The organism is Ferrovum sp. PN-J185, assembly GCF_001581925.1.
Lineage (GTDB): Bacteria > Pseudomonadota > Gammaproteobacteria > Burkholderiales > Ferrovaceae > PN-J185.
Genome location: NZ_LQZA01000001.1, coordinates 403,699 through 461,369, shown reverse-complemented (window position 1 = coordinate 461,369; position 57,671 = coordinate 403,699). Strand labels below are relative to the sequence as shown.

Below are 57,671 nucleotides of genomic sequence, written 5' to 3'. Positions count from 1 at the left end.
TTAGAGGGCTAAATTACACTAAAGTGGCACAAGACCTTTTACATACCGCTGACAACCTACCCATTTACACGACAGATGGCAGATCCGTTGGCCTCAATGTGGTGAATGAAATTGATCGTGTTGAGTATGGCAAGAGATTTATAACAATACCACCGTTAGATTGGCAGAATGCCTTTTTGTTGTCTATGACACAGACTACAAATGCCACACTCTACCAAACGCTTAAAATTACTGGTGACACAATCTATGTGTATTGCCGTGGGACAGCCTGCCAAAGACCATCCCACTTGAATAATAATTACTGAGATATGGCGCTAAACCCAGTACTAGAAGAAGTAGATCCCCCAACCGCCACATAAGAGAAAGGAACACTACCAAAGTTTCCATTAGGCACAAAACTACCTGAAGTGGATGTAATAGCATTTAAGCTGGTGTTTGCAGCAACAGTATATTTCGACCAGTTAACCCCATCTGTACTGACATAAACGTTACCTGTGTTACTGGTGGCAACAAATTGAGTGTTATTATTTCTGGCCTCAAGGTTTCTATTAATAGCATATATTGAAGTCAAACTATCACTACCAATGACACTTGATGTTTGTTGTGTCCAAGTATTACCATCAGTACTGGTTACAACGGTACCATTATCACCTACCGCTACAGCGATTGGGGTAGTGTTATTAGGTGGATTAACACTTAAGTTGTTATAAATCGTGTAAAGCGTAGTATTGGGGCTACAGGCTACACCGTGTAAAGTGGTAGTCACAGGGCTTGCAGCAGCTTGCCATGATGTGGTTCCATTAGCATCAGTAGTACGGACTATAACCCCACCCTGCCCTACCGCAACCCACTGATAACCATTAGGCAGTCCGCAGCTTCCGATATAATTAACACCCTTCAGGTCATTATTACCAGCCGTAAATACTTGCGCCCAATTCTGTGCGTCTGTGGTATTCCAAATTGCCCCTGCAGAGCCTACAGCCACAAAAGTATTATTAGCATTATTGTTATATAACTGCTGTGTGCCTGCTACAGCATAGAGTGTGGTTGAATTATTAGGCTGAGTGGTTGCAGCACTCCAGACAGCATTTTGTGGGGCCCAATTGTTGTTAGCATCAACAACGTTAGTTAACCCATAGAGTGTGGAATTACCTACACCTACAGTTTGACTGGTGTAACACAATTTCCCGCCTGCACCTACGGCGTAGAATGTGTTGTTATTGGAGGCAACTCCATACAACGTATTTGTTCCAATATTACATGCGCTGGTTGTTGATGAGGGCTGAATAGTCCAACTTATTCCATCAGGGCTAGTATAAATTTCTCCGTTATTACCCACAGCCACATAAACATGGATTGTCGAGCTATCGGCAACAGAGGTAGTCGTCGAGTCACCAAAAGCAACAGCATTCATAGTAACTGACGGACAATTAGCTGCACATTGTTGCGTCCAGCTGGTAGCAGACAAACGTGGCGTCAAAATTAAATCATTTGACTGTGGGCCTCCAGGGCCATTAGCGTTGCCTGCATGGGAATTCGATACCATGCTGGTTGTTAAACCATTAGTCAGGTTACCCACAATAAATAATGGTACCGCGTTGGTGTATCCCTGCTGAGGTGCATTAGGAGGATTATTAATATCAATCACTTGATTGGTTTGAGTAAACCATAACCAATAAACAATACCACTCAACGGTGTCCAATTTATTTGAACTTGTCCATCTCCGGGATTACCGCTAATCACCGGGGGAGGCGCAGGGCTCCCACCGCCGCCACCACAACTTGCTAAGCCAAGAGATAAACTTAATACCAGAAAAAATTGGGTCCAAACACGCTTAATCATAAAAAACCACTATTTTTTAGAGAGTTGGAGCAGATTTGAGAGCTGCTTCATAATCATCATATTTTAAGAAACACCTATTTTGCACGATGCCGCAGGATTAAACAACCTTCTTAACTTAATGAACCATTTGATTGATTTCCATGATAGGCATCATGACAGCCAACACAATTGTTGCCACCATTAATCCCATAAATAAAATAAGTAAAGGCTCCAATAAAGTAGTCATTAACAGTAAACGTCTTTCTAAATCCCGCGACTCGGTTTGTGCGGCCCGATGCAGCATATCTGATAATTGACCAGTGCTCTCACCGGACTGAATTAACTGTAGTAAGACAGGAGGAAATTGATTGTAAACGGCTAGCGCTCTTGCTAACCCACTGCCTTCTCGCACTCTTGAGGCTGCATCAATAATATTTGCTCTTAATGAAGAATTAGTAAGCGTATCAGCTGCCCCCATTAATGCTGCCAGGATCGGTACCCCACTTGTTACTAAAATGGAGAGGGTACTGGCAAAACGCTCTGTGTTATACCCTCTAATTAGTCGACCAAAAAGGGGGAAGGTCAGTAACCGTTGGTCCCAATTAAGACGAATAACAGGGTTTAATAATAATCGTTTTAAAAACCCAACCAACAACACTATGATTAATACAATCAACCATCCCCAATGAATTAACAAATCGGAGAAAGCAATCATAATACGCGTTAATAGAGGTAATGTTTGATGGTTATGAATAAAGACAGAGACAACCTGTGGTACCACATGGGTCATCAAGAAAGTAACAATACCCACAGCAACAAAAGAGACGATTGCCGGGTAAGCAAATGCCATCATGACTTTTTGCGTTAGCTGATCGCGTGATTCTGCATAATCAGCCACCTTTTCCATTACCCATCCCAATTGACCACTTTGCTCTCCTGCTGCAACCAATGCAATTAACGTTCCCGGAAAATGTGTTGCTTGCTCTTTCAAGGCTGTACCTAAAGTAGAACCTGACACCACTGATGAGCGAAGTGCTAACACGATCTGGGATACAAAGGGTTTTTCCGTTTCACGGGCCACAGTACTTAATGCCTCATCAAGGGCGATCCCTGCATTAAGGAGACTCGCTAATTGACGTAATAATAAAACACGATCACTGGAGGAAAGTTTTTTCCGAAATACTGAAAAACCAGAGGAATGCTTACTTTTTTCTTCTACTGCACCTACTTTGGTGGTAAGAATACCTTTTGACTTAAGTACACTTCTGGCATGGCGTATTGTGTCAGCTTCAATATTACCTGTCTGCTCAGCGCCATCTTGATCAACTCCAGAAAAGTAAAATAGTGGCATTATTCACTACCAGTAACACGGATTAATTCTTCTTGTGTGGTGATACCAGCATCAACTAAACGCTGCCCATCTTGTTTCAAGGTAATCAACCCTTGCGTTAGTGCATACTGCCTCATTTGGTCTTCACTCACTTGCTGGTGAATTAAGCGACGTAATTCATCATCGAGTACTAACAACTCATAAATACCCGTTCTACCTAAATAACCTGTTTTCCCGCAATGGTCGCAATGATTGGATTCATCAATTGCTGCATGACAGACAGTACATGCTCGTCTAACCAAACGCTGCCCCAATACAACAATTAAGGAACTGGCTAACAAAAAAGGCTCCACACCCATATCAATTAAACGAGTGATAGCGCTCACTGCATCATTAGTATGCAATGTGGCTAACACCAGATGTCCAGTCAAACTGGCTTGCACAGCGATTTGAGCAGTCTCTGCATCACGAATTTCACCAATCATAATGACATCAGGGTCTTGACGTAAAATAGCCCTGAGTGCCTTAGCAAAGGTCATGTCTATCCGAGGATTGACTTGAGTTTGGCCAATGCCATCGATGTTATATTCGATAGGATCCTCAACAGTCATAATGTTGGTACTATGATGATCAAGTCGACTTAAAGCAGCATAAAGAGTGGTTGTTTTACCGCTACCAGTAGGTCCAGTGACGAGGATAATACCGTGCGGACGCAAAATGAGTCGATCAAATTGATTTAATGTAGTTGATGCCATACCCAGATGGGTTAGGTTAAGCTTGCCGCCTTCTTTATCTAATAGCCTCAACACCGCCCTTTCCCCAAAACCTGTAGGAATAGTTGAGACCCTAATATCAAGTGCTTTACCAGCAACACGTAAAGCAATACGACCATCTTGAGGTAATCTTTTTTCAGCAATATCAAGCTGTGCCATAATTTTAATACGAGAGACTAAGGCTGCATGTAACGCTTTTTTAGGTCGGACCACATCACGCAGTGTGCCATCAATTCTAAAACGTACCACTGAAGTATGTTCGCCTGGTTCAATATGGATATCTGAAGCACCTTGTCTTGACGCTTGAGACAATAACGCATTAATCATACGAATAATTGGTGCATCATCCCGCGATTCAAGTATATCCTCCACGGCAGGAATATCTTGCATCAAACGTGATAGATCTACCTCTTCTTCAGCTTCCCCCACCACTTGAGCAGCCTCACTCCCAGCATAACTACTATATGCCTCTGTGAGAGCCTGTTGCCATACCTCATCGGCAATTAATTTAATGGTTACATCACTAAAATAGCGTTGAATCTCAGTTATAGCCTGATTAGACGTCTTTGAATTCACCCAAACCAATAACCCATCCTGCGACTGTCCAACCACTAACACTTGATGCTGTTTGGCAAAATTATAAGGCAATAATTTTGCAGCCACCGCAGAGATCCCCTCACTCATTAAGGTTTATCTCCGTTAGCTTTTGAGCCAGGAAGAGGGATTGCTGTGGGCGCTTCATTGGCTTTTTGAGGATTAATAAAAGTACTACCTCCCTGATTACTGTTAGGTAAAGGTGTTAGCGTTTCATTAGATAATACGTGTATATGAGGTTTGAACGTATCGCGAACCTCTTTAATGAGATCATAACGGTCATTTGTCAGACTATCACTTTGTTCAGTATCGCGAATAATATACGGTCTTAAAAAGAGCATCAGATTCTCTTTAACGCGTGTTTTAGCCTCATAGCGAAACAATCCACCTAATATAGGGATATCTCCTAAAAAGGGAGTTTTCTCTTCAGTATCTTGATAACTATCAGACAATAACCCCCCTAACGCCACTAGCTGCCCATCTTCTACCAAGACATTTGATTCAAGAGAACGTTTATTGTAGGTTGGGCCATAGGTATTGTTTGTTGTGGCAGGATCAATCGTAGATGACTCTTCATATATTTGTAATTTAACTAATCCCCCTTCGGAGATTTGTGGTTTGATTTTCAATATCAAGCCAATATCTTGTCGATCAACGGTGGTAAAGGGTGCAACAGTTGATAAACCAGTTGTCTGAGCATACTGCCCCGTTACAAATGGGACGTTAGTAGCAATAATTATCTGTGCAATTTCATTATCAAGGGTGAGTAGATTGGGAGTTGATAAGACATTAACTCCGGTAATGGTACTTACAGCTCGAGCCAATCCTGCTAGAGTCGGCGTACCATTATAGGTATGTAATATACCCACATTCGTACCGGGTGCTGGTAGTACGGTACTAGAAGTTGCGGTTGCACCAAGACTAGTTAACGCCCCAGCACTGGTCCCTAAGGTGGTAATGTTGCCACCAGGCACCGATGCATTAAAATTGGTACCAACAAAGGTTTGCGTTGACCCACCACCTAATAGAGCTTGTAATTGAACACCAAATTCTTGGGCTTTGTTATCAGCCACTTCAACAATCATTGATTCCACATAAATCTGCGCACGACGTGAATCTAATTTATCAATGACATTACGAAGATTGTTATAAACATGTTCATTGGCTGTAATGATAATTGAGTTCGTTGTGGGGTCAGCTTGAATCATACCGGCAGGGAGTGTACCAGCATGACCTGAACCACTCCCCCCGGCCCCCCCCGTTCCTGAACCAGAGCTCACTGAGGTATCGATACTAGGTGCACTAACCATAGGGTTAGTGGTTGCAGAGGAAGTTGGCGTTGCTCCTGCTGTGCTAGCGCCTGTAGAGTTAGAACCTACCCCTGTAGAAATCCCACCCATACCACCTCCTGGTGCAAAAGAAGGGGTGGACGGCGATTTTAAGATACTCGTATCCATAGAAATAATGCCACGTAATGTCTGGGCTAATCTAATGGCTTCTGCATTTTTTAACGGTACCACCCAAATATTACCAGGGCGCGCACTCTCAACATCCAATTTTTCTATTAAACCTTTTATTTCATTCGCTCGTGTTACAGTTGGCGCACGTAAAATAACACTATTTGTTCGTGTATCAGGAATAGCAGTAGTCAATAGGTTAGGTTCATTACTGACCCCTTTAATTTGACCTAACTGATTAATTAACTGAGCAATATCAATTGCTAAACCGTTTTTAATCGGAATAATCTGCACTTCATTAGATAAAGGGGTGTCAATAGCTTGAATAATTCGTTGTATACGGCGTAGGTTTTCAGCGTAATCTGTTACAACTAAAGTATTGTTAGCAGGATAAGCGGTAATACTATTATTAGCCGAAATCAAAGGTCGAAGTACTGGAATTAAGTTATTAGCTGATTCAAACTTTAACCGAAATACCTGAGTTAACAACTGATCCCCCTGAGTGGCAACCTGCACCTGCCCTCCTGTTCCTGCAGCATCAACGGCTACTTGAGAGCCTTGCAGTTTAGCATCTGCCTCAGGGACCACCTTATAACCATTACTTGATTCAACAAGGGTATAACCTTGAAGGCGAAGGGTAGTAGCTAAAGTAGACAACGTTTCTTTCTTAGTTAAAGGACGGTCACTTGTAAGAGTAATAGTTCCCTTTACTCTAGGATCAATAAGAATTGCCTTATTGACCGCCTCTGCTACTGCTTTAATCACGCCTTGTATATCTGCATCAGTAAAATTTAAGCGAATTAAATCCCCCTCATTACTAGGACCAGCTTGCGCTAAGGCTTGAGTCGCTGCTTGAGGCGGGGTAACACTTGATGCCCATACCGAACAAATTGGCTGCATAGCACAACAGAGAATCACTATATTTTTTAATTTTAATAAGCGCATATTAACTCTTTAAAAATGAAGATGAGCCACTCTCCCATTGAATTCACCCATCAATAATAATAAACCACCCAATTGCTCTTCCATGCCAACAACAGCTTTTGCTTCACCATTAAATTGGATTCCCTTACTTCCTAAGACACCCTGTCCGTCGATGAGCAAAGGACCCGTTTCAGTAGTGACTTCATAGTGCCCACCAATCGCTGCAAACACACCGGTAATTTTATACGATCCTAACTCAGGAAGTGGAGAAATTGCCGAACGAATCTGCTTCAAATCGATTGTAAAATTAACCGACTGCTGTAAATGATAGTCAACACTATCAAGTAGAATAGCTTGCCATTGAACACTCACCTCTCCACTTGGTTTTAATGTATGTGCAAGCCCTCCAACCACTTCTAATAATTGTGCTGGAAAATTACAAGCCCCAGCGCTAATCATTATACGCTTTAAGTTTATTAATACGCTGAGTGGCTGGTTAAGGGTTTTATATTCAATATCGTTGATAGTCCACTGCATACCACGCAAAGTAAATACACTATCCCATTGCATGCGTCCTGGCAAAAGTTGCCAATTTGTATTGGTAACTTGAAAGGCCACCTGTCCTGATCCAGACCATAAGGTGCCTGATACATTGACTAAGCGCACCCTATCATGACTCACTCTGTTAACAATCGGTTGCCAGTAGGTAGCAGGAGCACTTGCTACTGAAGTAATAATTGTAATAACCAAACCAAGTAAAACCACCAGCCATTTGTATCGACTTAATACATTAGCCATGTAACTCTGCAATTAAGTTAACTTGTCCTGGCTCTACAGAACGTGTTGCGGTTAGCACATCAACTTCTAAAAGTGTTTTTTTATGAAGCTCTTCTAATAATGCAATCCAATCACTGAAAGTAATATTTTTACCGGTTAACTGCCAACGATGATGCTTATCATCACTGATATTTGTTATGGTTATCCCCTGTAATCCGTGTTGTTTTGCAATAACTTGTATGAGAGCGTCAATCTGACGAGGATCTCTTAAAATTGCTTGTTGTTGAAAATGTAGCCCGCCAATTTCCTTTGCCATAGATTGCATATTAGCCAAAGACTGACGGTGTTCAATCAGCTCTTTATGAGCTTGTTTAATTCCATTTTGAGCTGGTTCTATCAATATAAAGTAATACAACAAGCAACTTAAAAGAAAAAATAAAGAAACCAGAAGATTACGTTCTCGATCATTAAGCCCCTGCCACAAACGAGCTGTTTCTCTAGTTGTTCGCTCAATTATTTGATCTGCCATGTTCCACCTCCTACATTATTCAAAATGACATGGTTGCTTTGTGCATCTTGTTTAACCATATCAATATTTATACCTGGTTTTAACGTCACTTCTAATAAACCATGATGGTAGTTAATTTTACTTACCGCATCAGCCGGTTGATGAACCATGATATGAGACAACTTAGCACACAAGACTACAAAATCTTTATCATTCGTTGACGCTGATTGGTTAGCTACCTGCCATTCATGCCGAAGTGCCAAATAAGGATCAATGTCTTTAGGTAATTGCGGAATAACCTTTTGTGCTATGTTGCGCTCTTCATTTAGTAACTGATGTTCTTGATAGAGTAAGGACACCCAATATAAATTAACGCCAACTGTTTCTATGATGAGTGAAATAAAAAATAAAACAATCACACTACGCCAGCGTATCCATTGAGCACGCCAACCTAAATGCTTATCAACAAACTCGAATTGCCTTAAATCAATGTACGGGTCAGTTAAGAGATGCAATCGATCAAGTAGAGAAGTATTCAGTATCTGGGTATGTTCAATATTATTTTGCTTTAGATAAGCGGGATCATTTAATGGTACCAATAGTGTCTGATGAGCTAGTTCTCGATAACAGGCCCAAGAAAACTGTTGAACAGAACGTGACTCACTTATTTGCACTAAAGAACCCACCTCTTGAAAATAACTGGCAGGAATTATTTTTAATGGCCCACGCTGAACAAACTCGTTAAAAGTACTGAGGATATGTCTTAACCACACTCTATCGATTAAAGCAAAAGCCATGTGTGCTGGATTATAGGTGTCACGCCATATAGCCACATGATTTTTATCAAAATACATCACTTCATCTTCTAACAAACTGGGTAAAGTTTGTAAAAGACGTTGTCCTGACAATGATTTTAATGCCTCAACGGTTTTTTCAATAATGAGTACATCACGAGGATGAGTGATAAGAACAGTTTCTTGAGAAACAGGTAATTCATCAATATAAGCTGTACCTTTCTGTAAGGTATGATAGGGAGAATGATTATGTGTTAAAGAAAAATTGAGTGGTTGATTAAAGATATCCTCTTCTTCCCCACGCGGTCTTTCAGGTAATTCAATCCATAAAATAGTCATTATTTATACCCCATCAAAGGAAAGTCCTAATGGGTAGCCATTATTCATTTGTAATACGTTGGTGGCATTGTATGTTGACTGGATTCTGGATATTAATGCGTAACGACGCATAATTAGCTCTTTTTTCCTAAGTTGTTCTAATACATAAAAATAATTGGTTTTCACGTCAATATTTCTTTGTGTAACTGGTACCCAAGATGGTACACGGGTTTTGATTCTTGCGCTTAAAGTCGCATAATCTGCAAAATATCTTTGCGTCCGTTCAGTAACAAGTTGCTGAGCAATATCAATTGGTAAACCTAGCGTTGTCGATAATACCTCAGCTGAAGCTGTATTAATATTCAGCGCTGTAGGTTGCGGTAGTAACACAACCATCTGCTCAAGAGCCAACAACTGAGTATCTGTTATACCTGGAATAACTGTTTTTATATCAGCTACTGACAGTGGTGGGAGAGGTAAATCACGCTCTTCACTAAGAGGCTGATGACTACTTAATAACCACTGGGCAACGGTGCCTGCTAATTGAGGATCAATACCCACGTGCTGTAGAATTCTCGCAAACATCAGAAGTGCTTCAGTATTAATTTTAATTGCAGTAATAAATCCTGAGTTATTTTGATTGTTAGCAATATCGATTAATGAAGTTAAATTGAATCTGGCATTGGCATCAACAATATGTCCTGCAAAATAAGTCTCTTGATCAGTAGAAAAGGTGTTACCAGATAGCGCTTGTGTTTTTAAAAAGTCAGCAAGAGAGGTTTCACTAATAGGAATTGACCATACTTCACCCAAATGATCAACTTGTTTAGTTTGATATAAATCTTCTTTTAATATTAAGCGCGCCCAATCAAGAGCTCCTTCCCCAAGCCAGTTCATTTGATCTCTTAATCGTTGATTATCAAGCGACTTTAAACGGATTTCCTCACTTGATAGCAAACCTGCGACAATTGTGGTTGCCAATACCACTACTAATAGTGCTGTTAGAATAGCCGCCCCTTTTTCACGTTTCATTGTTTAATCCACTCCAGTCAATGCAATTTTTTGAAATGGTACATTTTGTTTGTCTAACGTAATTGATAAACTCAAGGCTTTGATAACATTAGCATCTTTAGTATTTTGTGCATTAATAATTGCCTCATCTGAACGAAGCCATCCTTTTCCTTGAAGAAAAATAGCAGTAGATAGGGCATTCACAGAATCCAATAAAACTTCCTTGTTTTGTAAACCCAAATCCATTGTTAAATGATGATTTAATGCATTTGACCATGCTTGAGTTAACTCTTGTCTCGTATTAAGAGGGCGACTTTCCATTCTCACAAGTTGCTTATTCTGTAATTCGTACACCACAATAATCGTACGAGTGACACCGTTTGCTAACTGTTTTTCTTTTAAAAAGACCAACTGATTCTCATCCATTCGTACAGGAACAGTAACAATCCAATTAGCTTGATAGCCAAAACTTCGACAGTCCTTATCCCATTGGTTAAATACTGATTTAAGCTGATCATCTCGTTGTCCATGGGCATCAAGGGTTTCTCTTGTTCGACTCATTGAATCAAGTGCACGCCATGATAGTACTGATAATATGGCCATTAATAACAACGCTACCATCACTTCAATTAAAGTAAAACCAAGATGTTTAGAGGACATGACCACCTCGATTTGCCATTAGGGTGACGACTGTAGCAAGTACTGTTTTATCCGTTATTTGTGTCACAACCACTTCCAACCGTCTTATGGATGGGTTTGGCGTGTTTGTAACCGTTAACTGGCAATGTAACTGCCACTCTCCTTGAGGGCAGTCAGTTTGAAATACCCCTAATCCTGGCCAAGACTCACTTAATCTCGCTTGTGCAAGAATATTATCTGCACTTAACTGTGCAGCAAAACGAGGTGGTAAATCACTACCCGTTCTTGTCACTACACTTAATGCCCTCATAGAAGATGCAAGTGCAATAGCCACTATAAATAGTGCTATTAATACCTCAATTAATGTGAAACCTCTTTGTCTCATGGTTTATGAATCACCCTAAAACGACCTAACGTATCTGAGATAATATTAATGTTATGTTGTTGTGTTATCAGCGTGATTTCGATGGGTGAGATATCATCACCAATGATAATTGTTAAGCTATTATCCTCAGGACAATTAAGTTCTGAGTCATTAACTTGAATGTGCGTAATAGTAGATTTGAATTGTCCTCCTGCTACCTGTTGAGAATCCATTAGTTTTAGCTCGCCTGAACTGGTGTCAAAAAAACGCCAGTTATGACAGTCTATTTTCATCACAACAGGAGAACCCGTTAGATCTTCAATATCGTGCGCTTGGTTTATTGTCGCAACCAGCCGTGTTGCATCGTCTGATAAATGTGAAGGATCAACTACATGTATAGACAGGGTAATTAAAGAAAATGAAATACCAATAATCACCAAAACAACAAGTAACTCAATTAAGCTAAAACCTAATTGTTTATCACCAGTTACCAATGTCTGCGTCATTACCTGTGCCACCTTGCTTGCCGTCCGCGCCAAAACTCCATACATCCATCTCACCGTGCTGTCCTGGGTTTTGATACTGATAGGGGTTTCCCCAAGGATCTTTAGGCATAGAATCTAAGTAAGATTTCCAGTTATTCGGAACAGGTTCAAGTGTCGGTTGTTTTACTAAGGCTTCAAGCCCCTGTTCAGTGGTAGGATAGTGACCATTATCTAAACGATATAACTTTAATGCTTGCACAATAGTTGCTATATCCTGTTTGGTTGCAATTTGTCTTGCCTGATCTGGACGATCCATGACGCGGGGGATGATTAGGGCAGCAAGAATACCAATGATGATCATGACAACCATAATCTCTATGAGAGAAAATCCTGATTGGTTATCAGGTAATTGTTGCTTAGTCTGTGACTGTTCCATAGAATAAACCTTAAAAAACATTATTTTACAATTAAACGCATTATTAAACGTTAATTTATTTGAGTTAATCTCATGTTAAAAAACTGGCAGCTGACACCTAAACAAGATAATTTTAAATATCTCTTACAATTAATTAGTCTATTTATCTTAGCCGGTACCATTGGGCATTGGATAAGTATACTGTTGGCTCCGTCACCCCTTCCCGTTCCAATACATACAATCGAAAAAAACACTAATCCTATTTATAACGATGCAAAAAGTGTATTCATCGGCCCCAGTCTCCTTAACGCTAATTTATCACTCAAAGGTGTCATAGCCAGTGTCAATCATGATGGTATTGCGGTTATATCAATCAACAATGGATTAGCTCATCCTTACCGTGAAGGGTATGAAATTAGCTCTGGAATTCTTCTTAAAGAAGTCGCTGACAATCATATTGTTATTGAACGTCAAGGGCGTTCTGAAACATTAATACTGAATTCAAAAACATCCATTCCCAATGGCCTTAGTATCGAACACCATTAATAAAACTAACTATCGGATTATTCTTCTCGATGAATTGAGAGGACTAGCCATTTGTTTAATGATAGCTTTCCACTTTTGTTATGACTTAAATTATTTTGGTTATACCCACTTTGCTATACTCACTGATCCATTCTGGACTATATCCAGAACATTCATTGTTAGTTTATTTGTGTTCATTTCAGGGATCAGCTATTCACTGACCACTGAGAGTATTAATCATTTTTATCAACGTATAATTCGACTAGGACTCTCTGCTCTGATTATTTCAATAGTAAGCCACTTTTTATTTGGATCTCGCTTTATCTATTTTGGAGTAATACATTTTTTCTTAGCCGCAACCATACTTACTAAGCCTTTGAAACCTTATAAAAAATCATTAATAATCGTTGGAATAACTATTTTACTTATTAGCCAAACAATCCAACTATCCTTCATGAATTCACGTTATGTAAATTGGATTGGACTAACGACTATCAAACCTGCTACTGAAGACTATGCCCCATTATTTCCTTGGTTAGGTTTGTTTTTTATTGGAACCTCCATTAATCTAGCCCTCTTTAAAGAACGATTAATAAGAGGTTGCCAATTAAAACCATTATCTATCATGGGACAACATAGCTTAATAATCTATTTACTTCATCAACCTCTATTATTTCTTATATTTACCTTGATTAATCATCACTAATCACTTTCTGTTTTTAGTGTGGTTGAACTATCTGTCTTTTTCAATGAAGTAGCAGTGATATAGCCTGGGTTGTTGCCACTAGGCAATGAAGTAATAACACCAATTACTTCAATATTATTAGACCCTGTAACAAGGTCAGATCCTAGGTAAGTCGTACTACTATAGGTCACTACATAATTTGCGTTATTAGTCACAAAATTAAACTGATTGGAAGTGGTTGAGAAATTACTTGAGGTGCCCACATAATCTGCAAGATTACTATTAGTAACTGCAGTTGAGAGAGAAGAGCATGTGACAGAGTTACCGCTTAACTGTCCATTTTGATAGCTTGCATTGACTTGTACATATTGTGTACTACCCACATTACAACCACTAAGTAAAACACCTTGGGGGACGTTAACCGATACTCCCTGAAAGACAATAGTAGTTGTGCCGTTAGTAGCTGCTGTAGGAAATAGAATTATACCTTTAAGATTAACACTGCTTGTTGTATTAATCTCATTAGAAGCTAACGAAAGCTCAATACTAGATCCATCTACTTCCCCCTGGTTGTTAGAGCCCTTAATCTTTACATAATCTCCCACGGCACAATTAGTACAACTAGTTGGTAATAAAACTGATGTGCCATTAATAATAGCAATGGATCCAGAGATAGAGGTAATAATACCACTCACTTGTACTGTTGGATTCGATGTGCTGGCATTACTGGTCGCAGAATTTATAACCAAATTGGATACAGGTAGAACAGTGGTTGGAGTATAAGATGTATTCCACTGGTTGGTTGCAAAATAATTACTCCAATTAGCACTAGTCACATACATGGATACCACTTGATTTACAGCAAGATTACTAGGAGTGGCCAATGACGATATATTCGAGCCCCCATAGCTCTGGGAATTAGCATTCCCGCCATTAACCCCGTTGCCACCATTAATGGCAACAGTACTCCCAGAGATATTAGTAACGATACCGCTTAATTCATAGTTACTGGCTGCTTGATTCACTCCTATCGGATTGCTGTAGTAAATACTTGCATTGGAAGGAACGTAATACTCATCTATTCTCGTCGCCACTAACTCAGGTTTAGAGGTGCTGGGATTAAGTACCCAAAAACCATGAACTTTAACTTCTGCACCCGCAATCAAGCTACTGATATAGCCATTAGGCGTTCCATTAGTACAGGGATATGAAGTAGAGGTGGAGAGAGAACATTTTACAAAAGGCTCATTAAACACAGTGGTAACGCCCAATGGTGTATTGCAAGCCTGAGTAACAATTCTTACTGGTTGATTTAAAACATATAAATAATAGTCAGTACTAGCAGCACACGTCCCATTTACAGTAGTTGTAAAAGCAGTAGGTTGATAAGTTATAACGCCTTGTAGGTCAGGAGAAATCTCAGCTGAGACTACAGTATTGGAACTATCAACAGTCGCCGTAACAACCTGCCCCAAGGAGAGAAGGCCAGAAGATGAACTAGAACCATCAAATACTTCCTTAATTTGGGCACTAGTACTTAAAGGATACTCAGTACCATCAATAAATATACTACCAAAACCTGTTACAAGGCCTTGTACAATAGTCCCCGAACTGACACCCGTTCCCCCACTACCAACCCCAGCTATGGCAGCCGCAGCACCACCTCCACAAGATGATAAGAAGAGTGTTGAAGCAAAACATAGGCAGATTGCAAGTAAAGGTGAACGCTTAAGCAAACAGTTCAGATTAAACATTAATATCTCCTTGGGATATTATTTAGGGGGCTTTTTTACCCGTACTTTATTATCAGTGCTATTACTTAAATTAGACTTAAAAGCGTTTTCGTTATTGTTTTTATTAGAATTTTTTGTTTTAACATCTTTTGATTTATTCTTTTTAGGTAGCGTACTAGGTTTAGGTTGCATCGATTCTGTGTAACAAAACATACCTACACGAATACGTTGATCGCCACCATTTGGCTCATCTTTGTCACTTAAAGGTACAGCAGCTTCAATTAAAGTACTCATAACTTGTAACCAAAGGGCTTTTGCCAGATGCTCAAGTTCTGCAATAGATTCTTTTGATAAGCCATCAGCAAAAACACTTTGCTCTAGAAACTTATGTTCATCAGTACCAGATAAATTATGAACCCCAGCTGCTAAGTGATCAGCCGTACTACCTGCTAATAAGTTACCCGCTTCCACCATAGTAGGGTCAGGAACGAATGCATCCCGAATCAAATGTACGTGATCATCAATAGCTTCAACCATACCAAGTCGTTCTAGTTCATTTAATATAGAACGAGGATGAACATCGGTAGAAACCTGTCTTACTAGAACCTCAAAACTTCTTCCAGTGCCGGTAAGGGGCAATTTATCCTGCCAACCACTAGCAAGCCACCTAGTCATAATTTGCGAAGGAAGAGTGGGCTTACCTAGCAATTCCCGAGGATGATCGCCTCCTGACACAATTAAATCTTGAAGAACAGGAATAAGAGCACGTACATCTTTACGATGAAGTCCTGATAAAAGACTTAAAGCTGAATCCGTTTGCTTAACACCCAACCGCGTTAATTCCTGAGATGCCTGTTCAAGAAAGACCTGTTTGATAGCTACAGAAAACTCTGGGTGACGGACACCCGAACGCAACAGCCACAAAATAAGGGGTTGCATGATGATCAGAGTCTGTTTCAGTACCAATTCAGGATCTAATTTTAATTTTTTTGTAACCATAAGAAAATTTTATGGGATTTTTTCCCAGAAGTAAAGTACAATAAACACATATGGGAAATTTTCCCATTTTATAAAATAAATTTTTCACTGTTTGCAATGTTACATAGGAGACTTTCTCATGACTTCAAAATTTGTTCGTAATAGTACTGTTTTATTAGCCTTATTTGCTATTTCTTCTGGTTCATTAATGGCACATGCTCAACATTATGATGCCAAACAAGCCATACAAGATGAATACAATGAAAGAGTACAGTTTAATCAAGGTAATCATTCTCAAAATATTACCAATGATCTTATTAAGGTTCTATACGACCAAAGCATACAAGATGTGATCACTGAATCAAAACAACTTATTCTTTTACACTCTGTTTATCAAAGTGACGTAGCTCATGGTGCTCACGATCAATTAGCAAGCGATCTCGCACGAATCGAAGAACAAAAAAGCCGTTTACTAAAAGCCCAACAACGCGTTTATGGTTACGCCACAGCTATGGCTAACCATCAAGACCCTCAAAATATGGTTACCAACTAAGCGAAACTAACTACCGACCTCCCCACTTATTGCTACAATGAAGGTATCCCCTAACCTTTGTTGTAGCATTTTTTATGTCTATCTTTCAAACCGTTGTTCAGTCATCACAGCCACTCTCATCAGATGTTTTAGCCCAACTTGCAAAATTCAATTCTTATCGCTTAGTGAATGATCGACTCATTTATCTACCCACTACACCGTTAACGAGTCAATTATCAGAATTAGCTAATCTTCATCAATTAGATATAGCGCAAGTACCTAACCACCGCTCTTTTTCTGATATTTCTCTTGTCGTAATGGATATGGATTCAACATTAATTACTATTGAATGTATAGATGAAATAGCCGATTTCATGGGTATTAAGGATCAAGTTTCAGCTATTACTGAGTCTGCCATGCGCGGTGAAATTGATTTTTCTGAGAGCTTAAGACGGCGCGTCAGTCTTCTAGAAGGCTTACCCGAAACTACACTTTTAACGGTATATAATGAGCGACTTAAAATCACTTCCGGTGCTGAACAACTTTTACAAGCACTACGAGATAATGGTATTGAAACATTACTTGTTTCGGGTGGTTTTACTTTTTTTACTGAACGGTTACAAAAAAGACTTAATTTAACTCATACAAGAGCAAATACGCTAGAAGTAAAACAGGGTTATCTAACAGGACGAGTATTAGGCGATATTGTTGATGCACAAGGAAAAGCGTATTGGTTACGTACCTTACTTAAGCAGCAAAAAAATCCTAAAGGTGTGGTTGCTATTGGTGATGGGGCGAACGATTTAGCGATGATGAAAGAAGCAGATATTAGCGTCGCTTTTCATGCTAAACCAATAGTAAGAGAACAAGCCACCCATGCTTTATCATGGGTGGGACTAGATGGCGTGATTCCTCTTTTAGAGATCCAATAAGGGTAGGTTTCTAACTAAAAGTACCCCAGGAATAGCTTTTAACTCTTTGAGTATTTTCTCACTAATGGGTGAATCATTATCAACCAGTGTGTAGGCCAAATCGCCACGAGATTTATTCATCATATTATGAATATTGACTGATGCATTAGCCAATGTTGTAGAAATCTGACCTAACATATTAGGTACATTGTTATGCGCTAGACTGATTCGATGTTTTGACTCTCTAGGCATAACAATATTTGGGAAATTAACTGAATTGGTTAAGTTCCCGTGTTCAAGATAATCTCTCACTTGATCAGCCACCATGACAGCACAGTTGTCCTCCGCCTCATTCGTTGATGCTCCTAAATGAGGAAGAGCGATAACGTGGGGATGACCTTGAAGTTTCACTTCAGGAAAATCGCAGACATAATAACGCAAATGTTTGTTTTCAAGACTCGCTATAACTGCCTCTGTGTCTACAATCGCATCACGTGAAAAATTAAGTAAAATAGCGTTTTTCTTGATTACTGCTAGTCGTTGGGCATTTATTAATCCACGTGTTGCAGGTAACAATGGCACATGCAAACTGACGAAGTCACAATGCTTTAGTAATTCCTCAATAGAATTAGACTTCTTAACCGATGCAGAGAGACTCCAAGCGGCATCGACAGTAATTTCAGGATCGTATCCATATACTTTCATACCTAAACCTAGAGCCATATCAGCAACTAAGCGTCCAATCGCACCAAGTCCCACCACACCTAGGGTTCTTCCTTTAAGTTCTGAACCGACGAAGTTCTTTTTTCCATCTTCAACCAATTGATGTAATGTTGCGTCGTCACCTCTGAGTGATGCTGTAAATTGTAAAGAAGGAATAATATTTCTAGCTGCCATTAACATACCTGAAAGAACTAATTCTTTGACGGCGTTGGCATTAGCACCTGCAGCATTAAATACAGGTACACCCCTCTCACTCATTGCCGGAATTGGAATGTTGTTGGTACCCGCCCCTGCTCTCGCTATTGCTTTAACCGATGCAGGTATAACCATGTCATGCATACCCTGAGAACGTACCAGTATGGCATCTGGTTTATCTACATCGTTACCAATTAAGTATTGCGGTTGAGGAAAGCGTTTTAATCCCTCATGAGAAATTTTATTAAGCGTTTGAATAGAAAATAAATTAGCCATGTTGTTTTTGAAACTCCTTCATAAATTGTGTTAAAGCAACTACACCATCAACTGGCATAGCGTTATAAATGGAAGCACGCATTCCACCAACAGATCTATGTCCCTTCAACTGAAGTAAGCCTCTCTCTTCGGCTTGCTTTAAGAAAGGTTTATCAAGTGCTTCATCTTTAAGAGTAAAAGGAATATTCATCCAGGAACGATTCGAAATTGCCACAGGAGAGCGATAAAATTGATTACTGTTATCGATAGCGTCATAAACCAACTGCGCTTTATGCTGATTTGTTTTCGCCATGGCTTCCAACCCACCATTGGCTTTCAACCACTTAAAAACCAAACCAGCCATATAAATTGAAAAAGCGGGAGGAGTGTTATACATGGAGTCGTTATCAACATGAATTTTATAATCCAACATAGCTGGAGTACCCACTTTGGCGTGACCAATAAGATCTTCACGAATAATCACAGTGGTTAAACCTGCAATACCCATATTTTTTTGCGCCCCTGCATAGATAATGCCATAACGGCTAACATCTATTGGTCGAGATAAGATAGTTGAAGACATGTCCGCTACAACAGGGACTTGATGCGTATCGGGTAAATCATAAAACTCTACTCCACCAATCGTTTCATTTGGTGTGATATGTAAATAAGCTGCATTGGGATTGAGCTTCCAGGTACTAAAATCAGGCACATAACTGAAATTTTTATCCTCAGCATTTGCCACAATATTAACTTGTGTGGTTTTTTTAGCTTCGGCAATAGCTTTTTTAGACCACTCACCTGTATGTAAATAATCAACTTGGTTGTTCTCTACAGCCAAATTAAGGGGTACCATAGAAAATTGTTGGCTAGCCCCTCCTTGTAGAAATAACACTTTATAGTTAGATGGAATAGCCAATAAATCCACCAAGTCTTGTTTGGCTTGTTCATGTATAGACATAAATTCTGGACCACGGTGTGACATTTCCATCACAGACATGCCGCTATTACGCCAATTGTTTAGTTCAACTTGAGCTTGTTTTATTACCTCTGCTGGAAGTACTGCAGGGCCTGCACTGAAGTTATACACCGCCATAATTCACCTATAAGTATTAAATTGTGTTGATTTATATCTTACTTAAGAAAAACCATGGTTATTATAAGAAGTGAGTTAGAGCCCCTTATTCACAATTATAAGTTATACTTATATATTAATTTATTTATATATTTCAATTGTTTATTTAATTTTAACGAGATATATTAAATTCAAATGCCTTTAATTAAACCTAGTATTTTTATTTCATAACATACCGATTAGGATCACCACTTACAGGTATCCTTATGGTCACGTCCACTAAAGAGATTCTCAATAACTTTATCAAGAGCCTCACTACACTTCTGAATGAAAATAAATTACCCCCATGGCAAAAACCATGGTGTCCACAATTTGGTACTGAGAATTCAAAACCACACAATCCAATCACCGGACAACCTTACCGAGGATTTAACGCACTACATTTATCCCTAAGTGCCGATATTTTTGGGTTTGAAGATCCGCGCTGGATGGGGTTTCATCAAGCACAACAAATGGGTTGGAAAATTAAAGCAGGTGAACAGGGAACAGCAATTCTACTACCCGTAACTCACGTAAAAAAATCTGACGTCAGAAATGATACCAATGAAGAATCGAGCCATAACACTATAGAAAAAGTTACCCAATTCAGAACAGCTTATGTGTTTAATGCTCAACAGATTATTGGTATCTCTTGTTTGAAATATATTTCGTCAGATACGCAAATTCCACATCATCCCAGGATATTAGAAAAAATCGCCTATCAATTAGGTATTAAAGTAATAGAAACCGCATCAGATACGGCTTACTATTCACCTCATCTAGACATTATCAAGCTACCCCTACCTCATCAATTTAGAAATGCCTATGCTCGAAATAGTACTTTTGCACATGAATTAGCTCATGCATCAGGTAACGAGCATCGTTTAGCACGCAATCAGTCTGGTAAATTTGGAAGTAACGCTTATTGTATTGAAGAGATTACTGCAGAAATTGGTGCTTATCTTTTATGTAGAGAATTGGGTTTACACTACCAGGCTGATCATCCCGACCAAACAGATGAACAACATCTAGCCTACACAGCGCACTGGATAAACCTATTACACAACGATCCTCAATATATAAGTTTAGCTATCTCACAAGGAAGCGAAGCAGCTAAGTTTTTAAGTCAACAACACCAAATTCAAACAATACTTGAAGAAAAATAATTTATTCATCACTAATTAAATAAGGTACAAATTAACATCACTATGACAACTGATAAGCAAATCTTATCTTCTTTAACTGTAGAAAAACCAAGATTTATATCGCTTATTATAATTGGTGTATTAATTTGGTATGGCTCTGGATTATTGCTATCTCATCGTTTACCAACCATTAACATTCATATTAAACAGTTTATCTTAACTATCTCTTGGCACGATTTAATACAACTCATTATTACTTCAAGCACACTCGGTATTATTTATTCCGCTCAACGCAAAGCGTTCCTCGCACAAAACCAACATACTTATCATGGTTCCGCCCAATGGGCGGACGAAAAACAAGTCAAAGCAACAGGATTACTATCCTCAAAAAAGGGTGGCGTATATTTGGGAGTATTTCAAAAAAAAAGACAACACTATTATTTACGACATCACGATAGTGAGCATATTTTAGTTTTTGCTCCCACACGAAGTGGCAAAGGGGTCGGCATTGTTATTCCGACTCTATTAGGATGGCACGATTCAGTACTGGTTCATGACATAAAAGGAGAGAATTATTACCATACAAGTGGGTATCGTCAAAACATACTTAAACAACGTATTATAAAATTTGATCCAACCTCTCAAGATTCGCATCGCTTTAACCCACTTAATGAAATTCGCTTAGGTAGTGAGTTTGAAACCCGGGATGTGCAAAATATTGCCACCATGATTGTAGATCCAGATGGCCGTGGACTTAACGACCACTGGGCAAAAACAGGCTTTGATCTATTGGTTGGCGTTATCTTACATGTACTCTATGCAGAGACTGACAAATCACTTAATCGAGTTCAATCGTTACTATCTACACCAGGTAAAAGTATTGAGCAAATCATGAAGGATATTCAGCATACCAATCACTTAGGCCATAGTCCGCATCCTTTGGTCGCTCAATCCGCGCAAAGTTTTTTAAATAAAGCAGCAAACGAGGCATCAGGAGTATTATCCACCGCACTTTCTTTTCTTTCCCTTTATAAGGATGAAGTGGTTGCTAACAATGTTAGAACATCAGACTTTACTATAGAGAGCTTAATGGAAAATCCTACTACCCTCTATCTGGTTGTACCTCCGTCAGACAAAGATCGACTTAAACCGTTAATTCGTTTAATTATTAACCAAGTGGTAAGAAGACTCACAGAAAAAATGCATTTTGATGAAACTGGTTTGGGTAGAAGTCAGTACCCCCATCGCTTGTTACTACTTCTTGATGAGTTTCCAAGTTTAGGAAAACTCGATATTTTTCAAGAATCATTAGCATTTATAGCGGGATATGGCCTAAAAGCATTATTAATTATTCAAGATATTAGCCAGCTTCATGCAGCTTACGGTAGAGACGAGTCGATTATCAGTAACTGTCATATTCGTGTGGCTTATGCCCCAAATAAAATTGAAACAGCAGAATTATTATCAAAAATGCTAGGTAACGCTACGTTAGGACAACCACAACAACAATTTTCAGGATCTCGTTTTGCTTTAATGCTAAATAATACGTCCAAAAGCACCCATTTTATTGGAAGACCTCTACTCACAGCAGATGAAGCCATGAGGCTCCCACCTAACCGAGCCTTAATTTTAGTCACCGGCTACGCTCCCATTTATGCAAAAAAAATACAATTTTATAAAGAACGATTATTCGCTACTAAACTATTACCACCTGTTCAACTATCACGATAAATATACCATCCTTATTTATGAGAAAAAGTAACTGGCCATACGTCATCCTAATTCTTACCATAGGCGCAGCCATACTTATTATTTCAAACTATCGATTTAATTATTCTAATTCAGAGCCAATAGGGATTTGGCGCTTAACCTCAATTTATCACTCTGTTAAAAGGGGTGATCATGTAGCACTATGTCACAATATTATAAAAAAAAACAAAACTGCTCGTTGTTATCCTTTTCTAATAAAAACAGTTGTTGGTATCCCAGGAGATAAGATTATTATCAATAATCAGGGGGTTGAAATTAACCAAAAGCTATTAGCACATAGCCAAATTCTAAGCAGTCAAAAAAGTATCTATACAACACAAACCATGGTTACTTTACCTATTCATTACTATTGGGTATATGGTAGTAATAACCCTTATTTTTCAAATGACTCCCGATATTTTGGCCCAGTCAATGATACTGATATTATCGCAATAACATACCCAGTCATTCTCTATCATCGTCATCAATAATACATGTCTGAAAACAGTCAAAACGAATTTTATATAAGACAAATTGATGCCTTAAAAAGACATCTAGGGGAGGAAATACTAAGCTATCTAAAGGATCCAGATATAAACGAAATTCTTTATAACACAGATGGTTATTTATGGATTGATCATTATGTCAAAGGATTAATAAAAAAAGGCACCCTTAATGCAATACAAGTAAGACTTGCAATGGATACATTAGCAAGCTTAAAAAACACACAACTTGATATATCAACACCTATCTTAGAATGCGAACTTCCCTTTAATAAAGAGCGCTTTGAAGGAATTATTCAACCCATTTCAAGCCAACCTATTTTCTCTATTAGAAAACCAATCTCTCGTCCCATATGTTTAATTGATTACATTAATCAGGGCATCTTCACGTTTACTCAATATGATCAAATTATTCATGCATTATCTTCACATCAGAATATTTTAGTTGCAGGAGGGACAGGTAGCGGAAAAACAACCTTTGTTTATGCCATGCTTCATGAGATACAACAGCGTTTTCCACAAGAGCGACTCATACTTTTAGAAGACACACCAGAAATCGCACTCAATACACATAATTCGTTATCCTTAGTAACAAGTGAGTTCATCAATCTCACTCGTTTATTAAAAGCAACATTACGACTTAGGCCAGATAGAATTATCGTTGGAGAGGTGCGAGGAAGTGAAGCACTGACTTTATTGAAAGCATGGAACACAGGTCACCCTGGGGGAATATCTACACTTCATGCCAATGATGCTCAAGGCGCATTATTACGATTAGAACAACTTATTGAAGAAAGTGGTGTACCACTAAATAGACAATTAATTGGCCATACAGTGAATCTGATTATTGTTATAAAAAAAACAGCATCAGGTCGTGGCGTGAGTGAGATAGTGCAATGTATGGGGTATGATGGGCACAATTATTTATTAAAAGAAGCTGATTTTTTTCAAGGTCAACGGATTAATCTTGATTTATTTTCCGGAGTCGACCATGAAAACCATAAGCAAATATCTGTTACGCCTCAATCTACTTTGTAGCCTACTTTTAACATCATTATATAGCCATGCTACCACCATGGGTGGTCTACCATGGGACACGCCAATTAAAACCTTACAAGATGATTTAACCGGTCCTGTGGCAACGGGTATCAGCGTCATTGCTTTCCTAGCAACTGGGGCCGCATTGGTATTTGGGGAAGAATTAGGTGGTATTGCCAAACGTGCATTGTTTGTTGTATTGGGTGTGACAATGATTGTTTTAGGAAACAATTTTTTAATGGTTTTAGGGCTTACAGGAGCATTAGTATCATGAGTCCCATAGATCCCTTATATCAAAGTATTCCACTGTATCGAGCACTGAATCGCCCACTACTTTTAATGGGAGGCGAACGTCACCTTTCTCTTATATTAGTAATAGTGTGCGGTATTTTTATTTTTTCATTACCTCATCTTTGGTCTGCTTTATTAGGAATTTTCCTATGGATAATAGGACAAATTCTTATCGCAGAAGCAGCACGTTATGATCCACTACTTAGCCGGATAACTTTGCGTCATCTTCGCTTCCAAAAAATGTATCTTGCGCAAACAAGCCCTTTTGCTAGATATGTCAATTGGTTATAACTATGTGGTCACTCAATTCTTTTCGCCATAAATCACTGAGTGCCGTAGACCTACTACCTTGGGCGGGGCTCGTTGCACCCGGCGTAATACTCACAAAAGGAGGGGGCTATCTAGCTTCCTGGAGATATCAGGGACCAGACTTAGATTCTGCGAATGCACATGAAATGAATTGGATGGCGAATCATTTAAATCAGATTCTTGCGCTGGACGAAGGCTGGATTATTCACTGCGATGTGTTTCGTATTCCAGCCGACTTAACCCTACCCGCAGGATCTTTTCCTGATGCGACTACTGAGTTAATTGAAGCTGTACGACAAGAAGGATTCAAAGAATCTTCAAATCGATTTATTAATGATAGTGTATTAACGTTAACTTGGTATCCCCCTGTTAGTGGCGCACATCATGCCAGTCTATTATTTATGGAGAAAGAAAAAGAAGGAGAAGCCACTTATCAACTGAATGTATTTACAGACAAAATTAAACAAATCGAAGATCGCTTAAGCTCTGTTCTTCAACTCACTCGTCTCCAAGAATATGAGATAAATAATGCCATATCTAGCCATCTCATTAACTTTTTAAATACCTGTGTACAACAAGAAAAAAAACATATTACTTTACCGGAAATACCTTTTTATTTAGATAGTATTATTGGTCTCACAGATATTGTTACAGGATTCATGCCAAAAATTAATAATATCCCTACACACATAGTTTCATTGGAGGGTTACCCTGCCTTTTCATACCCAGGCATGATGGACTTTTTGTCACGACAGGAATTGTCGTACCGTTGGAGCTCACGTTTTATCTATCTTAGCCAAGAAAACGCGTTAAAAACCTTAAATGGCTATCGTGCACGATGGAGCCAAAAAAGAAAAAGTGCGCTGAATGTATTAAGAGAACAAGCAGGTGGAGAAGCGACTCATATCAACCATGATGCCGATGATATGTCGAGAGAAGCTATCGCTGCAATTACAGAGGTGAATAGTGGTCTAGTACGTTATGGTTACTATACATCAGTACTCATCTTGAGCCATCCTAATGAACAGTTCTTAGTTGAACAAACCCGCTTACTCATAAAATTAATCCATCAGCAAGGGGTTGGTGTTCGCCTTGAAAATATCAACGCTATGGAAGCGTGGCTAGGCTCAATGCCTGGTAACCATTTCGCGAATGTGAGACGCCCCTTAATTAATACTCTTAATTTATGTCATTTATTACCTTTCACCTCTATTTGGGCAGGATCTGACACACACCCTAACCCTTTATATCCGCATGGTAGCCCTCCATTAGCACTCACCGTGACTACAGGAGCAACACCTTTTCGGTTTAATTTACATGCAGAAGATGTTGGTCATACTGCGATTATTGGGCCCACTGGAGCGGGTAAGTCCACTTTATTATGCTTTATCATGGCGCAACAATTTCGCTATCCGTACGCTCAAGTTTTTGTCTTTGATAAAGGTTACTCAAGTCATACTCTAGTTCTCTCTACAGGAGGGGTACATCATGAACTGAAACTAGGAGGACACACTAATCGTTTCTGCCCATTGGCTTTTTTACATGAACAAAGTGAATTGTCATTCGCACAAGAATGGATAGAGCTTCTGTGTGAGCTTCAAGGCGTATCAGTCAATGCGCAGTATCGTGAAGAAATTTACCGTGTTTTAAAAGAAATACAGCTCGGAAGCTCAACTAGTTCTGAACGAACTCTTACTCATTTTGTGACTTTGATTCAATATCCTGATTTACGTCAAGCATTGCGCTTTTATACACTGCAAGGAGTAGCTGGAGAACTCTTTGATGGTGAAACAGATCATTTTTCTGATCATTCTTTCCAAGTATTTGAGATGGATACGTTGATGCAATATGGTGACGCGATACTACTTCCCACTCTTACCTATTTATTTCATCGCTTACTACGACGTTTTGATGGTAGACCTACCTTACTTATTCTCGATGAAGCATGGATAGTCCTTGATCATCCACGCTTTCGTCTCACTTTTAGAGAATGGCTCAAAACTCTTCGAAAACGAAATGTTGCTGTTATATTTGCAACACAAAGTATCAGTGATTTAAATCAATCTGGACTATTAGAATTAATTCTTGAATCTTGTCCGACAAAAATTTTATTACCTAACCGTGAAGCCAATACTCCAGTTGTAAAACCTTTGTACGAAAAAATTGGTTTAAATGATAGACAAATCTTAATTATTAGCCAGGCTATTATGAAAAGACAGTACTATATGATTCAGCCAAAAGGAAAACGCTTATTTGAGTTGGGGTTATCTGAGGTAGAACTTACTTTTTTAAGTGTTGCTGATAAAAAAAGTCGAGAACACATCCTCGAACTACAAGAAAAATGGCACGAATTATGGCCTTTTCATTGGCTACAAGAGCATCATTTTAATGAAGCGGCTCAACATTGGTTAAACTACCATGATCAAATCCACTAATCTTTTTGTTATTGGCTTGGTTACATTAGCCTTTAGTGCCAATGCAGGCAGTGGTGGTATTAGCTCGATTGCTGGGGCGACACTACCTGAGCAAATGCTACAAGAAGCAACAGCTGTCAACCAATTGTCTGAGGCCGTTACTCAAACAGCACAGCAATTACAACTTATAACCAATCAAGTTAAAAACTTAACCTCACTACCCCAACAATTATGGCCTAATGTATCAGGACAATTATCACAATTAGTGAATCTAATGGGCACAGCTCAAGGCTTGACATACTCCACGCTTAATACACTTGATAGTGCACAAAGTATTTATGGTCTCCCCTCAGCGCCATTACAACAATATAGCAGTCATTTACAACAGTGGACCACCAATTTATTGAGTCAAACCAGTTCTCTTCTTAATCAATACGGTCTTGAAAGCCAACAATTTGCCAATGAACAATTGTCCTTATCAAGTATTCAAAATTTAAGTCAAAACGCAGTAGGAAGAATGCAAGTACTCCAAGCAGGTAATCAAATTTCAGGACTTCTCGTCAATCAAATGCAATTGCTTAGACAAGACATTATGGGGGGCAATCAAGTCATGATGAATGCTCTAGCTACGCAAGCAAATAGCCATCAACAAGATAGAAATAATGGGGAAGCTTGGATTAACAGCAATAATCACTACAATTCCAGTTATTAATTTATTTTGCATTGCAAAATAAATTAAATGAAACAATAGCTTAGTGTGCGTTGCACAATAAGTTTAGATTTAGTCTTGTTTTGTAAGAAAAAGAGGTCTATGATTGGTTAGGTAGCATACTAAATAACCAAAGGTTACTAATATGACAAGTCTATCAAGAGTTGTATTAATTACAGGGGTCACCTCAGGAATCGGTAGAGCGACCGCCGAATTGCTTATCAAAGAAGGGCATCGTGTCATCGGTGACGGACGAAATCTAGACAAATTAAATTCTCTTACACAATCCCTTGGTAACAATTTTATTGGTATTTGTGGTGATGCCTCAGATGCTGAACATCTAGAAACTATGTTTAGCCAAGCACTAAGTCAATTTAATGCTCCCGTGGATGCTGTGGTTGTTAATGCGGGCCGAGGATTAAGTGGTTCTGTAAAAGACGCTGATTTGTCACAATTTGATGCCATTTTAAAACTAAATGTCTCTGGGGCTGCCCAGTTATTGCAACAGTCAGCAAGATGCATGGTTGCACAACAGGCTACCCAATTTCCACATAAGGCAACTGATATTGTTGTTATTGGTTCGGTGGTTGGGCGACATATTTCACCCTTCGGTGCCACGTACAGTGCAACAAAGTTTGCTGTTCATTGTCTTACTGAAAGCTTACGCCGAGAAGTAGGCCCCAAGGGTGTGCGAGTAACCTTAATTGAACCTGGTGTTGTGGTCAGCGGCTTTCAAGAGGCGGCAGGCTACAAGGATGACGTGACTGACGTCTTTAATGAAAAATTTGGTCCCTTGTTATATCCAATTGATGTAGCTAACACCATCTTGTTTTCGTTGAATCAACCGCCACATGTACATGTAAGTAACATCATGGTTCGTCCAACTCGCCAGGATTATCCATAAACCACTTGTTTTTAACATTTTTTTGCAAAATTAGAATCAACCTAATCTGATACTTAAACGTTAATGAAATAGTAGTAAAAGTCTGACAAAGGAAATTATCATGAAAGCCGCAAAAATAGTATCAACAATTGCATTAGTTGCCATATCGTCAATCAGTTATGCGCAATTACCTGCAGCTTTAGCTGAAAAACATCCAGAGCTTGCTAAAGATGTAAAAAAAATAACACAGGAAGCCAAAGCAAAGGCGAAAGTAAAATCAACAGCAAAGAAAGAAGCAGAAAAAACCCATATGAAACGCTTTAACATGCGTTCGGAAAATCTTCATCCAAGATCGCATGGATGAAAGCACGTATCATATGTCAGTATTGAGTCATAGTAATACCTAATGGTTTAAACGTGAGTTTTTCCACCAAAACTTAAATGAATATGTTTAAGTAGTAGTAAAGTACAGCCCGGATTAGAAACAAACCTTTCTTTTTCAAGTTCCTTTTTTAATTGAGCGGTAATATTTAAACTACTTAAACTACGTAATTCCTCACCAAAATAGTAATCATCAACGCGGTTTGCCCATTGATTATTTTGCAGTAGGTCACGAAAAGATTTGCGAATTTTCCCACCCTGCCCTGAACTACCATAACCGTGTAAGACTAACATTACTCTAATCCCTAATTCTTCTACACGTAGTAAATGTGTTTCAAAAGCCTGAATAGCTTCTTCAACCAGAGGCAACCCTTTTTCTATATCCACTTTTACAAAGTTGGTATGAGCAATAGGGAGATCTTGTGAACCACAATATTCACAATAAAGAGGAAACAACCCACGAAAATTACCACATTGAGTACAACAAAAAAATTTTGACATAATAATTTAAGCCAATTAATGACTAATAACAATTATTGATTAATTATCAAGCAAACTAGTTTTTTCTTCTCGCCAATGACCTAATTCTAAATTTTTTAAATTATACGGGCCTATAGCCACTCTGATTAAACGTAATGTTGGATAACCTATTGCTGCTGTCATTCTTCTTACTTGGCGATTACGACCTTCACTAATAGTTATCTCAAGCCATGAGGTCGGTTTAGATTGTCTAAAACGAATAGGTGGATGACGCTCCCATACAGCAGGAGGCATTTTAAGTAGAACAACTTTAGCCGGCCTTGTCATACCATCTTTTAATTCAACGCCTTGTCGCAAACTATCTAAGTTTAATTCAGTAGGCTCACCCTCAATTTGCGCCCAATAGGTTTTATTAAGCTTAAAATGAGGGTCAGCAATATGCGCTTGTAGTTTGCCGTTATTAGTTAATAACAACAATCCTTCACTATCCACATCTAATCGTCCTGCCGCATAAAAATGAGGTTCAGATATAAATTCTTTTAACGATCTCCACCCCCCCTCTTCGGTAAATTGACTGAGTACGCCATATGGCTTATTTAAGGCAATAAGACGGGGAATAGAGTTTTTCGCTTCTTTATTTCTCGCTTTGTTCAACACGATTACTCTTCATCTAATTCGTCATTGCCAGAGGCAATCAACGGCGTTGACTGATTAATTGGTAACTCTTCTACATCACGTAAGGTACGTTTTAATACTCGGGTTCTACGATCAACTTCATCAAATTGCTTCGTAGCTTGATCTAATTTTTTTCTTGTTGCTTCAATGACGTCACCAAATTTCAAGAACTCTGATTTAACAGCACCTAGAGTTTTCCAAATTTCAGCAGAACGTTGTTCAATAGCAAGCGTTCTAAAGCCCATTTGTAAACTATTCAAAATCGCAAGCAAAGTGGTTGGACCAGCAATACTAACTCGTTGTTCATTTTGAATACTGTCAACAAGCCCAGGGCGACGCAGAATCTCTGCATACAGTCCTTCTGTAGGTAAGAATAAAATGGCAAAATCAGTAGTATTAGGTACATGGATATATTTCTGACGAATTGTTTTCGCTTCCTCTTTCACGCGTCTTTCTAATTGTTTGCTGTATAACTCAGCTTTTTCTGTCTCTCCCTGATCAATTGCTTCAACCAAACGTTGATAGTCCTCAATAGGAAACTTGGCATCTATCGGCAACCATACCTGCGAGTCGTTATCTACACCAGGAAGCTTAATTGCAAATTCAACAGGATCATTTGATCCTGGAACGGTAATCACATTTTTTTGATATTGTTCTTGAGTAAGAACTTGATCTAATAAGCTACCAAGTTGAACCTCGCCCCAAGTACCACGCGTCTTAACGTTCGTGAAAACTTTCTTCAAGTCCCCCATACCTTCAGCCAGTTGTTTCATTTCGCCCAAACCAATATGAACCTTATCAAGATGATCTGATACCAGTTTAAACTTCTCTCCTAAGCGTTCCTCAAGAGTGGCATGAAGTTTTTCATCTACAGTTTTTCTCATCTCTTCTAGTTTTTTATCATTATTCTCTTGAATTTCAGCTAAACGTTTTTGAATACTTTCTCTTAATTGCTGACTCGTTCCTGTCAGTTGTTCGTTAATAGTTTGGGTTAGAAGAGCCAAGCGTTGATTTAAATCTGATCGTAATTCTTCAATCACTTTTGATTGTGCATCTGTGGCAAGCTTTCGTTCTTCTCTGGCCTCAGAGAGTAATTGAGTTAATTTTTGATCTAGTTTCTCTTGTAAGTTCGTCTTGAGCTGATTAATGTTTTCTGTCACTTGGTTTGATTGTAACAACATGGTTTCAAGACGACCAGTTAAGTTCCCTTGATATTTGTTTAAGTCATCTTTCAGTGAGACTAACGCCTCTGTACTATCTGTTTTTTTGGTTTTACCAGTAAAGATAATAATAATAAGTAATAAGATAACTAGTGTTATTAAGCCAATTATTATGTACATACTTTTTTCCTAACCTTTAATAAAACTTATTTAAAATATCAATTATGATGCTCAATAGGATTACCATATAACGGTTTCACCCCAAATTGAGCGCTTAATGCAAAAGCCACCGCACAAGCTAACACCACAGGTAAAGTTAATTGAAATTGATTAGTCATTTCTAATACCATAACAATTGCCATTAATGGTGCATGTGTGACTGCAGCTAACATGGCAGCCATTCCCATGATAGCTGTAGAAATAGGATCAACCCCAACTATTCCACCCATTAGATAGCCACTGGTGGCTCCCATAAATAAAGTCGGCGTAAAAATACCACCAATCGCACCCGATGATGTGCTCACTAAAGTCGCAACTACTTTTGCTAGCAACACAATAGCCACCCACTCTATAACCACACCACCCTGTAATATAGTAGAGACAGTATGATATCCATTACCCCATACTTCAGGTACGTAATAAGAAATAAGACCAACGAATAGTCCACCAGCTCCCAAACGGATAGTCATAACAGTAATTTTGCTGAAACTGATTTTAGTTATTTCAATGAATTTGAGTAACCAAAACCCCATTATTCCCCATATAACCCCCATTGCTAACCCAGCTAGGAGTAGATATACATTTAATGTATGCCCTGAGGCATCAGGAATCACATATAAAGGACCTGGTTCTACTAACCAATAAATTAGAGCACTAGAAATCACAGTAGAAATAAGTAGAGGAGCTATAGTGTGTTTGGCAAAAAAACCTAAAGCTAATTCTAGAATAAATACAACCGCTGCTATGGGTGCATGATAGGCAGCGGCAATACCCGCTGCAATTCCACAAATTAATACCGCATTACCGAAGTGTTGCGGTAGGACAATATATTTACCAAGCTTTGATGCGAACCATGCCGATAGTTGAATCATTGGTCCCTCGCGACCAATTGATGCACCTGAACCCACTGAACACAAGGAAGATAAAATTCGTGTAAGGTTGGTTTTATCATTAAGCGTTGTAATACTATCTCGGGCAGCATCCATATAGTCGATATGTGGTGTCGTATTCCACTTTTTTGACCAATCAATGACTAACCCTGCCGCCACTCCACCTAGGGTGGGAACCCCTATTCTAAGCAGTGGTGATAAATGTTTGGCATTTTCAACTAAACTGCCAGTATGCTGAGTTAATATCCATTCAATACCATAACTGCCGAGATGGAAAGCATACATTGCTAACGCACCTAATATGCCGGCTAAACATGCTGCTATCCATAATTTTATCGTATCACTCATCTAACCCATATCATTACTAGGTAAGGGAATAAACTCTGCACCCAAATGACCTGTTTTAACATAAATTAATGCGCCTTCACTTTGCGTAAAAGGAGTATGTTTGCTGTAACGCGGGCTTCTTATCCATGTTCCCTTAGGATAACTTCCCCATTCATCATGAAATACCCCATCTAATACAAAAATTTCCTCGCCTCCAGGATGAATATGCCCTTGAAATTGAGTATTAGGTGCCCAATGAACAAGTGCAGTACCAATACCATCACAGTCATGTAATGGCATAACATGTAATCCAGGTACAAGTCCTTGATACCATGGACTATCATGAGTATAGATTCTTACCGTATCTAAGTCTCCTTGAGAAAACTGCCATAATTTTACAAAAATCGTGCAGCCCTCTTGACTCCTTGGTGTATGAGCACTTCCAGGTGGATTACGCAGATATGACCCTGGACCATAATCTCCTGTTTCATCAGAAAACACGCCATCAAGCACTAGTATTTCCTCACCGCCACCATGGCTGTGCTGTGGAAATTCAGAATAAGGTAGATATGAGACAATTGACGTCGCTCGCGCGATTTCATTGCCAAGACGATCCAGTAATTTTCTTTTTATCTGCGGCTGAGGAGAATCATGCCAATCTAATAGTGACGTATCTATTACGACTCGCTCACTAAAATCTGCATTTACTTTAAGCATACGATTAAGTTAGTTAACTAATATAATTAACCATTATAAATCGGTATATGGAATTATTAACTTATTTCTGTACGTCTTTGTAATAATTGATCTACTAAATATTCTAGTTTGGGGTTCACCCCCCTTAATCCAGCTATCACTTTTTCAGACCAGTCGAAATAGTCATGAATTCGCTCAACGGACCAACCGTGCGGAGGATAATCAAACAAGTCGCGTAAATTACAGATCTTATCAGCCAATTTAACCAGTTTAGCCTCATCAGATGAATGAGGAGCATGATCAATTTGTAGCTGTTTACGCTGTTGTTTTGGTAATGATTTGTCGTCCGTCACTTCCAAAACAATCGATGCAATTTTAGAACCAAATCGCTCAATTAATTCCTCAAGGGTAGTATCTGTATCCTCAATCGTGTCATGTAACAAGGCAGCAGAAAGTACATTTATATCCACTATTCCCGCCTCATTAGATAGCACATAGGCCAGTGCGAGAGGATGATTAATATATGGCGAAGCATGAAAATCTTTACGACGTTGATGACGATGTTTATCCGCCGCAAACTGAATAACAGACAAAAGAAATGGTATATCCATAATAATTAATTTATTAGCTTAATACATTATCAATATATCTAGTAATTAATAAATTTCAAATAGAATAACTTGATGTTTATATCAGTAACTCACGTATTTCATACCTGAGTTACTGATCTATACTAATGAGGTAATTTGACTCTAATTTATTAGTGCAGAATCAACTAAATCTTTAATTAAACGTCTGTAGTAGGGTCTTACTGGACCAGGTACTTGCGTCATTACAACCACAGCTAAATCTTTCTGGGGTTCAACCCAGAAAAATGTACCCGCAGCTCCCGCCCACATATACTCACCTTTACTACCTAATACCCCAGCTAAGCCATCTTCTTTGCGTACCATAAACCCTAAACCAAAGGTGTAACCATCTACTCCCATTAATAACTGTCCTGGGCTATAAGGAACAGTTGTTCTATTACCTAATTGGTCAGAGGTCATTAAGTTAATGGATGCAGGAGATAATATATGTTGGTGATTATAAGTACCATGATCAAGAAGCATGGTCACAAAGTTTAGATAATCGTCAGCTGTGGTTACAGAGCCTGCTCCACCTGAATCATTATTCGGTTGCTCAGTAACATCAATTAAATGAATTGGTTGATGTGTAAATGGATCGGTATCTAAAGGTTCAGCCAAACGTGATAGATTACTTTTACTTACATAAAACCCTGTATCTTTCATATTTAAAGGAGTAAAGATATTTTGTTTAAGATAGTCTCCTAATCTTTGCCCTGATACCTTTTCAACAACTCTGCCTAACAAATCAACCGATAGACTATATTCCCAATTTGTTCCGGGTTGCGTACTTAACGGAACTTTTGATAGGGCATCAATCTCTTGTTGTGGAGTGAGGCTACGCACATCATAAGCAAGACTTTCATTAACTAATTTTTGTTGTTTATAGGCATCTTGTAATAACTTATTTTTAGTAATTTCACCGTATACAATGCCTGATGTATGACGTAATAGATCGATAATTTGAATATCTCTATTTGTAGGCACAAGTTTATCAGTTATTTTGTCCCCATCTTTTGTTTCAACAGCAACTTTCATTTGTTTTAATTCAGGAATGAACTTTGATACAGGATCAGCCAGAGTTAATTTACCTTGCTCCATTAATTGCATAGCAGCAACTGCAACAAAAGGTTTTGTCATGGAATAATTTCTAAAAATATCATTACGTTTCATAGCTATATTTTTAGCTTTATTTTGGTAACCAATTGCCTCCTCGTAGACAATTTTTCCATGTCGTTTTATAAGTATTACAGCACCAGGGATATGCCCTTCCCTAACTTCATTGTCATATACACGAGTTATTTGTTGTAATCCCTCTTTTGAAAAACCTAATGACTCAGGTTTTATCGATTCAGCATAGGAATTGGGTATAGCAAACAATAATGTAATTAAAGCAGCGCTTTGTAAGCTCTTAATCATAGGGGTCCTCTTAATTATCTTTTTTAGTGTGTTTTTTTATTGATCAACAAAAAGTTTGAGATAAGAAAACCTTATCTCATGAAGAAGCTTACATTATTTTCAGGATGATTTGAAAGTAGTACTAAATGCCATACTTAATGAAAAGTAATGCTAGATGAAGCATTAAAATTCTAGATGCAATCGAAAAGCATAAACATTAACAGGACCACGGTATTGATTGTAAGCTGGATTTTGTATGTATTGCCAATCAGCTGTAAGCTCAACCCCTTGACGGATACGATAGCGATAATAGGTTTCTAATACCTCTTCAGGAGCATACAGCAAATTACCGTCACCAATAAATAAGTCATAGTTACCCGCTGCGAGAAATTGTTGTCTGACACTATTAATTTGATTTTGGATATAGCCAATTCCAATATTATCCCCTTCCCTTGACCAAGCCGAACCATCAAACGATAATCCTGCTGAATAGCTGGCATCCGCCTCTGTAAAAGCCATACTTTCATAAGTACCACTGTCACGAAAGGCACGGGCAAAAAAACCAATGTTTTTTGTGATAGATTGCTCTAAGTTTAATCCAGCTCCACCACGTTTGGCGTTGTATTTAGGAGATTGTTGGACCAGGACTCCAGTCTGATTAAGGTAGGATGCATAATTCGTTAAATCCATTCTTCCTTGATAGGCTAAAAAACGTAATGCACCACTTTGCCAACGCCTTTCTACTTCAAAATTGGCACCAAAATGATGACCAATAGACTGATCAATAGCGAGCTGATTAGGCAGTATTGGCATAGCAAAATATCCGGCTCGAACAGAGTAATCTCCCCAATCTAACTGACTTCCCAAACCATAGGTATACCCTCTGGCATCTGCAGCATAATCATAAGCACAAGAGGTCATAAAACACCAGTTTAAAAACTGATTATCTCCTTTATGTGCATACGTATTAGGATCAAACATACTCAGTACATCAACTTTACCTATTATAAAATTGACACGTTTAGCTGTATTTTTTAATCTTTTATCTAAATTTGCATCCTCAGGGGGAGGAGTTATATCAATATCACCAAAATTGATAGTATGTGAAAGATAAGCTAACGCTATATAAGCTTGAAAGCGGTTATACATTACTCGCTGCACATCATTATTGGTTAACGCTGCTAATCCTCCTGCACCAGATAAGGGGATACCACGAATCATCTCAAGTCGACTAACAAATTGAGTTCCTTGACCAAAGTCGTAACTACCCACCAGTCCTTCTACAGAGGAATAGGAGTTCTCGTAAGATGAAGACAAAGAATTAGTTCCATCAGGAAATCGATGATTAAAGCCACCATGCCATTGATCAATCAATGTCATATCGCCATGAAGTTCAAAACCTGGATAACCTGATAATAAAGATGAGTTATTATCTGAATTTGCAGATGAGTCTGCATATACATTAAACGCAATTAAGAATAATAATAAATACAAAAATTTCACTGTAACCAACCATGTGGAATTTCAATAATTGTTTTAACAGTCCAACCATCAGCATAACTGTTAAAACCTCTGCCAACGCCCGCATTAAAGATCCATGGTCCGCGATCTACATCAATAACAGCGAATAAGGTATTACCTTGTTGATACATATATAAAGGTTGTACTACAGGCCCCACATCCCCATAAAACTCAAAACCTGCTTGTATACCCTTAGCAACTGTTCGGCCTACTTTCAATTGTGGAGAAAAGATAGGGCCGTCCTGTCTATAACCTGGTCGTGTGGTGTAATCTAATACAGGATTAAAAGCGACTAACCAATCTGCATTGCGAAATCCCATAATCGGACGCATCTCAATGGCTTGTTGTTGAGCCTCGAATTGATACTTTACATCTGATAACTCAACATTGAATCCATAGAAAGAGCCCCCATCAGGCGCTGCTTTCCCAATCCACTTCATTCTTACTCTAGGTCCTGCAAATTCAGTAGGGCCTTGAGATTCATGAACAATGGGTAAATATAAACCTGCTTCAAAATGGCCATCAATACCATAACTTAACTCATAGGTATTTCTAAGTTGATGAAGGTTCGCAAGTTCACCTGGATTAGGAGTAACAGAAGGTCCACCTAATGTAGTATTTGTATGCATTTCGACACCAAATACTCCCTTAGCGTTGATGGTGTCATCATAAACTTGGATCTCATCTTGAAGCGCATAAACGACTGCGCTTTTAAAAAGACATACATAGCTTAGAACCAATAAAACGATTGTTCGAGTTACTCTCATTAAGAACTTAACCTATACGTAAATTAAACAGCATATTTTTCTAATCTTAGATTTAAACCAACATAAAACCCATGATTATTATTCTTAAGAGATTTTTAATAATCTCGAAAAACACTCAATCTGAATCAATTTATTGATTTAAAAGGCAAAGCGTATTTCAATGTAATTCATAAAACTTTGAAATTATCCTGGTATTTTATTACAAAGATGTTAATTCTTTTAAAAAGCAACATGTTACAACAATAAAACAAAAAAACAAGAACAAAAATTACTACTAGTAATGTAGTAAATAGAAATCATCAAAAAGAACGAATCAAGATAAAAACAACCCACTATTGAAGTGTAATGAATTTAGACAGATTTCTTTTCAAGCAATGAAATTAATTTTATTTAATTAAATCAATATATTAGCGTCTTAACCATAAAAACTCCTCAAGATTACGGGTCGAAAAATAAAATAATAAAACCAATAAAAACATCTAGTTATATTAATTAAATTATTTATTGGTATGATAAATAGCTTGTAATCATTATTTAAAATCTAAGGAATTAGTATGAAACTAGCAAAAGTTTTACTTGGTTTAAGTTTTCTGACTATTACGTCATTAAGTTACGCTGAATTGCCCGCTTCTATCGCAGAGAAGCACCCTGAACTAGTTCAAGATGAAAAAGAGTTGAAAGCAGAAGCAAAAGCTGATCAAATCGCTCAAAAACCAATACATAAAAAACATACCCATCATAAAAAACATAAAAAACACACAAAACATCATTCAACCCACAGCAAACATCATAAAAAGCATAAAAAAGTACATCCATCAGCGCAAAATAATAACTCTTAATGTACTTATCAAAACCATACTGTCTGTTTGAGAGTATGGTTTCATCTTTTTGCACTTTCAATCTTGTGTAGAAAATATTATTTTCATAATTTTTCAATAGTTTTTTCAACTACAACAGATTGGCCTTATGATATTAAAAGGCTAATATGGCTCGTCTTTTAGGAACAGTAATTCTTCTTTTACCCATATCTGTATGGGCAACGGGAACTTTAGACCAAATCAATCTACAGTTTCAGCAAAGCTCCTCCTCATGGATGAATCAGTCGATTATCTATGCCAATCATCTTTTTGCTGGTTTAGCACTTATAGAATTTGTCTGGTCAGGAATACATTATTTGCTACGAAAAAATGAACTCACTGATTTACTCAGTGCACTCACGTTCAAAATTCTTTCATTGTCATTTTTTTATTCTTTAATCAGTCTTGCGCCACAATGGATACCGCTTATTATTAGTAGCTTTTCTCAAGCAGGTGCAACTATATCAGGGGTTGGTACTTTAAGCCCTAGTAATATATTTAATCTTGGTCCACAAATTGCCAACCAATTAATTCTCTCTTTAGGAAGCCCATCTATGGGGTTACAGGCGCTTGGGAGTTATCTTTTTTCCGCTATTTGTGCTGGACTTTCATCACTACTAATTGTCATCGCCTTTGCCTTTGCATCATTGCAACTATTAATAACCTTAATTGAAAGCTATTTAATTATTGGTGGGGGAATGATCATGTTAGGTTTTTTAGGATCGAGATGGACTATTTCATTTGGGGAGCGCTATTTGGGTTACGCAGTCAGTGTGGGAATTAAATTATTTGTTTTATATTTAATAGTTGGACTAGGGCCTCTATTAGCCCAAAATATCAATCAAGATATACAACAAGCAATGATTGCCGCAGGAACAGGCTCACCTCCTCCTGCTAGTTTTTTTACTGCTGCAGCCATCTCTCTTGTGTTTGGCGCGTTATGCTTTATGATTCCCTCTTTAGCTGCAACCATGATGAGTGGTAGCCCCTCATTAAGTTTAAGTAATGTAGGTAACAGCGCTGTGTTCAGTGCAGGTACTGCTCTTGGTATTGGAGCAACAGGATTGGGATTAGGAGTAAAGCTGGCTAATCAAACCATCGGTGCGGCAAAAGCAATCGGTAGCGGTATAACCCTTGCCAAACAACAGGGAATAGTTAAAGCTTCTCAACACGGGTTAAATAGTGTTGGTTCAATGGTTAAAGACCATTTGACTGGTCACTCAGCTGTAAACAATCAAACTATAATGAATACACTACAAGAAAAACAAGTACAAGGACTAGGTAAAAATACCTTGGGAGCAGAACTAGCAAATCGTATCCGATTAACTGACAAAAACACATCTCAGTTATCTATTAATTCTCAAAGCCCAGTTCCACAATCGTCTAATACTATCAGTTCAATTATTGATCATGTGGCAGAACAACAACTCAAATCCAGCACTCCACATGATGGCTCAACAGGTTCTGTTTCTATAAGAATAAATCATATAGAGTAATTTCTTACGTCAGAAATTTCATTTAGTCTGAATAACATTTAACACTATTCTTTACGCTAGATTAGAAATAATCAATAATGTACTTGACGCTTAATAATTAACAAAACACTCTTAATCTTAAGTGATAATAATCTTGATAATAAACGTAAAATTACTATTCATTCGAGATTTAATAAGCCGTAAAAGCAATCACAACAAGGAATATTCATGTCCCATTCAGCAAGAAAATATGTTTATATTGGACTTGTTATAATCATTGCCATAGGGTTGTCTTTCTATTGGATAAACCGTCCTAAACAAGAGAACAACACCATAACACTTTATGGCAATATCGATATTCGTCAAGTACAAGCAGCCTTCTATGATTCCGGACGAATTACAGCAATACAAGTACAAGAAGGGGATAGCATTAAAAAAGGTCAATTATTAGCTAAACTCGATCCTATCCGTTTCCAAGAGGCCGTCAAACAAAATGAAGCACTAGTTGCTACACAACAACAGATATTAACCCGTTTACTGAATGGATCACGTCCTGAGGAAATTGAACAAGCCCGTGCAGATGTGGCTTCAGCAAAAGCGAATTTAATTAACACTAGAATAAGCTATGAACGACAAAAGGAATTGGTAAAAAAACAGTATGTACCAAAACAAAACGTTGACAACTCACTTGCCGCTTTAAACACTGCAAAAGCAAACTTCGATCGAGCACAACAAACTCTTAAACTTTCTCTTGAAGGTCCTCGCAAAGAGGATATTGAAGCTGCACGACAACAATTACAAGCCTATCAATCTCAACTAGCAATTGCTAAACAAGAGCTTATTGATACAAACTTATATGCATTAGAAGACGGTATTGTACAAAGTCGAATACTTGAGCCCGGTGATATGGTTTCTCCACAAACTCCGGTATTCACTCTGGCTCTGGATAATCCTATTTGGGCTCGCGTGTATTTACCAGAGAAATCTCTTGGATTTATTCACCCTGGAATGGAAGCGCAAGTCTATACGGACTCATTTCCAAATCACGCATTTCTAGGTTGGGTAGGGTTTATCTCTCCCACTTCAGAGTTTACACCTAAGAATGTTGAAACAACCGAATTAAGAACTGAGCTTGTTTATCGTGTAAGAATCTATGCATGCAATACAAATCATCAATTACGTCTTGGAATGCCTGTTACAGTAAAAATCAATAGGCTAGATAGCACAACGACTAACTCTATAAACCATACATGCGGTAATTAACCCATGTCTGAGATCACTCTTAGCTTTAATCAAGTTACAAAAACATTCTCAAAAGGTAAAGAGCGTTTAACTGCTATTAAACAACTTAGTTTTAGCTTAAAAAAAGGAAAAGTAACTGGTTTATTAGGCCCAGACGGTGCTGGTAAAAGTACATTAATGCGTCTAGCAGCACAACTTCTTTTGCCTGATCAGGGCACAATACAGCTTAGTAATCAATCTAGTCATGTAGATACTCATTTGTTACCTAATAGCATTGGTTATATGCCGCAACGTTTTGGGCTCTATGAGGATTTAACTGTTCAGGAAAACCTTAATCTCTATTCTGATTTACATAATCTTAGTGATAGTGATAGAACCAATCGACAGCACGAACTACTTAAACTGACGGCGCTAGGGCCATTCGGAGCACGTCGTGCAGGAGCACTGTCAGGTGGGATGAAACAAAAACTGGGATTAGCTTGTGCACTATTACGAGCACCACAAATATTATTATTAGATGAACCGACGGTTGGGGTTGATCCTATAGCAAGGCGTGAACTATGGACAATTATTCAGAATTTAAAAAAACAAAATGTAACTGTTTTGATGAGCACTGCTTATTTTGATGAGGCGGAGAAATGCGATGATATATTATTACTTCATGAGGGTTGTTTATTAGAACATAATACTCCTCAACAACTTATACAACGTCTTCATAATAGAACTTTTATCGTCACTCATCAAACAATTACCAAACGACAACTTCATGAATCACTACGTACTAGAGAAGGAATACAAGATGTACGAATTAATACAGAAGGTATTCGAGTCTTAATTAGTGCTGAGCATATTCCTATCAAAAAAGAAAAGGAATGCTGGCAATCCATCACGCCATCATTTGAAGATGCTTTTATTGATATTCTTGGACAAAATAATACACAACATAAATTTATTGATTCAAATATTTTTAGTCAAGAACATGCAGTAATAAAAAACAACAATAATGCCGTCATTACTGTAAATAAGTTAAATAAGATATTTGGTGAATTTCAAGCAGTGAAAAATGTTTCTTTTAATGTAAACAAAGGGGAAATATTTGGTTTGCTGGGCGCGAATGGCGCTGGTAAAACCACTACTTTTAGAATGCTCTGCGGTTTACTCCCTTCCTCTTCAGGCGAGTTGTTATTAGATAATATTGATATGCGTCATTTCTCATCAGAAGGTAGAGGAAGAATCGGTTATGTTGCTCAAAAATTCTCTTTGTACGGTAATTTAAGTTGCACTCAAAATCTTAACTTTTTCGCTCATGCTTATGGTTTGAAAGGAAACAAAAAAAAAGAAAGAATTAACTGGGTAGTAAATGAATTTCAGTTAACTGACTACCTTGATATGAATACTGATAAGTTACCTTTAGGGATAAAACAGCGTTTAGCATTATCTTGTTCACTATTACATCAACCAGCAATCCTTTTTTTAGACGAACCCACCTCAGGTGTTGACCCCTTAGCTAGACGTGAATTTTGGCAGCGAATTAATCTTTTAGCAGCGCAAGGAGTGACTATTTTGATCACTACTCATTATATGGATGAGGCAGAATATTGTGATCGACTAGTTCTTATGTCGTTAGGTGAAATTCTTGCACAAGGCACACCAGCCCAGATACGTGCTATGGCTGTAACTGAAAAGATAACTCACCCTACCATGGAAGATGCCTTCATACATTTAATTGAATCTCACGAAAGTGACATTCGGAGAGCATTTTGAACAAACAGCGCTTAATAGGGCTTATTAAAAAAGAATTCATTCAAATTATACGCGATCCTTCAGCGATTGCTATTGCCTTTATTATGCCTGTCATTCTGCTCTTTATTTTTGGTTATGGTGTCTCACTAGATGCACACCATATCCCTATTGCAGTAGTTGAGGATCAGCATACTCACGAGAGTAGCGAATTTATTGCAGGTCTTAATCAGTCATCATATTTTTCTCCGCACTACTATACAACAATTGATGATGCTCAAAAAGCAATGATGAACCATGAAGTTAATGCCATACTTTGGATACGTGATGATTTTGCTAAGAACCTCTACCAGAACAAAGTAGCACCTATTTCCACTCTAATAAACGGTACTGATGCTAATAACGCCCGTCTTACAGAGGGCTATTTACAGGGAGTATGGCAGGTGTGGCTAACCCAATATGCAATGATTAATGCCAAACCATTCATTATTCCGGTATCAACACAATCACGAATTTGGTTTAATCCAGCATTAAAGAGTCGTGATTATCTTGTACCTGGATTAATTGCAGTTATCATGACCTTAATTGGTGCACTTTTAACCGCTTTAGTTGTAGCGCGTGAATGGGAAAGAGGTACCATGGAAGCTTTAATGGCGAGCCCTGTCAGTATCAGCGAAATCCTATTGGGTAAACTTATTCCCTATTTTATTATGGGTATGGGAGGAATGTTATTGTCTGTTGTGCTAGCAGTTACCTTATTTGATGTACCCTTAAGAGGTAGCCTAGTTTTATTACTACTATTCTCCGCACTATTTTTATTGGTTGCTTTAGGTATGGGTCTACTCATATCAAGTGTTGCTAAAAATCAATTTGTAGCTGGTCAAATCGCTATTATTGTTACTTTTTTGCCTGCATTTATTCTATCGGGCTTTGTGTTTGATATTCATTCGATGCCTGCTCCTATACAATTTATTACTCACATTGTTGCGGCACGTTATTACGTGACTATTTTACAGACTCTTTTTTTAGCAGGAGACATATGGCCCATTTTAATTAATAACGGTATTGCTCTTCTTATCATGGCTATCTTTTTTCTAGGATTAACGTGGCTGCGTTCGCGTAAGAGGTTGGATTAATGTTATTACGTATATGGGCGTTGGTAATTAAAGAGTTTCTATCTCTTGTACGTGATAAAAAAAGTCGATTTGTATTAATTGGGCCACCACTCATACAATTATTGGTTTTTGGTTATGCCTCAACATTTGATTTAAATCATATCCCTTATGCAGTGTTTAACGAAGATCAAGGATTTGCGTCAAGACAATTAATTGCTCGTTTTGAAGGGGCGCCGTCTTTTGAAAAAGTACATGTATTAACTCAAGAAAAAGAGCTTGCTCCTATTATAGACAAGCAGGAAGTATTGATGGTTATTCATATACCTAATGACTTCACCAAAAAACTAGTAGGTCATCAAAGTGCGTCTCTACAAATTATTATTGATGGACGTAATTCAAATACGGCTACGTTAGCACTCAATTATGCCAATAATATTGTATTAAACTTTAATCAGTATTGGGCAAGTACTTATCAATGGGGAGTTGTACCAAGTGACTTAATAGTGAGACCTTGGTTTAATCCAAACCTGCTTTCACGTTGGTTTATAGTACCCGGAATAGTGAGCTTACTAACTTTGGTTATTACCTTACTTGTCACCGGTCTATCTGTAGCAAGAGAAAGAGAACAAGGTACATTTGACCAATTACTGGTCACACCATTTAGCCCTACAGAAATTTTGATAGGAAAAGCTTTACCAGGACTCATTATTGGGGCGTTAGAAGGAGTTCTGATTGTTATTCTCGCTATTTATTGGTTTAAGGTTCCCTTTGTCGGTAGCATCATAGCGTTAGTGATAGGTCTTATTTTATTTTTACTTGCAGCCATCGGTATCGGTTTAATGATCTCCTCATTATCTCTTACTCAACAACAAGGACTGCTTGGTGTATTTCTATTTTTAGTTCCTTCTATTATTTTATCTGGCTTTGCTACACCTATTGCTAATATGCCATTACTGGTTCAACAATTAACACTAATTAATCCAATGCGATACTTTCTAATTATCGTTAGAGGTGTATTTTTGCAAGGAGACAAAGTCATTGATCTCTGGCCACAATTTTGGCCATTAGGATTAATTGCACTATGTACCATGGTTATCGCAACTTGGCTCTTTCGTCATCGTATGTAATCTCAATTGTTTATATTTCTATTTTTTCCCTAATCCCAGATTAAACATATCTTTCTGTTATTAGGATAAAAAATGGCTTTACTTTCTCCAATCCCTTATTTAAATGCCAGACGAGAATGGGATGAGCGTTATGGAGATAGTCTTTATCAAGTACAACAATGGCGTAAGATAGCTTATCTAGCCCTAGTTCTATGTGCAATTTGTGTTGCAGGAGTACTATGGCTTGCTAGTCAAAGTCATATCAAACCATACGTGATTGCACTTGATAAATTAGGCGCACCTATTGGTTATGCAAATCCTGTGTCAAATAACAGTGTTAATGACAGAATAATTGAAGCCAACGTAGCCAATTGGATATGGCAAGCGCGTAGTGTACTACCAGAAGTCACTGCGGAAAAAATGTTACTAGATCGCGTATATGCTCAAATAGGCGCTAATGCAGTGACTGAGCTTGATGAATGGTATAAGAAACATAGTCCCTTCAATCAAGATGGGATAACTGTTTCTCCCTCAATCATGAGTGTTCTACCAATCAGTAAAAATACCTGGCAGGTCACGTGGAATGAAAAATCTTATCATCATAATCAATTAATTAATGAAACACATTGGAAAGCAAATGTGATTGTCGGCTTATCACAGGCCTTAACAGACAAACCTAAAGTCATGCTCTATAACCCACTAGGTATCTATATTAGCCAATTTAATTGGACACAAATATTAATAAATTGAGGAAAATATAATGAACAACACCATACCCTTTATCTGCTTAATAACGATAGGATTAACTAATTGTATTTATACACCTAATGTGAGTGCAGAATCAATTAATAAGGATAATGGTGTTTTAAATATAGAATCTAAAGTATCCAACCAGGATAAAAATAGACTTTCACTTACAAAAACACTTGATAAAATTAATCAACAAAGAACAGAAGCAGGAGAACTACTCTATCCATATGGACATTCTCAACCCACTATAGAATGTGCTCCTCTACATGTCTGTGTCATTCATTTAATGGAAAATGAAAAGATTAGTAATCTTTCACTAGGCGACACAGTACGTTGGATTATACAAACCGGACAAGCAGGTCACCGTGCTGTGGTAATGATTAAACCAACAGAAGACAAACTAAATACTAATTTAGTTATTACTACCACATTAGGCAGAATCTATTATCTAAATTTAATATCAACTTCCAATCATTATCTTCCTATGGTTGGATTTTATGATCCCGATGAAATCATTCAACATGTATTAGATCAACAAGAAAAAATTACTGAACAAAAAAAAGAAGCCATAGCTACACTTCCCTCAGTTAATCCTCAGGATATAGATTTTAATTATTGGTGCGACGGAGCAGATCCGCTTCCTGAGAGAGTGTTTTCTTCTCTAGGAAAAGTATTTATTCAATTACCTAAAGAATGGATTGAAGGGAAAGCACCTGTCTTATTTATTGTAGAAAACGGTAAGGAAGTATTAACCAACTATGAAATAAATCATCATTATTATGTGGTTAATCATCTGTTTAAGGAAGCACATCTTGTTCTAGGAAGCGGAGACAATCAACAAATCATTACTATCCACTCTGGTAAACGTCCTTATTTTGGTAATTTATTTAATTAAAGGACAGTTATGTGGTCTTGGCTCATTAAAATCATAAAACACAATGATGATGAATTAGAAAAGGTAATCCCTGTAGCCGAAGATACAGGAAAACGATTATTACCAAGAACCAAATGGATACTATTAGGAATCGTTGGACTGTTAATTATCTTACTTACCATAGGGATTCTTACTGCAGGTCAACAACATACGTCTCAAGAGAACGCTTTTGACTATAACAACCCCTCTTCAATAGGGACGGCCACACCACCAAGCCCTCCTCCACTGATCATTCATCATGATATAAATAATACAGCCAATTTACACGATAAAGAAAATATAAATTCATCCTCAGCATTAACAAATAGTAATCCATCTGCATCTAATCTTAATCAACATCAAATATGGTTAAGAGATCATTATTACCAACGACAAGAATCTACAATAACGAATTACGAAAGAGCATTAAATGCTCCCTTGTTAGGTGAAGGAGTCAGTCATCCCAATTCATCATCAAATTTAAGTACAACAAATATTCCTCAATCTTCAGTCCACTTAATTAAACAAGACATATCAAATAAGGAAGATGAGTTTGCTGATCAATTATCAAAAAAAAGGGATGGTAGTACATCATCAAGTCAACTGATATCAGCAAAAGGGGAACACGAAATATTAGCAGGAAGTATTTTAAATGCTATTTTAATTACTGAAATCAATTCTGACCTACCAGGAGTCATAACAGCACAAATTAGTCAGAATGTCTTTGATTCACTCCATCCTGATCTAATACTTATTCCTCAAGGCACTAGATTGATTGGTCGTTATGACAACCGTATTTCATATGGACAACAAAGACTATTTATTGCCTGGAATAGCTTAATTTTTCCTGATGGTTCTTCATTTGACTTAAAGGGATTAACCGCTTCAGATAATAAAGGACAAGCGGGATTAAATGATCAAATAGATAATCACACAGGACGTATAGTTGGCAGTGCATTACTTATCTCTATGCTAGGAGTAGGAGCTCAATTATCACAGCCACAAAATAGCTCAATCTTAACTAGTCCCAATACAGGTCAACTTGCAGCTGGAGCGAGCGCCAATGAGCTAAATATGGTGGGAAGTCAACTATTACAAAAGAATCTTAACATCTCCCCAACCTTAATTATCCGAGCCGGTACAGAATTGACTGTAATGGCTAATCAAACACTGATATTACCTGTTTATAATCATGATTAGAAAAACTGCAGACACCAGTTATAATCCGCAACCCCAGCCACATGCACCAATCAATCTACCAAAAGATCTATTTTCACAGCAATTATGGCTAAAACTTCGTTATATCAGTCCAAAAAATAGATTAATTATTATTAAATTTGTCTATGAAGGTCTTAGCTCTTCACTTGTATTTCATTGGTACCATCGTCGTCAAAAACTAAATCGATATGAAACCTATATTGCTATTCGCCCTATTTTAGATAGGTCAGATAATTATTTTTTAAAAAAAGAATATAAAGAAATATCACTCGTAGAGTTTAAAACCAAGGATCCTATTATGATTTGCAAAAGTTGTTTACCCTTAAAACCATCTTCATCTATTAAGAATAGTTAGTTCATGTTGAGAACCTATTTTATAGATGGGGATAAGGGCGGAATAGGTAAAACATTTTTATGTCATTTACTAGTAGATTTTTATTTATACTCCAATCAAAATAATAATGAGAGTGAATATTGTTTGGTTTTATTTGATGCCGATTTAGTAAATAAAGACTTCTCTACCTACCCTATCCGTCGGCATGATGGAAAACTAATACCTTGCTTTGGTATAGATCTATCAATTATTGAGGGTTGGCAATTCTTAGAACGTAAATTACTGCGTTATATAAAAAACAATCAATCAGCAAGAGCAATCATTAATTGTCCTGGTAACTTACTTAACTATATCAAACAATGTGATTCACATGAGGTTGGAGCAATTATGACTCGAATTAATATGCTTCCTTTATGGATATTTAATAGAAGTCCCTTATGCTTATTAAATCTACAAGAACGTCAAAGACTTCTACCGCTTAATTATAAAAAGGGGGTAGCGATATTAAATTTATATTTTGGCAATCAAGTGGATTTTCTACACTGGAATTTATCTCAGTTTCGTAACACACACATTACAAAAGGAGAATGGATAGAAATAACTCTCCCTACTTTAAACCATGAAATTAGTGCCGAATTTAGTGGTATGCCAATAAAAAACTGGTTTGAGTACGGTTATAACGGCAAACAACCTAGTATGGGACTCAAACTGGCGTTCAACTGTTTTCTAAAACAAAGTTATAAGACATTGTCATTGATAGAGTCACTAGAGGTAATATGAGTATACGAGACGAAGTGTGGCAAGCCTTTCTTGGTAGAGCATTAACGCATGACGAGATGCATGATCAAGCAGTACTGTGTGACAGACTTCAACTTCAAGATAATGATCCTTTCTGGGGAATTATCGCTTTCTTTTACTTCCAAACTAGACAATTATATTTACAACAACAGGTTATACACAAAGAATTAATTGAAGAGATACATACTTTACACAATAAAAGTTTTAACAACAAAAACTGTACTCTGTGTCTATCAACAATCGAACAAAAACCTCTCTATAAGGAACATAACAACTTATCTAAATTTGTATTTAAGTTTGAGCATTATCTGCTGATACTGCTTATAGCACTAACTGTGATTAGTATAATATTTACTGTCACTAGACCATCGATGGATTCATTCACTCCTTCAAATCAAAATGAGTTAATTAACTGGGGGAATATAAATCCTAAAGCCAAAATAGCTCTACTAAATTGTAAATTTAGTAATCAAAGCCGAATCGTTGAGCAATTCCATCACCATATTTGTTATCCAGCTGGTGAAGGTATTGGTTATTATCTTAATAAATAACAGCTTGAAAAAAAGTAAATTTTTCTTATTCAATAAAATCCTAATATCTGTTTTATTGGGATCACTATGGTTAATAAAAGGTTGGGGAATTGTCTTTTCACCATTTATTATCATTGTGCTTAAACATGCTACTAAAAATCAACGGGTTTTCTTAGCATTAATTTACTTTGCCACTGGTTCTTATGGGTTAATTAACGCTTATCAACGTTTTTTTCATGATAATCACTATTTACTAGCTGTGCTGTGTTGGTTAGGCTGTTCAATAATATTAGCTATACCTTGGTTTTGGTACAGTAATACCAAACGTTTATTTATTATTCTTTTATTAGAAGCTATACCACCTTTTGGTATTATCGGTTGGCTTTCACCAATTCATGCTTTAGGTTTTTGGTATCCAGGTTCAGGAATACTAGGGCTTATACTAGGAATAATTACGTTCATCTTTCTGGATAAGTATTATTGGCAAGGCCTAATAGTTTGTCTGACTATCGGCTGTAGCCTTAACTTATTCACTCAACCCCCTACATCTCCAATAAATTGGCAAGGTATTAATACCGAGATTAAACCCAATGTAACTAGTTTAGATGCCACAGAATATATTATCCAGTCATTATCAACACTTAAACCCGTAAATAATACTTTAGTTATTTATCCTGAAACTATAATAAATAATTGGCAGCTGGGAACACGAATACTACTTGAACATAGCTTACAATTTGATGGAAATATATTATTAGGAGTAACCCTACAACATCAAGATGGCTATGAAGATGCAATTGTTATAGTTAATCATGGTGTTGCAGAACCCATCCCACTATTTTTTAGTGTATTACCTACTCCTTTATCAATGTGGAATCCCTTTTTAACATTAAGTTACCACGCACACTGGTGGCCAATTACAAGAGAAATTCAAGGTGTAAGAGTAAATGCAATTATTTGTTATGATCAACTTCTTGTATGGCCATGGTTAACCTTATTGTTTACACACCCACAAGTCATTCTAACGATTAGTAATGAATGGTGGTCAAATAACTCATCTATTCCCGATATACAGTTACGTTGTCGTCAAGCATGGTCTAGGCTGTTGGGTCGCCCAATTATTGAAGCGCGTAATACATTAAGAAACAATTAATTAATCACTATATTTATGACATGTGTCATAACAATATTAGGATAATTATCCCTACAAATTGAGTATAGCTATCCCTACCCTCATTCACAAATACTACCTACAATCATTTGAAATAGATCGTATAGGAAAATTTAAATGGATAACTTATCATTACACCGTTTAATCCCTATTCAATGGATTATTCGTGACCCACAGCAACCAAGAAAATATTTTGAAGAAAGTAGCATCAACGATTTATCAAATAACATTAAACAATTTGGCGTATTACAACCACTACTTGTACAACAAAATAGTTTAGAGAATTTTACACTTCTATGTGGCGAAAGAAGATTGATGGCTGCCCAACAAGCCGGTTTAAAAGAAGTTCCAGTTGTTATCTATCCTAAAACTAACTCATTGATCTTATCAAGATTAATTCAATATTCTGAGAATATTTTTAGAGAGGGGTTGACTCCTCTAGAGACAATTGATTTGATTGTAAAGATTACCAATGAAGGTGTTAGTACGGTTCAATTGGCACAAATATTAGGTAGGCGCCATGATTGGATACAGGGACATTTACTAGCAAATACCCCTCTTTATAGATCTTTATTTGAGAGCGGACGACTAAGAAGTGTTGCTGTATTACTTATCTTTAAGAGTTTGCCACCAAAAGCACAAAACAAACTACTGACTGAGTCAGGAGTCATTACATCAACCCTGTGTCAAAAAATAAGACAACACTTTAACCAATCAGAAAAACAAAGAGAATTACCAATACTCAGTCCCATTTCAGAAAATGAAAATATAGTTAAACAACCATTACCAGTTCGCTCTACGATTACTATCCCCTTCAATCCACTTTGGTTAAATAGCTTCAATAGTAAAAAAGAACTAATAAAAACCATTGAAAATTTATTAAACAAGCATCTTCTTAGCGAACTAAAACAAGCATGACAAATACTTTATGGAATGATTTATTTAATAGCTTAAATAAAGCAGACTTTAAACGTATCGAGAGATATTCATCCTTATCTCTCAATGATATCGAACAAGAAGCGCGCTTAATATGTTGGCAAATTGTTAAAGGGGATACGCTATTTGATCCATCACAAGGCAGTGTACAAGCGTTTATTATGGGTAAATTATGGGGATTATCTTATCGTAATCCAATCAGCCATTGTTCATTATCAACTGATAGTGAAGTAGAAGAAATAAATAAAGAAAATATAATTGACTATTTACAACATCACCAACAAGAATCTGTAAACGATCCTTTATCTCAATTAATTGAGGTAGAAGATAACCGACAACTTGAACTATATCAGCAGCATATTAGATTAACCACTCAAAATCTTTTAAATGACAAGGATAAAAATTTTTTTTCGTTGTCTTTGTCACTCAGTATCGCAGAACTATCAACACTATTTTCAATCACACCACGTGCTGTAAGATATAGGCAAGAAACACTTATTAAAAAAATTAATCACTTAAATAATAAAATAAAATCGACATTTTAAAAAATCGATATAATTAAGTTTTTAATTTTACATAGTCTTTCCATGAAAACCCTACAAGATATTGTCCCTTTATCAATACGTCAATTAGTAGCCCAAGTGCAACAGGGAGAAATCTCTCCACATGAGATTATCCAAGCTTACTATTCCGGTATCGAACATCTTGAACCAAAAATTCATGCATGGAAAATACTTGATCCTGATAATATAAAGAAACAACTGTCTTTTTTTGAATCAGATATAGACCTGCAGTCTTTACCACTAGCTGGTATTCCTATTGGTGTTAAAGATCTCATTAATACAAAAGATCTTCCTACTGCATATGGTTCTGCCATGTATGAGGGATATCAACCAAAAGAGGATGCGCAAGTCATCACGCGTTATCGGGAATTAGGTGGAATAATTCTTGGAAAAACAGTGACAACTGAATTTGCATTTTTAAATCCCGGCCCTACCATTAATCCTGCATCACTTAATATTGGCGTCACTGTCACTCCAGGTGGGTCATCTAGTGGTTCTGCTGCTGCTGTTGCTTGCGCTATGACGCCATTAGCCTTTGCAACACAAACTGCTGCTTCTATCACTCGACCGGCAGCATTTTGTGGTGTTGTGGGATATAAACCAACGTTTGGTACTCTTGATTTGACTGGTGTTAAACCGCTTAGCCCAAGTCTTGATACGCTTGGCATGATGGGACTACGTGTAGATGATGTTGCTTATGCTGTTGGAGCGCTAATTAATCAAGAATTAATGGACTTTTCAATTACACCACCTGTCATTGGGTTTATAGAAGAACCTCTGTGGGCTGATATTTCCTATGATGCTAAAAGAGTACTTGATCTTGCTAAACAAATACTCATAAAAAATGGCTTAACAGTTAAATCTATACACTTAAAAGAACTAGGGGAGCAACTTAATAGCGCGCAAGAAACTATTATGTATAGCGAAATGGCTCGCTCATTAGAAAGTGAATGGAGTCAAGCACGCGATCAAATAAGCCCTAAACTTGGACACTTTATAGAAAAAGGTAGGGCTATTCATCTAGATGAGCTTAAAAAAGCTTTTGAGCAACAACAATTAGGGCGCGAGACAATTAAACAACTGTTTAATGATGTAGATGTATTGATTGCGCCAAGTACATTAGGTGAAGCACCTGATGGTTTGGAGAGTACTGGTGACCCTGTCATGAGTCGTTTATGGACTTTATTAGGAAACCCCACTTGTCACTTACCAATTGGTTATAGTTTAAGAAAACTACCGTTAGGTCTTACTGTGATAGGTGATTTTAACAAAGATAAGCAATTGTTAAGCTATGCCCATTTATTAGAAAATCTATTTAGTGCTAGTTAATACGGTTAAAAATAATTATGTTTAATGACAAAAGCTCAGATCAAATTAGCGTTATTAGACTGTATCGCTATTTGTTTATTTCATTTGTTGTATTTTCTGTCTCTCTAGTAGGTATCCTATTATTAGATCACAACATGCTCACAATAGACTTAATTATTATGGTGTTGAGTAATGTTATTTATCTTTATTTTTTAGCTCAGTTAGCTACACTTTCTAAAAAAAATTCATTTTATTGGATTATCGCAGCAATTGTTTTTTTTCCATTTGGTGTAGCAATTACGTTTTTCAGAATGCGTTTAATTTGTATTTCAAATAAATGGATTAGCTAAGCTACTGTATACTGGATTAGTACTAAAATTCTGTAAGCCTGTCTCATTATGATTCAAAAAATATCATTAATATTTGTTTTTTTATTACTAACTTGGACGAAAAACGTCATGGCTGTTGAAGAACCTCATTATAGTGTTTTATACAAACAAGATAATTTTGAAGTTCGCGAATATCCACCTATGTTAATTGCGAAAACTATTATCAAAGGAGATATGAGTGAGGCATCAAGAAAAGGTTTTCAAATTATTGCTGATTATATTTTTGGTAATAATCAGTCTAGTAATACCGAGGAAACCACAAAAATAAGTATGACCGCTCCAGTATCAATTTCACCTGATGTGATTCAATCTATCCACACACCAGTAACTATTAAACCTACCTTAATAGCAGAGCATTTTGATAATGCGCAAATATGGCAGGTAAGTTTTGTAATGCCAAGCGAATACAACTTACAAACCATACCAAAACCTAATAATCCTTCCATTCAATTAATTGAACTGCCAACGCGTTACTTTGTAATAAATCGTTATTCTGGATTAAATACAAATGAAAAAATCACTGCCAAGATTGATGAGCTATCTAAATGGGCGCATGAGCATGCCTTTGTCGTTATAGGGGAAGCACAACTTGCACGCTATAATCCACCATGGACTCTCCCTATGTTTAGAAGAAATGAAATTTTCATAGAAATCAATAAACCAAATTAGTTGACTTCAAAAAGATAGTAAATAAGCTTTTTACAAAAGATTAAGTAAGAGGTGACAAAAAAAAGAGAACCAAGGAGACAGTTCTCTGAAACGGGAAGAGGGAGTAGACTTCCCGATTTGGCTTCCCGTGGTTAGATGAACTCACTATACTCCTAATAAATAAAATAATCATATTTATTTTTAATAATTAGTACGAAACCATACCATCCGTTTATATTGTGTTAGTAAGTATTTACCAAGGTAAATCTTCTCCGCTGTATGATTTAAATTGTCCTGTATCTTCTTTTTCTATATTAAAAAGAACAGACAGCATATCGTTGCATGCCTCTTCTGGTTCTCTACCAATACGATCACCATTAAATGGACGGGATAAACTGGATTTCACAGTACCTGGATGCAGAGCAATTAAAGCTGTATTTGGTTGAGTTCTTTTTAATTCTATCGCTGCTGTTTTTATGATCATATTTAGGGCAGCTTTAGATGCTCTATAACTATACCAACCACCTAAACGGTTATCACTAATACTACCAACTTTAGCTGATAAGGTAGCAAACACGCCACCCTCAACATCTAATAAATTAGAAAAATATTTAATTGTTAATGCAGGACCAATACTATTAATTAAAAACTGCTGAGAGAGTTGAACTTCATTTATATCTTTGAGTCTTTTTTCTGGTAACCAATCCTCATTATGAAGTATCCCGATTGTGTTTATAATTAACTGAAACAATTCTTTGGTTTTTAGAGTATCAAAAGCTTGCTGTATAGTTTCAGGAGAAAAATAATTGATAGAAGGGTCTGAATGTCGATTTAACCCTACTACTTCTTTGCATAGACTGTGTTTCTTTAATACATGCATAAAAGTACTACCAATCGTACCTGAAGAACCTATAATAAGTGCCCTGAAAGGTTTGGAAATTAATGGCATAAGCGTAATTTATTTATTTAAAATCAACTATATACTTTAACCCAATGATTACAAAAGAAGAAGACATATCGAGAATAATTGAAATGGCTTGGGAAGATAGAACGCCATTTGAAGCTATTGAAACTCAATATAGACTAAGTGAAAAAGAAGTTAAAGAGCTGATGCGCAAATCTCTTAAAGCCAAATCATATAAACTATGGCGTGAAAGAGTAACGGGACGAAAAACAAAGCATAAACAATTACGTTCAAGCGAAATCACACGTGCTTATTGCCCAACACAATACAAACAAAAATAAATCTAAACTAACCAGTTCATCATGCTGTCTTATTAAAGTATAGTACGTTTTTCATTTTATCAACCATGGCAAAAGGTATATCTAAATGAATATTAAACAATCGTTTTTTAAATTTATAGCAGGTCTTTTTATTACAGGTATTGTTTTAAGCGCATCAGCTCAATCTATCACCGTGAGTCTTAACGGCACTCAAGAAGTACCAGCAGTTAATACTCCTGCTTCAGGTACAGCAGAAATCACAGTAAATGGGGATGGATCTATATCAGGAAAGATTGTAACTAAAAACATTAACGGCACCATGGCCCATGTTCACGAAGCTGCTACAGGTCAAAATGGTCCAGTAATTATCAAATTGTCTAAAGTTAATAAAGATACATGGGCTATTCCATCAGGAACTAAACTCAATGAAGAACAAATGAAAAGCTTAAAAGAGGGTCACCTTTACGTCAATGTTCATAGCGCCGAACACAAATCAGGCGAAATTAGAGGACAATTGTTACCATAAAGACAACTAAGCCAGGTATATTACTGCGTTTATCAAACGAAATATATGCCTGGTAGTTTACCCTACTCTCCTTTCTTGACTGATAACCATATAATCGATCACCTGCGTATAGCCTATCAACCAGTCAATATCTTTTTTATTAAAATATTAGTAGAATCAGTTGATAAATATCATTTAGTTAGTGATATTGTGCATACTCTTAGTCATAACAAAATAATTATCGTTTATAATTTAGTAATAATATAAAACATATAATAATTTAATAATTATTCAATAAAAAAAGTAGTAATTGAAAAATAATTATTTGATAAAGAGGGTGTGTAATGAAAGATGCTTGTATCAATCATGATCTGCTACTTAATACATTTCCAATTGCGGCTATTTTATGTAACGAACATGGTGATATTCTTTGCATTAACAAGGCATTTATTCACTTTTTCAGCGTTAATATCAATACTTTTAAAAACATCAATCAGCTGTCTCAAGTCCTCTTCCCTGAATCCAAACTACACAAAACACAATATGCTGAATTCTTACAACAACAATTAATCTCGTCAAACAATCAATCCGTCTCATTCGATGTGGAGATGACATCTAAAGACAATCGCATTCATACAGTACAAATTACTACAGAAACGTTAGTCGATGATGAGTCTATATATAAAATAATCTTCTTTAATAATATTACTGACTATCAAATTACAAAAGTAAAACTTGAAAAAATAACCAAACTTTATAAGGCAATTAGTCATATAAACCAAGCGATAGTTAAAGTAGAAAGCGAA

62 protein-coding genes (2 of these 62 only partly in view) are annotated in these 57,671 nt (G+C 37.2%); 36 read left to right on the top strand and 26 right to left on the bottom strand.

All coding sequences use genetic code 11. The features are described 5' to 3' along the window. Positions 1–305, top strand: the 3' end of a protein-coding gene (locus FV185_RS02245; RefSeq protein ID WP_067493143.1) for an ArnT family glycosyltransferase. The gene continues 1,108 nt to the left of window position 1, outside the view; the window shows 305 of its 1,413 coding nt (coding positions 1,109–1,413); its start codon lies off the left edge, out of view; it ends in the stop codon at positions 303–305. Here the strand turns inward: FV185_RS02245 and FV185_RS02240 are convergent. The 12 genes from FV185_RS02240 to gspG form a co-directional block, all read right to left on the bottom strand. Continuing rightward, positions 299–1,843, bottom strand: coding sequence for a sialidase family protein (locus tag FV185_RS02240; RefSeq protein WP_067493141.1), 1,545 nt, complete (start codon positions 1,841–1,843; stop codon positions 299–301). The genes FV185_RS02245 and FV185_RS02240 overlap by 7 nt on opposite strands. Positions 1,844–1,958: 115 nt before the next feature. Beyond that, on the bottom strand, positions 1,959–3,173 hold the full coding sequence (gene gspF / locus FV185_RS02235; RefSeq protein ID WP_067493139.1) for a type II secretion system inner membrane protein GspF: 1,215 nt from the start codon (positions 3,171–3,173) through the stop codon (positions 1,959–1,961). After that, positions 3,173–4,609, bottom strand: a complete 1,437-nt coding sequence (gene gspE / locus FV185_RS02230) for a type II secretion system ATPase GspE (protein WP_082786988.1) — start codon at positions 4,607–4,609, stop codon at positions 3,173–3,175. The genes gspF and gspE overlap by 1 nt, the downstream gene beginning before the upstream one ends. Continuing rightward, the gene (gspD, locus tag FV185_RS09360) at positions 4,609–6,921 is read right to left on the bottom strand and encodes a type II secretion system secretin GspD (RefSeq protein WP_082786987.1); all 2,313 of its coding nucleotides are present in this window, start codon (positions 6,919–6,921) and stop codon (positions 4,609–4,611) included. The genes gspE and gspD overlap by 1 nt, the downstream gene beginning before the upstream one ends. A gap of 9 nt (positions 6,922–6,930) precedes the next feature. Then, positions 6,931–7,698, bottom strand: a complete 768-nt coding sequence (gene gspN, locus FV185_RS02225) for a type II secretion system protein N (RefSeq protein WP_067493137.1) — start codon at positions 7,696–7,698, stop codon at positions 6,931–6,933. Then, on the bottom strand, positions 7,691–8,206 hold the full coding sequence (gspM, locus tag FV185_RS02220) for a type II secretion system protein GspM (protein WP_067493135.1): 516 nt from the start codon (positions 8,204–8,206) through the stop codon (positions 7,691–7,693). The genes gspN and gspM overlap by 8 nt, the downstream gene beginning before the upstream one ends. Continuing rightward, on the bottom strand, positions 8,191–9,318 hold the full coding sequence (gspL, locus tag FV185_RS02215) for a type II secretion system protein GspL (protein ID WP_067493133.1): 1,128 nt from the start codon (positions 9,316–9,318) through the stop codon (positions 8,191–8,193). The genes gspM and gspL overlap by 16 nt, the downstream gene beginning before the upstream one ends. Before the next feature lie 3 nt (positions 9,319–9,321). Beyond that, positions 9,322–10,329 (bottom strand): type II secretion system minor pseudopilin GspK, encoded by a 1,008-nt coding sequence (gspK, locus tag FV185_RS02210; RefSeq protein ID WP_067493131.1) that lies wholly within the window; start codon positions 10,327–10,329, stop codon positions 9,322–9,324. A 3-nt stretch (positions 10,330–10,332) separates the two neighbouring features. Further along, positions 10,333–10,968 (bottom strand): PulJ/GspJ family protein, encoded by a 636-nt coding sequence (locus FV185_RS02205; protein ID WP_067493129.1) that lies wholly within the window; start codon positions 10,966–10,968, stop codon positions 10,333–10,335. After that, positions 10,958–11,332: a type II secretion system minor pseudopilin GspI gene (gene gspI / locus FV185_RS02200; protein ID WP_067493127.1), complete on the bottom strand. Its 375-nt coding sequence runs from the start codon at positions 11,330–11,332 to the stop codon at positions 10,958–10,960. The genes FV185_RS02205 and gspI overlap by 11 nt, the downstream gene beginning before the upstream one ends. Beyond that, entirely contained in the window at positions 11,329–11,817 is a 489-nt protein-coding gene (locus FV185_RS02195; protein ID WP_067493125.1) for a prepilin-type N-terminal cleavage/methylation domain-containing protein, read from the bottom strand. Before FV185_RS02195 ends, gspI begins: the two co-directional genes overlap by 4 nt. Next, a complete protein-coding gene (gspG, locus tag FV185_RS02190) occupies positions 11,792–12,232 on the bottom strand; it encodes a type II secretion system major pseudopilin GspG (RefSeq protein WP_067493123.1) in 441 nt (146 codons plus the stop codon). Before gspG ends, FV185_RS02195 begins: the two co-directional genes overlap by 26 nt. 72 nt (positions 12,233–12,304) lie before the next feature. Here gspG and FV185_RS02185 point away from each other — a divergent pair, with 72 nt between their 5' ends. Next, on the top strand, positions 12,305–12,757 hold the full coding sequence (locus FV185_RS02185) for a type II secretion system protein N (RefSeq protein ID WP_067493121.1): 453 nt from the start codon (positions 12,305–12,307) through the stop codon (positions 12,755–12,757). After that, the gene (locus tag FV185_RS02180) at positions 12,732–13,442 is read left to right on the top strand and encodes a heparan-alpha-glucosaminide N-acetyltransferase (RefSeq protein ID WP_082786986.1); all 711 of its coding nucleotides are present in this window, start codon (positions 12,732–12,734) and stop codon (positions 13,440–13,442) included. Before FV185_RS02185 ends, FV185_RS02180 begins: the two co-directional genes overlap by 26 nt. Here FV185_RS02180 and FV185_RS02175 read toward each other — a convergent pair. Beyond that, on the bottom strand, positions 13,439–15,175 hold the full coding sequence (locus FV185_RS02175; protein WP_067493117.1) for a hypothetical protein: 1,737 nt from the start codon (positions 15,173–15,175) through the stop codon (positions 13,439–13,441). The genes FV185_RS02180 and FV185_RS02175 overlap by 4 nt on opposite strands. Before the next feature lie 18 nt (positions 15,176–15,193). Next, positions 15,194–16,153, bottom strand: coding sequence for a DUF6502 family protein (locus tag FV185_RS02170; protein ID WP_067493115.1), 960 nt, complete (start codon positions 16,151–16,153; stop codon positions 15,194–15,196). 118 nt (positions 16,154–16,271) lie between these two features. On the opposite strand from FV185_RS02170, the gene FV185_RS02165 reads away from it, so the two are divergent. Together FV185_RS02165 and serB are read left to right on the top strand one after the other, a co-directional pair. After that, the gene (locus FV185_RS02165) at positions 16,272–16,685 is read left to right on the top strand and encodes a hypothetical protein (protein WP_067493113.1); all 414 of its coding nucleotides are present in this window, start codon (positions 16,272–16,274) and stop codon (positions 16,683–16,685) included. A 74-nt stretch (positions 16,686–16,759) separates the two neighbouring features. Continuing rightward, the gene (gene serB, locus FV185_RS02160; RefSeq protein WP_067493111.1) at positions 16,760–17,596 is read left to right on the top strand and encodes a phosphoserine phosphatase SerB; all 837 of its coding nucleotides are present in this window, start codon (positions 16,760–16,762) and stop codon (positions 17,594–17,596) included. Here the strand turns inward: serB and FV185_RS02155 are convergent. Both FV185_RS02155 and serC read right to left on the bottom strand, forming a co-directional pair. Continuing rightward, the gene (locus tag FV185_RS02155) at positions 17,582–18,769 is read right to left on the bottom strand and encodes a phosphoglycerate dehydrogenase (RefSeq protein WP_067493109.1); all 1,188 of its coding nucleotides are present in this window, start codon (positions 18,767–18,769) and stop codon (positions 17,582–17,584) included. The two genes, serB and FV185_RS02155, sit on opposite strands and share 15 nt — an antisense overlap. After that, positions 18,762–19,844, bottom strand: a complete 1,083-nt coding sequence (serC, locus tag FV185_RS02150; RefSeq protein WP_067493106.1) for a 3-phosphoserine/phosphohydroxythreonine transaminase — start codon at positions 19,842–19,844, stop codon at positions 18,762–18,764. The genes FV185_RS02155 and serC overlap by 8 nt, the downstream gene beginning before the upstream one ends. 245 nt (positions 19,845–20,089) lie before the next feature. On the opposite strand from serC, the gene FV185_RS02145 reads away from it, so the two are divergent. The 10 genes from FV185_RS02145 to FV185_RS02100 all read left to right on the top strand — a co-directional run bounded on the left by FV185_RS02145 (position 20,090) and on the right by FV185_RS02100 (position 29,267). Then, the gene (locus FV185_RS02145; RefSeq protein ID WP_067493104.1) at positions 20,090–21,028 is read left to right on the top strand and encodes an ArdC family protein; all 939 of its coding nucleotides are present in this window, start codon (positions 20,090–20,092) and stop codon (positions 21,026–21,028) included. 42 nt (positions 21,029–21,070) lie between these two features. Next, positions 21,071–22,738, top strand: coding sequence for a type IV secretory system conjugative DNA transfer family protein (locus tag FV185_RS02140; protein WP_067493102.1), 1,668 nt, complete (start codon positions 21,071–21,073; stop codon positions 22,736–22,738). 17 nt (positions 22,739–22,755) lie between these two features. Further along, a complete protein-coding gene (gene lepB / locus FV185_RS02135; protein WP_067493100.1) occupies positions 22,756–23,247 on the top strand; it encodes a signal peptidase I in 492 nt (163 codons plus the stop codon). Positions 23,248–23,250: 3 nt separating this feature from the next. After that, the gene (trbB, locus tag FV185_RS02130) at positions 23,251–24,297 is read left to right on the top strand and encodes a P-type conjugative transfer ATPase TrbB (protein ID WP_067493098.1); all 1,047 of its coding nucleotides are present in this window, start codon (positions 23,251–23,253) and stop codon (positions 24,295–24,297) included. After that, positions 24,251–24,571 (top strand): TrbC/VirB2 family protein, encoded by a 321-nt coding sequence (locus tag FV185_RS02125; protein WP_067493097.1) that lies wholly within the window; start codon positions 24,251–24,253, stop codon positions 24,569–24,571. The genes trbB and FV185_RS02125 overlap by 47 nt, the downstream gene beginning before the upstream one ends. Next, positions 24,568–24,879 carry a conjugal transfer protein TrbD gene (trbD, locus tag FV185_RS02120; protein ID WP_067493095.1) on the top strand — a complete coding sequence of 104 codons (312 nt, stop codon included), beginning with the start codon at positions 24,568–24,570 and terminating at the stop codon, positions 24,877–24,879. Before FV185_RS02125 ends, trbD begins: the two co-directional genes overlap by 4 nt. 2 nt (positions 24,880–24,881) lie before the next feature. Then, the gene (locus FV185_RS02115) at positions 24,882–27,332 is read left to right on the top strand and encodes a TraG/VirB4 family ATPase (protein WP_067493093.1); all 2,451 of its coding nucleotides are present in this window, start codon (positions 24,882–24,884) and stop codon (positions 27,330–27,332) included. Then, on the top strand, positions 27,316–28,023 hold the full coding sequence (trbJ, locus tag FV185_RS02110; RefSeq protein ID WP_067493090.1) for a P-type conjugative transfer protein TrbJ: 708 nt from the start codon (positions 27,316–27,318) through the stop codon (positions 28,021–28,023). The genes FV185_RS02115 and trbJ overlap by 17 nt, the downstream gene beginning before the upstream one ends. 142 nt (positions 28,024–28,165) lie before the next feature. Continuing rightward, a complete protein-coding gene (locus FV185_RS02105) occupies positions 28,166–28,924 on the top strand; it encodes an SDR family oxidoreductase (RefSeq protein WP_067493088.1) in 759 nt (252 codons plus the stop codon). A 100-nt stretch (positions 28,925–29,024) separates the two neighbouring features. Further along, positions 29,025–29,267, top strand: coding sequence for a hypothetical protein (locus FV185_RS02100; protein WP_067493087.1), 243 nt, complete (start codon positions 29,025–29,027; stop codon positions 29,265–29,267). 47 nt (positions 29,268–29,314) lie between these two features. On the opposite strand, the gene FV185_RS02095 is transcribed toward FV185_RS02100, so the two are convergent. From FV185_RS02095 to FV185_RS02055, 9 genes are all read right to left on the bottom strand, one after another. After that, entirely contained in the window at positions 29,315–29,785 is a 471-nt protein-coding gene (locus tag FV185_RS02095; protein ID WP_067493085.1) for a Smr/MutS family protein, read from the bottom strand. 39 nt (positions 29,786–29,824) lie between these two features. Continuing rightward, on the bottom strand, positions 29,825–30,421 hold the full coding sequence (locus tag FV185_RS02090; protein ID WP_229347206.1) for a pseudouridine synthase: 597 nt from the start codon (positions 30,419–30,421) through the stop codon (positions 29,825–29,827). Between the two features lie 2 nt (positions 30,422–30,423). Next, complete coding sequence (gene rmuC / locus FV185_RS02085; protein ID WP_067493083.1) at positions 30,424–31,779, bottom strand: DNA recombination protein RmuC; 1,356 nt, start codon at positions 31,777–31,779, stop codon at positions 30,424–30,426. A 38-nt stretch (positions 31,780–31,817) separates the two neighbouring features. Then, complete coding sequence (locus FV185_RS02080) at positions 31,818–33,056, bottom strand: chloride channel protein (RefSeq protein WP_067493081.1); 1,239 nt, start codon at positions 33,054–33,056, stop codon at positions 31,818–31,820. After that, a complete protein-coding gene (locus FV185_RS02075; protein WP_067493079.1) occupies positions 33,057–33,752 on the bottom strand; it encodes a cupin domain-containing protein in 696 nt (231 codons plus the stop codon). Positions 33,753–33,808: 56 nt separating this feature from the next. Beyond that, complete coding sequence (locus FV185_RS02070; RefSeq protein ID WP_067493077.1) at positions 33,809–34,342, bottom strand: HD domain-containing protein; 534 nt, start codon at positions 34,340–34,342, stop codon at positions 33,809–33,811. A gap of 141 nt (positions 34,343–34,483) precedes the next feature. Continuing rightward, a complete protein-coding gene (locus tag FV185_RS02065; RefSeq protein ID WP_067493075.1) occupies positions 34,484–35,776 on the bottom strand; it encodes a serine hydrolase domain-containing protein in 1,293 nt (430 codons plus the stop codon). Positions 35,777–35,938: 162 nt separating this feature from the next. Continuing rightward, positions 35,939–37,249: a carbohydrate porin gene (locus FV185_RS02060; RefSeq protein WP_197457722.1), complete on the bottom strand. Its 1,311-nt coding sequence runs from the start codon at positions 37,247–37,249 to the stop codon at positions 35,939–35,941. A gap of 5 nt (positions 37,250–37,254) precedes the next feature. Continuing rightward, on the bottom strand, positions 37,255–38,043 hold the full coding sequence (locus FV185_RS02055; protein ID WP_067493071.1) for a hypothetical protein: 789 nt from the start codon (positions 38,041–38,043) through the stop codon (positions 37,255–37,257). A gap of 554 nt (positions 38,044–38,597) precedes the next feature. Between FV185_RS02055 and FV185_RS02050 the strand changes: the two genes are divergently transcribed. From FV185_RS02050 to FV185_RS01965, 18 genes are all read left to right on the top strand, one after another. Then, positions 38,598–38,882 (top strand): hypothetical protein, encoded by a 285-nt coding sequence (locus FV185_RS02050; protein WP_067493069.1) that lies wholly within the window; start codon positions 38,598–38,600, stop codon positions 38,880–38,882. Between the two features lie 146 nt (positions 38,883–39,028). Then, entirely contained in the window at positions 39,029–40,396 is a 1,368-nt protein-coding gene (gene trbL / locus FV185_RS02045) for a P-type conjugative transfer protein TrbL (protein ID WP_067493068.1), read from the top strand. A 207-nt stretch (positions 40,397–40,603) separates the two neighbouring features. After that, on the top strand, positions 40,604–41,638 hold the full coding sequence (locus tag FV185_RS02040; RefSeq protein WP_067493066.1) for an efflux RND transporter periplasmic adaptor subunit: 1,035 nt from the start codon (positions 40,604–40,606) through the stop codon (positions 41,636–41,638). A 3-nt stretch (positions 41,639–41,641) separates the two neighbouring features. Beyond that, the gene (locus FV185_RS02035; protein WP_067493064.1) at positions 41,642–43,381 is read left to right on the top strand and encodes an ATP-binding cassette domain-containing protein; all 1,740 of its coding nucleotides are present in this window, start codon (positions 41,642–41,644) and stop codon (positions 43,379–43,381) included. Then, positions 43,378–44,493, top strand: coding sequence for an ABC transporter permease (locus tag FV185_RS02030; RefSeq protein WP_067493062.1), 1,116 nt, complete (start codon positions 43,378–43,380; stop codon positions 44,491–44,493). The genes FV185_RS02035 and FV185_RS02030 overlap by 4 nt, the downstream gene beginning before the upstream one ends. Continuing rightward, positions 44,493–45,599 (top strand): ABC transporter permease, encoded by a 1,107-nt coding sequence (locus FV185_RS02025; RefSeq protein WP_067493060.1) that lies wholly within the window; start codon positions 44,493–44,495, stop codon positions 45,597–45,599. The genes FV185_RS02030 and FV185_RS02025 overlap by 1 nt, the downstream gene beginning before the upstream one ends. 72 nt (positions 45,600–45,671) lie before the next feature. Further along, on the top strand, positions 45,672–46,328 hold the full coding sequence (locus FV185_RS02020; RefSeq protein WP_067493058.1) for a VirB8/TrbF family protein: 657 nt from the start codon (positions 45,672–45,674) through the stop codon (positions 46,326–46,328). A 10-nt stretch (positions 46,329–46,338) separates the two neighbouring features. After that, the gene (locus FV185_RS02015; RefSeq protein ID WP_067493056.1) at positions 46,339–47,223 is read left to right on the top strand and encodes a TrbG/VirB9 family P-type conjugative transfer protein; all 885 of its coding nucleotides are present in this window, start codon (positions 46,339–46,341) and stop codon (positions 47,221–47,223) included. A gap of 9 nt (positions 47,224–47,232) precedes the next feature. Next, positions 47,233–48,441: a TrbI/VirB10 family protein gene (locus FV185_RS02010; RefSeq protein WP_067493054.1), complete on the top strand. Its 1,209-nt coding sequence runs from the start codon at positions 47,233–47,235 to the stop codon at positions 48,439–48,441. Further along, positions 48,434–48,814, top strand: coding sequence for a hypothetical protein (locus FV185_RS02005; protein ID WP_067493052.1), 381 nt, complete (start codon positions 48,434–48,436; stop codon positions 48,812–48,814). The genes FV185_RS02010 and FV185_RS02005 overlap by 8 nt, the downstream gene beginning before the upstream one ends. Before the next feature lie 3 nt (positions 48,815–48,817). Further along, complete coding sequence (locus FV185_RS02000; protein ID WP_067493050.1) at positions 48,818–49,573, top strand: hypothetical protein; 756 nt, start codon at positions 48,818–48,820, stop codon at positions 49,571–49,573. After that, positions 49,570–50,142, top strand: a complete 573-nt coding sequence (locus FV185_RS01995) for a hypothetical protein (RefSeq protein ID WP_067493048.1) — start codon at positions 49,570–49,572, stop codon at positions 50,140–50,142. The genes FV185_RS02000 and FV185_RS01995 overlap by 4 nt, the downstream gene beginning before the upstream one ends. Positions 50,143–50,146: 4 nt before the next feature. Beyond that, the gene (locus FV185_RS01990) at positions 50,147–51,274 is read left to right on the top strand and encodes a hypothetical protein (protein ID WP_156474148.1); all 1,128 of its coding nucleotides are present in this window, start codon (positions 50,147–50,149) and stop codon (positions 51,272–51,274) included. A 135-nt stretch (positions 51,275–51,409) separates the two neighbouring features. Then, complete coding sequence (locus FV185_RS01985; RefSeq protein WP_067493044.1) at positions 51,410–52,210, top strand: ParB/RepB/Spo0J family partition protein; 801 nt, start codon at positions 51,410–51,412, stop codon at positions 52,208–52,210. Continuing rightward, the gene (locus FV185_RS01980; protein WP_067493042.1) at positions 52,207–52,773 is read left to right on the top strand and encodes a hypothetical protein; all 567 of its coding nucleotides are present in this window, start codon (positions 52,207–52,209) and stop codon (positions 52,771–52,773) included. The genes FV185_RS01985 and FV185_RS01980 overlap by 4 nt, the downstream gene beginning before the upstream one ends. A gap of 42 nt (positions 52,774–52,815) precedes the next feature. Continuing rightward, complete coding sequence (locus FV185_RS01975; RefSeq protein ID WP_067493040.1) at positions 52,816–54,120, top strand: amidase; 1,305 nt, start codon at positions 52,816–52,818, stop codon at positions 54,118–54,120. A gap of 17 nt (positions 54,121–54,137) precedes the next feature. Continuing rightward, positions 54,138–54,449, top strand: a complete 312-nt coding sequence (locus FV185_RS01970) for a hypothetical protein (RefSeq protein ID WP_067493038.1) — start codon at positions 54,138–54,140, stop codon at positions 54,447–54,449. Between the two features lie 108 nt (positions 54,450–54,557). Further along, positions 54,558–55,157 carry an SOUL family heme-binding protein gene (locus FV185_RS01965; RefSeq protein WP_197457721.1) on the top strand — a complete coding sequence of 200 codons (600 nt, stop codon included), beginning with the start codon at positions 54,558–54,560 and terminating at the stop codon, positions 55,155–55,157. Between the two features lie 232 nt (positions 55,158–55,389). Here FV185_RS01965 and FV185_RS01960 read toward each other — a convergent pair whose 3' ends face one another. Beyond that, on the bottom strand, positions 55,390–56,085 hold the full coding sequence (locus tag FV185_RS01960) for an SDR family NAD(P)-dependent oxidoreductase (RefSeq protein WP_067493034.1): 696 nt from the start codon (positions 56,083–56,085) through the stop codon (positions 55,390–55,392). A 44-nt stretch (positions 56,086–56,129) separates the two neighbouring features. On the opposite strand from FV185_RS01960, the gene FV185_RS01955 reads away from it, so the two are divergent. The 3 genes from FV185_RS01955 to FV185_RS01945 form a co-directional block, all read left to right on the top strand. Beyond that, positions 56,130–56,381 carry a TIGR03643 family protein gene (locus FV185_RS01955; protein ID WP_067493033.1) on the top strand — a complete coding sequence of 84 codons (252 nt, stop codon included), beginning with the start codon at positions 56,130–56,132 and terminating at the stop codon, positions 56,379–56,381. 85 nt (positions 56,382–56,466) lie between these two features. Continuing rightward, positions 56,467–56,886 carry a CHRD domain-containing protein gene (locus FV185_RS01950; RefSeq protein WP_067493031.1) on the top strand — a complete coding sequence of 140 codons (420 nt, stop codon included), beginning with the start codon at positions 56,467–56,469 and terminating at the stop codon, positions 56,884–56,886. A 323-nt stretch (positions 56,887–57,209) separates the two neighbouring features. Beyond that, positions 57,210–57,671, top strand: partial view of a bifunctional diguanylate cyclase/phosphodiesterase gene (locus FV185_RS01945; RefSeq protein WP_067493029.1) — the beginning only. It continues 2,178 nt past the right edge of the window; only the first 462 of its 2,640 coding nucleotides appear in the window; the start codon lies at positions 57,210–57,212; the stop codon falls past the right edge of the window.

Excerpts from the sequence above, each read along its gene's own strand:
- FV185_RS02180 (WP_082786986.1), top strand. The coding sequence starts at position 12,732 with ATGGCCTTAGTATCGAACACCATTAATAAAACTAACTATCGGATTATT.
- FV185_RS02165 (WP_067493113.1), top strand. The coding sequence starts at position 16,272 with ATGACTTCAAAATTTGTTCGTAATAGTACTGTTTTATTAGCCTTATTT.
- FV185_RS02195 (WP_067493125.1), bottom strand. The coding sequence starts at position 11,817 with ATGACGCAGACATTGGTAACTGGTGATAAACAATTAGGTTTTAGCTTA.
- FV185_RS02105 (WP_067493088.1), top strand. The coding sequence starts at position 28,166 with ATGACAAGTCTATCAAGAGTTGTATTAATTACAGGGGTCACCTCAGGA.
- FV185_RS02095 (WP_067493085.1), bottom strand. The coding sequence starts at position 29,785 with ATGTCAAAATTTTTTTGTTGTACTCAATGTGGTAATTTTCGTGGGTTG.
- FV185_RS01975 (WP_067493040.1), top strand. The coding sequence starts at position 52,816 with ATGAAAACCCTACAAGATATTGTCCCTTTATCAATACGTCAATTAGTA.
- gspM (WP_067493135.1), bottom strand. The coding sequence starts at position 8,206 with ATGGCAGATCAAATAATTGAGCGAACAACTAGAGAAACAGCTCGTTTG.
- FV185_RS02020 (WP_067493058.1), top strand. The coding sequence starts at position 45,672 with ATGGCTTTACTTTCTCCAATCCCTTATTTAAATGCCAGACGAGAATGG.
- FV185_RS01985 (WP_067493044.1), top strand. The coding sequence starts at position 51,410 with ATGGATAACTTATCATTACACCGTTTAATCCCTATTCAATGGATTATT.
- trbJ (WP_067493090.1), top strand. The coding sequence starts at position 27,316 with ATGATCAAATCCACTAATCTTTTTGTTATTGGCTTGGTTACATTAGCC.
- FV185_RS02075 (WP_067493079.1), bottom strand. The coding sequence starts at position 33,752 with ATGCTTAAAGTAAATGCAGATTTTAGTGAGCGAGTCGTAATAGATACG.
- serB (WP_067493111.1), top strand. The coding sequence starts at position 16,760 with ATGTCTATCTTTCAAACCGTTGTTCAGTCATCACAGCCACTCTCATCA.
- FV185_RS02035 (WP_067493064.1), top strand. The coding sequence starts at position 41,642 with ATGTCTGAGATCACTCTTAGCTTTAATCAAGTTACAAAAACATTCTCA.
- FV185_RS02010 (WP_067493054.1), top strand. The coding sequence starts at position 47,233 with ATGTGGTCTTGGCTCATTAAAATCATAAAACACAATGATGATGAATTA.
- FV185_RS02170 (WP_067493115.1), bottom strand. The coding sequence starts at position 16,153 with ATGGTTACAAAAAAATTAAAATTAGATCCTGAATTGGTACTGAAACAG.
- FV185_RS02100 (WP_067493087.1), top strand. The coding sequence starts at position 29,025 with ATGAAAGCCGCAAAAATAGTATCAACAATTGCATTAGTTGCCATATCG.
- gspG (WP_067493123.1), bottom strand. The coding sequence starts at position 12,232 with ATGGAACAGTCACAGACTAAGCAACAATTACCTGATAACCAATCAGGA.
- lepB (WP_067493100.1), top strand. The coding sequence starts at position 22,756 with ATGAGAAAAAGTAACTGGCCATACGTCATCCTAATTCTTACCATAGGC.
- FV185_RS01950 (WP_067493031.1), top strand. The coding sequence starts at position 56,467 with ATGAATATTAAACAATCGTTTTTTAAATTTATAGCAGGTCTTTTTATT.
- FV185_RS02115 (WP_067493093.1), top strand. The coding sequence starts at position 24,882 with ATGTGGTCACTCAATTCTTTTCGCCATAAATCACTGAGTGCCGTAGAC.
- FV185_RS02175 (WP_067493117.1), bottom strand. The coding sequence starts at position 15,175 with ATGTTTAATCTGAACTGTTTGCTTAAGCGTTCACCTTTACTTGCAATC.
- FV185_RS02145 (WP_067493104.1), top strand. The coding sequence starts at position 20,090 with ATGGTCACGTCCACTAAAGAGATTCTCAATAACTTTATCAAGAGCCTC.
- gspF (WP_067493139.1), bottom strand. The coding sequence starts at position 3,173 with ATGCCACTATTTTACTTTTCTGGAGTTGATCAAGATGGCGCTGAGCAG.
- FV185_RS01970 (WP_067493038.1), top strand. The coding sequence starts at position 54,138 with ATGTTTAATGACAAAAGCTCAGATCAAATTAGCGTTATTAGACTGTAT.
- FV185_RS02025 (WP_067493060.1), top strand. The coding sequence starts at position 44,493 with ATGTTATTACGTATATGGGCGTTGGTAATTAAAGAGTTTCTATCTCTT.
- FV185_RS01955 (WP_067493033.1), top strand. The coding sequence starts at position 56,130 with ATGATTACAAAAGAAGAAGACATATCGAGAATAATTGAAATGGCTTGG.
- gspD (WP_082786987.1), bottom strand. The coding sequence starts at position 6,921 with ATGCGCTTATTAAAATTAAAAAATATAGTGATTCTCTGTTGTGCTATG.
- FV185_RS02040 (WP_067493066.1), top strand. The coding sequence starts at position 40,604 with ATGTCCCATTCAGCAAGAAAATATGTTTATATTGGACTTGTTATAATC.
- serC (WP_067493106.1), bottom strand. The coding sequence starts at position 19,844 with ATGGCGGTGTATAACTTCAGTGCAGGCCCTGCAGTACTTCCAGCAGAG.
- trbL (WP_067493068.1), top strand. The coding sequence starts at position 39,029 with ATGGCTCGTCTTTTAGGAACAGTAATTCTTCTTTTACCCATATCTGTA.
- FV185_RS01965 (WP_197457721.1), top strand. The coding sequence starts at position 54,558 with ATGGCTGTTGAAGAACCTCATTATAGTGTTTTATACAAACAAGATAAT.
- FV185_RS02015 (WP_067493056.1), top strand. The coding sequence starts at position 46,339 with ATGAACAACACCATACCCTTTATCTGCTTAATAACGATAGGATTAACT.
- FV185_RS02065 (WP_067493075.1), bottom strand. The coding sequence starts at position 35,776 with ATGATTAAGAGCTTACAAAGCGCTGCTTTAATTACATTATTGTTTGCT.
- FV185_RS02005 (WP_067493052.1), top strand. The coding sequence starts at position 48,434 with ATGATTAGAAAAACTGCAGACACCAGTTATAATCCGCAACCCCAGCCA.
- FV185_RS01960 (WP_067493034.1), bottom strand. The coding sequence starts at position 56,085 with ATGCCATTAATTTCCAAACCTTTCAGGGCACTTATTATAGGTTCTTCA.
- FV185_RS02205 (WP_067493129.1), bottom strand. The coding sequence starts at position 10,968 with ATGTCCTCTAAACATCTTGGTTTTACTTTAATTGAAGTGATGGTAGCG.
- FV185_RS02055 (WP_067493071.1), bottom strand. The coding sequence starts at position 38,043 with ATGAGAGTAACTCGAACAATCGTTTTATTGGTTCTAAGCTATGTATGT.
- gspL (WP_067493133.1), bottom strand. The coding sequence starts at position 9,318 with ATGACTATTTTATGGATTGAATTACCTGAAAGACCGCGTGGGGAAGAA.
- trbD (WP_067493095.1), top strand. The coding sequence starts at position 24,568 with ATGAGTCCCATAGATCCCTTATATCAAAGTATTCCACTGTATCGAGCA.
- FV185_RS02185 (WP_067493121.1), top strand. The coding sequence starts at position 12,305 with ATGTTAAAAAACTGGCAGCTGACACCTAAACAAGATAATTTTAAATAT.
- gspN (WP_067493137.1), bottom strand. The coding sequence starts at position 7,698 with ATGGCTAATGTATTAAGTCGATACAAATGGCTGGTGGTTTTACTTGGT.
- FV185_RS02155 (WP_067493109.1), bottom strand. The coding sequence starts at position 18,769 with ATGGCTAATTTATTTTCTATTCAAACGCTTAATAAAATTTCTCATGAG.
- rmuC (WP_067493083.1), bottom strand. The coding sequence starts at position 31,779 with ATGTACATAATAATTGGCTTAATAACACTAGTTATCTTATTACTTATT.
- trbB (WP_067493098.1), top strand. The coding sequence starts at position 23,251 with ATGTCTGAAAACAGTCAAAACGAATTTTATATAAGACAAATTGATGCC.
- FV185_RS02140 (WP_067493102.1), top strand. The coding sequence starts at position 21,071 with ATGACAACTGATAAGCAAATCTTATCTTCTTTAACTGTAGAAAAACCA.
- gspI (WP_067493127.1), bottom strand. The coding sequence starts at position 11,332 with ATGAGACAAAGAGGTTTCACATTAATTGAGGTATTAATAGCACTATTT.
- FV185_RS01995 (WP_067493048.1), top strand. The coding sequence starts at position 49,570 with ATGAGTATACGAGACGAAGTGTGGCAAGCCTTTCTTGGTAGAGCATTA.
- gspE (WP_082786988.1), bottom strand. The coding sequence starts at position 4,609 with ATGAGTGAGGGGATCTCTGCGGTGGCTGCAAAATTATTGCCTTATAAT.
- FV185_RS02240 (WP_067493141.1), bottom strand. The coding sequence starts at position 1,843 with ATGATTAAGCGTGTTTGGACCCAATTTTTTCTGGTATTAAGTTTATCT.
- FV185_RS01980 (WP_067493042.1), top strand. The coding sequence starts at position 52,207 with ATGACAAATACTTTATGGAATGATTTATTTAATAGCTTAAATAAAGCA.
- FV185_RS02000 (WP_067493050.1), top strand. The coding sequence starts at position 48,818 with ATGTTGAGAACCTATTTTATAGATGGGGATAAGGGCGGAATAGGTAAA.
- FV185_RS02050 (WP_067493069.1), top strand. The coding sequence starts at position 38,598 with ATGAAACTAGCAAAAGTTTTACTTGGTTTAAGTTTTCTGACTATTACG.
- FV185_RS02125 (WP_067493097.1), top strand. The coding sequence starts at position 24,251 with ATGAAAACCATAAGCAAATATCTGTTACGCCTCAATCTACTTTGTAGC.
- gspK (WP_067493131.1), bottom strand. The coding sequence starts at position 10,329 with ATGAAACGTGAAAAAGGGGCGGCTATTCTAACAGCACTATTAGTAGTG.
- FV185_RS02070 (WP_067493077.1), bottom strand. The coding sequence starts at position 34,342 with ATGGATATACCATTTCTTTTGTCTGTTATTCAGTTTGCGGCGGATAAA.
- FV185_RS02080 (WP_067493081.1), bottom strand. The coding sequence starts at position 33,056 with ATGAGTGATACGATAAAATTATGGATAGCAGCATGTTTAGCCGGCATA.